The sequence below is a fragment of the Cohnella soli genome (assembly GCF_042655525.1).
GTDB classification, from domain to species: domain Bacteria; phylum Bacillota; class Bacilli; order Paenibacillales; family Paenibacillaceae; genus Cohnella; species Cohnella soli.
Map to the genome: position 1 here is coordinate 294,882 of NZ_JBHSMI010000028.1, position 57,671 is coordinate 352,552.

The following is a 57,671-nucleotide window of genomic DNA, read 5'->3' on the forward strand; positions in this document are numbered from 1 at the left end:
GTCCGACTCCAGACAAGTCGGGCGAGGCAGGCGTAAGTAGGCGAAGTCCATAAAGTAATGACTGCCGTCCGGTGCAATGAACTCATACTCTGGATGCAGATCCGCCAAGCTACCAACGACGGGCCACCACGCGTTCTCGAGAAAACACTTTTCACCGAATCCGTGGCGCTCTTTAAGCCTGCGCAATCTTTCCCCACGACTCTTCGCGAGATGTCCCTCCAGCCAAACGCAATATTCTTTTTCAAATAAACTCAACACCAGACACCTCCAGAAAATAATAAACGCCGCCCCAACCCTCTGAAAGGATTGATGGCGGCGTGCTTCGCTCGCAATATGAAATAAGTATAACACTCTGTGGATAAAATTGTCTCTATGAAGATAAATGTGGATGTATTGGGGGCAATGGGGATACAATGCGGGATAACTGGTGAGTAAGTCGGAAGAAAGCAGCTGTCGCGACAGTTATGCACAAGAGAATCGGAGGATGCTATGCGCTCAAGCAGTTATCCTCATGTGAATAACGTCTAGAAAGTCACTTTTTCCACAATTTACGAACCTTTTCTGAACACCTGTCCGAAGGGTATAATAAGGGAGATACATAAGGATGCGGAGAGGGGCTGGCGTTATGGGTTTTCAAACCGAGTTTAATTCCGTGTGCAAATTCAAGTCTGAGCAGGAATTGTACGAATTGCTCGAATACGGCCGTGGCAAAATGGTCAAAAAGCAGTTCAGGGTATACCCGACGGGGCAGAAAGTGATCGCATACACGCCCGACAATCAAGCGATTGCAATCGTTAGAATCGTTGCGTCTATTGCTGAAATTAATTTCCAGGGCGAAGAAGTCACTCAAGTGGAGATGGAACTCGTCCGTCGATTGACCGACGAGGAAGCTAGAATTCAGACGGCCCTCGCGCATGAGATGTTTTTCGGAGAGCAATCCTAGCCGGACACGGCAAAACGACTTTAAGCCGAATAAGCTGTCGTCAGGGGTTGAGTTCTAGTGATTGTGCGTTTCGGTTACGTGGCTATGTCGGTAAAGTTGGAGAACGCTTCGCCTTCCAAGACGATGACGATGTCGACCTTCTCCAAGCTGCCGGACAGGGAAGCGGGGTTGCGGCGACTCGAGCGCATCGCGGAAGACAACTTGCGTAATACGCTCAGGCTGTTGAAGCATAATCGCTATATGGGGGTACAAGTGTACCGGTTGACATCCAAGCTGATCCCGCTTGCGACCCATGAGGATTTGGCGGATTGGGATCCGATTCCGATATTGGCCGCCTCGTTCGCGGAGGTTGGGAACTTCGTTCGGGAGCATGACATGCGCGTTTCTTTTCACCCGGATCATTTTACGGTGTTAAGCACGCCTCGCGAGGAAGTGTTTCGCAAATCGGTGAAGGATCTCAACCACCACGTCCGTATGCTCGAGGCGATGGGGCTGGATGAAAGAGCGACAAATAACATTCACGTCGGCGGAAGCTACGGGGATAAATTAACTTCAGGCCGAAGGTTCATCGACCAATATCGCGGCATCGACCGTCGGATCACGGCACGAATGACTCTCGAGAACGATGATAAGACATTTACCGCTGCCGAGACGCTTGCGATTGCGGAAGAGGTCGGAGCTCCGATGGTGTTGGACATCCATCATCACACAGTCAACCCGGGCAGCGAGAGCGCGATTGAACTGTGGCCACGGATTTTGCGTACATGGGATAGCCAACCTTGGAACGTCAAGATCGGCGGCGTCGAGTCGCCGCTTTGGCTTCCTCCGAAGCTGCACGTTTCAAGTCCGAAAAGCGCATCCGACCCGAGAGGTCATGCCGATTACGTCGATATTGCAGATCTGAAGCGTTTCTTGTTCGAAGCAGCAGGCTCGACGAAGGCGATCGACGTCATGATCGAAGCCAAACAAAAAGACGAAGCTTTATTGAAGCTGATGGAAGATTTCCGCGCACTGGAAGCAGCTGGAGAGCCGGTGAAGGTCATTGACGGAGGCAGTGTGGAGATCGGTAGTTGAAAACGCAACCACTATTGCTGCGCTTGGCCGAATTCCTTGTTGCATTCCCCGTGAAAATGGGTTAATTTGGTCAGTGAAGGTTGCTGCTTTTGGCATCTGAGGCTTCATTGATTACTAACTGCATCCTTACATGTGACGAGGGGGCTTTTCACGAAATGAACGGATTGCTGCAAGGAAAAAATATCGTCGTTATGGGCGTTGCCAACGAGCGGAGCATCGCCTGGGCTATCGCCAAATCGCTCGCGTCGCAGGGCGCGCAGCTGGTTTTTACATACGAGAACGAACGGGTTGAAGAGCGGGTCAAGAAGTTGACGGAAACGATCGAAGGCTCTCGTACGGTACAGTGTAACGTGACTTCGGACGAAGATGTGGAAGCACTCGCCCATCGTCTGCGCGAAGAAATCGGCGTCGTTCACGGCTTGGCGCATTGCATCGCATTTGCGAAAACGGAAGAGCTGGATGGGATGTATGTCGACACGTCCCGCGACGGTTTCGCGCTTGCGCATGATGTCAGCGTGTACTCGCTCACCGCTGTTGCACAGCGGCTGCACCCGCTTATGACGGAAGGCGGCAGTATCGTAACAATGACTTATCTGGGTGCGGAACGCGCGTTGCCGAACTACAATGTCATGGGCGTAGCAAAGGCGGCGCTGGAAGCTTCCGTCCGCTATCTTGCCAGCGATCTCGGCCCGAACAACATACGCGTTAACGCTATTTCGGCCGGCCCGATTCGGACGTTGGCGGCGAAAGGCATTTCCGGCTTCAACACCATATTGAAGCAAGTGGAGGAGAAAGCGCCTCTGCGTCGTACGACGGATGCTTCGGATGTGGGCGATACGGCGCTGTTCTTGATGAGCGACTGGGCCCGTGGGATTACGGGCGAAGTGATTCACGTCGACAATGGGTACAGCACCGTCGGAATTTAATTCGATATCGGAAGCCGAACGGCGTTATGCCGACGGCTTCTTTTTACACTTGGGTGTAAAAATAGATGGCAAACAAGCGCATCGATGCGACATTCGTCGCAACCGCTTCCGTCACTTTTCGTATATGATAGAGTTAGACGCTTGATTGCGGCGAATCGATTTCATAGATAATAGATATGAGGGATGAACGATGGACGTTAACGAACCGGAAAGTCCGATCGGAGGCAAAAGCTTTACCGCGGTTGCTGTCAACTGCGCGGCCAAGGCCGGAGAATGGATCAAAAGCAAATCGGGGAATTTCACTCAATTAGATATGAAAGTATCGTTGCATGATCTGGTTACGGAAGTGGATAAAGGTGCGGAGCGAATGATCCGTAACCTGATCGCCACACATTTTCCGCATCACTCTTTCCTTGGAGAAGAAGGCGTGGAACCTGGTCCGGAAGCGTCCGCCAAAGCGTTGGAGGACGTGAGCGACGAAGAGTATTTGTGGATCGTCGACCCAGTGGACGGGACTACCAACTTCGTTCACGGGTTTCCGTTCTACTCGGTGTCGATCGCGCTTGCTTATCGCGGGCAAGTGATCGTTGGCGTCGTGTATGATCCATCGAGAGACGAGTTATTCGTCGCGGAACGAGGCAAGGGCGCATACGTGCACGGTCGCAAAATGAACGTGGCGGACGAAGAGACACTTAGTCGTAGCCTGCTCGCGACCGGCTTCCCGACGGACCAACACGTTGCGTTGCCGGCCAACTTAAAGAGCGTACAGGGGCTTGCGCCCAAAGTCCGCAACTTGCGCGTGGCGGGATCCGCGGCACTTCATCTCGCTTACGTGGCGGCCGGACGTCTTAGCGGGTTCTGGGAATACAACCTAAACTCGTGGGATATCGCGGCGGGGTCACTGCTTATCGAAGAAGCGGGAGGCCGGTTGTCTGACGTAAATGGCGAGTCTTACCACCTAGGCGTGCGCAACGTCGTCGCTACGAATGGTCGCATTCACAACGAACTGGTTGAGGAGCTGCAAGCGATCGAACGCACATGAGATGACAGAGTTTCGTCCATGCTAGAATAATCGGATGAAGTTGATGAAGGGGGCGATGTCATTGGATCGCAAGGAAGCGGAGGAACTGCTCGCACGCAGCTTGTCCGGAGAACAGCCAGATGCCTTAAAGGAAGATGCGAAAGAAGAAGCGGTGAAGCGGCTGCAGCCGCGTTGGGAAGTTCGGGTGCAGGCCGAGCTCGATCCTGTCGTCGAAGAGACGAAGCTCTACAGGGAGATGGCGGAAGAAGTAGATGGGCGGTACGATAACGTCGATACTTCGGCGAAGAAAGAGAAAGACGGTCAGTCGAATTGATTTCAGAACCCGAAAGTTGATTATTTCGTCAGCTCTCGGGTTCTTTACCATTCAATCACTAATATCGGAGGTGGAGCAGGATGAAATTCCGCACGACGATTATACCCGGTGGTAAAACGGCAACGGGTATGGAAGTTCCGGATGAGGTTGTAACCAGTCTCGGCAAGGGCAAGAAACCGCCTGTAAGCGTGACGATAGGAGGTCATACTTATCGTAGTACGGTCGCAGTCATGGGCGGGAAGTTCATGATTCCGCTCAGCGCGGAAAATCGATTGGCCGCCGGTGTAGCGGCCGGCGACGAAGTGGAAGTCGATATTGAACTGGATAACGAGCCGCGTGAGTTGACGGTTCCTTCCGACTTCTCGAGCGAGCTTGACCTTGATCCTGAGGCAAAGCAATTTTTCGAAGGACTGTCCTATAGTAATAGGCGGCGGATCGTTCTTTCGATCGAAGAGGCCAAGACGGCTGAAACCCGGCAGAAGCGCATTGTGAAAGCAGTTAGTGCATTAAGAGAAGGCAAGGTCTAGTCGGTCTATTTGCTCAATTTCCCCATTTTCGAAGAGCGACTATGAAGAAAGCCAAAGAGGCGAGCGAAGCGATCGTCCGGACGTGATTCCAAGCGACCCAACTGGAAAGATAATGTGTCCATTGTTGAGCCCCTGCGGCGCTGTTGGGAGCAACGGCAGCCAACGTGTCATTGAGAGGAACGTTAAAGATGACGGTCACGAGAAATGACCCAACGAAGTAAAGCAAGCTTGCGGCAAGCAGATAAGCAGCGCTCGGTGTTCCCAATTTTTTGTAGGATACAATGGCAAGTACGACGCATGCCAAAGCCGTTCCCATAAAGACAAAACTAAACAATGTGCTGAGTATGGTGGAATTGATGGATTGCATGGCGACGATTCCTTGCTCTGCCGGTAGGCGGGAGAGTGCTGTCATTACGAATGTCGAGAAGGCGAAAAATATACCTGCGATTAAACCGGAGCCGAGCGCGGAAGCGAAAGTTAAGCCGAATAACAAATTTCCCATAGTTGAAAACCTCCTATAATTGTTTGCGCAAGCAAATGTTATTAGAAAATAAAATTAGACTCCTCAATTGGGTTTCTCTAAGCGATCGCTAGCCTCATCAATCCGAAACGAGAGGGCGTCACCTTCTTCTCCGAGTATTGCAACGTATCTTCTGCGAAGATTATTCCAGCATTCATTAATGACTTCTTCCGTCGCTTTGCCTTTGTCGGTTGCGTAGATTAGCGAAAGTCTGCCTTCAACGCGATTGTAGATCAGATTCTTGGCAACGAGTTTCTCAATAAGTCGGGTCACCGTAGAAGGTTGGAGATGTAAAATATGACCTAGTTCTTTTTGCGAAATTCCGTCTTTCTCAAACACCGCCATAAGTAAAAAGGCAGAGGTCGGGGACATTCCGCTCGAAGCGAATTCATCTTCCGCCATCCTGCTAACGATTCTTCCTAGACGATTAGCCGTGAAATATAAGCATTCTTTAAGATACACTTGAAGCATGTGACGTTCTCCTTTCCCGATCACGTTGAAATTATTGCTTGCGCAAACAAATATATAAAAATTACCGATTATTGTCAAGCGTTTTTTCGTATCCATGATAAAAACCGCCAGGATGAGCTTCCCTGACGGCGTCACTTATGAAAAGGCAGCGGATTGCCCGCATCGTCATTTCTTCGCAAGCTGACCGAACAATCCACTCTCTGCGAATAGCGCCGCTTGCAGGTCTTCCCAGCCGGTCAAGTTATCGTCGACGGTCAGCAGCGTTGTGGCCGCGAACCTATCGGCGAATTGTTCCGTTACCGACTCGAACCGCGGACGGAAGTAATGTTGTGCGGCGAGCGTCTGAGCTGTTTCTGTAAACAGGAAATCAGCATACGCGTTGGCGGCTTCGCGGGTGCCGTTCGCGTCCGCGACGGAATCGATAACCGAGACGATCGGTTCAACGGCTAACGTGACGTCGGGAACGACGACATCGATTTTGCCTTTCGCCGATCCGTTCGCGAGCGATAACGCTCGGCTTTCTGTCGTAACCCAGACGTCACCTTTGCCGTCGGCGAGGAACGCTTTCTCGGCTTCGGCGTCGTTGCCCGCCAGAACGGCCACTTGATTGTGGAAGCTGGTTACGAAAGCTTTGGCCGCGTTCTGATCGTCGGGCTGCTTGTCGAGCGAGTAAGCCCATGGGGCCGCATAGTACCAACGGGCGTCGGAATCGGTGGCGGGGTTGGATGTGACGATAGCGACGTCCGGTTTTACGGTGTCTTCCCATGTCGCGATGTTTTTCGGGTTGCCGGGGCGGACGACAAACGCGACTGCCGTCGAGAACGGCGAGCTATTGTAGTCGTAACGTTGCTGCCAGCCTTCGCCGACCAGACCTTTTGCCTGAATGGCATCGATATCGATGCCTACGCCGAGCGTGGCGATGTCCGCTTTGAGCTGTCCGCCGATAATGGCCGCTTCCTGAGCGGAGGAGATACCGGCGGCTTGCTGAATCGTAATGGATTGTCCGGTGCGATTTTTCCAATCCTGAATGAAGCCGGCATCGATGTCCTTAAATAATGCGGCCGTGTTGTCGGATACCGCATTAACGAGCGATAAAGATTGGCTGTAATCGGACGCCGGCGTCGCAGACGCCTCGGCGTTTTTGTTTTTGTCGCCCCCGGAGCAGGCAGTGAGCGTCGTTGCCGTGATAAGCGTAATCAATGCGATTGCGATAGCGCCTTTGCGCGAGCGGTTGCGCTTTGTCATTGGATAGTTCCCCTTTTCTTCGGAAGGATCTGATTTTAATTCCAATAGAAATTATTGGATTTATTGAGGCGATTGTATCAACGGGACAATTCGGTTGTCAATGACAAAATCATAGTTGACAACTAGGAATAGTGTGGAATATGATGGGTGTATTCCAAATCGTGCCATCGAGCCGACCGGTAAACCGGAGGCCCCGAATTCGCGATCGCGGTGTCGAGATTCTTTTTGACGCGGCGTTCGTTTGAAATCGGGGCCTCTTGCTTTTCAACATTTATCCAATGAAAAGGGGAGTTATTCGCATGAGAAATCCACTCAGAATTACGTTGCTTGCCGTACTCGCATTTGTTTTATCCGCTACGACGGTGTTCGGCGCCGTAACGAAGAAGAATGAAAAGAAATCCGTAACGCTGCTTAACGTTTCGTACGACCCGACCCGTGAATTGTACGCGGCGTACAATGTGGCATTCGCGAAGTATTGGGAGAAGAAAACGGGACAGAAAGTGACGATTAAGCAATCGCACGGCGGATCCGGCGCGCAAGCCCGTTCTGTCATCGACGGTTTGGAAGCGGACGTCGTGACGTTGGCGCTTGAATACGACGTAACTGCGATCGAACAGAAAGGGTTAATCGCCAAAGGCTGGCAGAACCGTCTTGCCAACAACAGCGCTCCGTACAAATCGACAATTGTATTCCTCGTCCGCAAAGGCAACCCGAAAAATATTCAAGATTGGGACGATCTGATCAAGTCCGACGTCAAAGTCATTACGCCAAATCCGAAGACATCAGGTGGCGCTCGCTGGAACTATCTCGCCGCATGGGGGTACGCGCTTAAACATAACAACAACAGCCAAGACAAAGCGAAAGAGTTCGTAAAGAAGCTGTACCAGAACGTTCCGGTTCTTGACACGGGCGCTCGCGGATCGACGAACACTTTCGTAGAAAAAGGCATTGGCGACGTGTTGATCGCATGGGAGAACGAAGCGTACTTGTCCAAGAAAGAATACGGGGACAAATTCGAGATCGTCACACCGTCGCTGAGCATTTTGGCGGAGCCGTCCGTCGCCGTCGTTACGAAAAACGTTAACAAGCACGATACGCGCCAAGTCGCCACCGCTTACCTCGACTATCTCTATACGGAAGCGGGTCAGCGCATCGCGGCACAAAACTATTATCGTCCGATCAATCCGAAAGTCGCTAAAGAATTCGAGAAGAACTTCCCGAAACTGAACTTGATCACGATCAAGGATTTCGGCGGCTGGGATAAAGCACAGAAAGAGCATTTCGCGGATAAAGGCACATTCGATCAAATTTATTTGAAATAAGGAGACCATCCCTATGACGATACATTTCGATTATTCCGTATTATCTGTTCAGCGTCCGGCGATCCGTAAAATGCTGCTGGTTGCGGCGGCTGCGTTGGCTGCAGTGCAAATCGCCAGCTTCGGTTCGGCAGCATCGGCATCAGCAGCAAGCGCTAGCTTAGGCATTACCGTAGAAGGCGTCGTTCAACCGGGAGGGACGTCGACGCTGTTCCAGGGGACAGCTTACGTCAGCGCTTCAACGTTAGCGTCGGCGCTCGGTCTTTCTCTGGATTGGAACAAAACGACGAAAACTGCGACGTTCGCACAAGGCAACCGCCAGCTGATTGTCGTCGCAAACGCGAAATCTGCCGTCATTAATGGGGCACGCAAGCCGCTTGCCGCCGCCCCGGTCGTGCAAAACGGAACGTTACTCGTTCCGGCTCGAGCCGTCGCCGCCATATTCGGCGCAAGCGTATCGTGGTCGCCGACAGCGCTTGAGCTTTCTCCTCGTCTTCATCCTTTTGTCCAGGGCGGTAAGCAAGGTTATGTAAACACGTTCGGCGAGACGGTTATCGCAGCCAAGTACGATCAGGCGAATGAGTTCAGCGGAGGGCTGGCTATCGTAAGCGTCGGAGGCAAATTCGGTTATATCGACGCCTCCGGCAAAGAAGTGATCGCGCCGCAGTTCTCGCAAGCATTCGATTTCTCCGAAGGGCTCGCGCTTGTCGAGCAAGACGGCAAGCAGTACTACATCGACGTGACCGGCAAGACGGTCATCAGCCCGTCGTACGACGAGCTGTATGACTTCTCGGGCGGCCTCGCCCTCGTTCGCAAAGGAGATCTGTTCGGATATATCGATCGAACGGGCAAAGAGGCGATCGCGCCGCAATTCGAGGATGCGTTTTATTTCTCCGGCGGCTTGGCCGGCGTGCAGATCGAAGGGAAATACGGCTATATCGATCGATCCGGTAAAATCGTTATTCCGGCGATCTACCAACACGTCTCGGATTTCAGCGACGGGCTAGGACTCGTTCAAGCGGAAGGCGAAGAGGGCGAAGGTTCGTTCGGATTCGTGAACGCGACTGGCAAGCTGGTTATCCCCGCTCAATACGCGCAAGCATACTCGTTCAGCGAAGGACTCGCGGCGGTAGAGCTTGACGAAGGGTTCGGTTACGTGAACGCCAAAGGCGAGACGATCATTACGACGACATATGACGATGTCGGAGATTTCCATGGCGGTCTCGCGTCTTTCGGGAAAGACGGCAAATACGGCTTTATTAATCGTAAAGGCGACATTGTCATTCCGGCGAAGTTTGACGAAGTCGAAGCATTCGATCGCGGTCTGGCGAAAGTGTTGGTCGGCAAGGCGCCACGGTTGATCGATGCGAAAGGAACGATTGTTGCCATAGCGCCGTGGGAAGTCGACGAGTCCTCCGATTCTGCCGCGGCTCCGGCGACCAAATAATCGCAGCAATGATATAAGTTAAATGGAAAGCTCCCTAAGGTCCGTTCCACGGATCGGAGGGAGCTTATTAATTTTTCTCAATAAGTGGCTTATAGAGGTGAAATTTACGTGTAATAAATGAGGGAATGGTAACGAATCATCCGGTCTGTCGCATTATGATAATGGTGGGTGCGATCTGCGGCGAAGCGTAGCGAATCGCCTTGACCGAGGACATATTGTTCTTCGCCGATCGTAAGCTCCAACGTTCCTTCGGCGATGATCAAGAACTCTTCTACTCCTTCGTTGTGGGCGTCTGACCAATGCGTGCTTTCCGGATCCATCTCTACTGAGTAAATTTCCAAATGCTGGTGGGGGTCGAACGGATGTAGCGGATAGGCACGGAATTTGCCGTCCTCGGAAGAGAGCGGCGGAACTTCCGATTGGCGAACGACGGATACGGCGGGCCTCGTTTCCTGGATGAGGGTGGAGAACGTCAGACGCAGTCCGTTGGCGATTTTCCATATCGTCGAGATCGACGGGCTGGATTCTCCTCTTTCGATCTGGGCGAGCATCGCCTTGCTGACCCCTGTCATTTCCGACATTTGATCAAGGCTGAGTTCCCTCATCTTGCGAATCGCTTTCAAGTTTTGGCCTAGCCGAATATGAATTTGTTCCATTTGAATCAACCTCGCTCAATTAGGTATTTACATTATAACATACAAGTGTATACTATAACGTAAATGCGTTATATTGAACTTTTGTGCGTTATTTCGAATAACATGGACATGAGGAGGAGATGGCGGTGGGAAGCAAGCTGCTGTCCGTATTTCTGAAGGAAAACATAGCCGAACTGAAAAGCAAAGGCTTGTATAACGAAATAGACCCGCTGGAAGGGCCTAATGGTCCGCGAATCTCGATCAGGGGCGCGGAACGGATCAACTTAAGTTCAAACAATTACTTAGGGTTGGCAACCGACGAACGGCTGATCGCCGCAGCAGTGAAGGCGACCGAGAAATACGGTGCAGGAGCCGGAGCGGTAAGGACGATAAACGGAACGTTCGACTTGCACGTTCAGTTGGAAGAGAAACTGGCCGAGTTCAAGCATACGGAAGCGGCCATCGCTTACCAGTCGGGCTTTAACTGCAATATGGCCGCCATCTCGGCTGTTATGGATCAGAACGACGCGATATTGTCCGACGAGTTGAACCACGCTTCCATCATCGACGGCTGCCGATTGTCCCGCGCGAAAATTATCCGTTACCGCCACTCCGACATGGAAGATCTGCGCGCCAAAGCCGAAGAGGCGGTGCGCTCAGGCGCGTACGGCAAAGTGATGGTCATTACGGACGGCGTGTTCTCGATGGACGGGGATATCGCGAAGCTGCCGGAAATAGCGGCGATTGCGGAAGAGTTCGACTTGATCACGTACGTCGACGATGCTCACGGCTCGGGTGTACTTGGCGGCGGCGCCGGCACGGTCAAACATTTCGGTTTGTCCGACCGGATTGATTTTCAGATCGGGACGTTGTCCAAGGCCATAGGCGTCGTCGGCGGATATGTAGCCGGTCGTCGCGAATTGATCGATTGGCTGAAAGTGAGGAGCCGACCGTTTCTGTTCTCCACTTCACTTCCTCCGGCTGTGCTCGGGGCGTGCCTCGAGGCCATCGGGATTCTGGAGCGGAGCACAGAGCTTCAGGACCGCCTGTGGGCGAACGGGAATTATTTAAAGCAAGGATTGGAGAAGCTCGGATTTAACATCGGTGCGAGCGAAACGCCGATTACGCCATGCATTATCGGCGACGAGACGCTTACGCAAACGTTCAGCAAACGGTTGATGGAGGAAGGCGTCTACGCGAAAGCGATCGTATTTCCGACCGTGCCGAAAGGAACGGGGCGTATCCGCAACATGCCGACGGCGGCGCATACGACGGAGATGCTGGACGAGGCGCTTGCTGCGTACGAGCGGGTAGGCCGCGAGCTTGGCTTGATCTAATAGTCGGGCCATTGGTTATCGGGAGAGGGGACATTCAGGATGGAAAAAATTCTCGTTACCGGCGCGCTCGGGCAGATCGGTTCCGAGCTGGTGAGCCACCTTCGCAACCGTTACGGCGCAGATCAGGTGCTGGCGACGGATATTCGCACGGGCGATTATGAAGCGGTGCGCTCGGGTCCGTTCGATCTGCTCGACGTCATGGACGGCCAAGCAATGATGGACGCCGCCAAGAGGCATGGCGTGGATACGATTTTGCATCTGGCGGCGCTCCTGTCCGCTACCGCAGAAGCGAAGCCGCTGCTGGCATGGAATTTGAACATGGGCGGGCTGAGCAATGCGCTCGAAGTCGCGCGCGAGTTGGGCTGCGCATTCTTCTCGCCGAGCTCGATCGGCGCCTTCGGCCCGGGTACGCCGAAAGAGCATACGCCGCAGGACACCGTGCAGCGTCCGACGACGATGTACGGCGTAAGCAAGGTGGCGGGCGAACTGCTCTGTGACTACTACCATCAGAAGTATGGCGTCGATACGCGGAGTTTGCGCTTTCCAGGGCTCATCTCCTACTCGGCTCCGCCGGGAGGAGGGACAACGGACTACGCCGTCGACATGTACGTTGAAGCCGTCACGAAAGGGCGTTACACTTCCTACATCTCGGCGGGTACTTATCTCGATATGATGTATTTGCCGGACGCGCTCGATGCGATCGTGCAATTGATGGAGGCGGATCCCGCCCGTCTTCGCCACCGCAACGCGTTTAACGTGACGGCGATGAGCGTCGATCCGGAAGCGGTTGCGGCCGCCATTCGCCGTCATATTCCGGGCTTCGCGCTTGATTACCGGGTAGACCCGGTTCGCCAGGCGATCGCCGAGAGCTGGCCGGATTCGCTCGATTGTTCCGCCGCAGCGGAAGAATGGGGCTTCTCCCCTGCCTACGATCTGGAGCGGATGACGCAGGATATGCTTGATCATTTGAGCGCGCTTTACAAGAAAATCGGATAATCGCATGATGGAAAAGGGCAGGAGCGTTCTTCTGTGGTCAGAAAGTCGACTATGGAGAATGCTCCTTTTTTTGCGTTGCTCTTGAGGAAGTTGACGCGTAACGGTGCTCTTAGGTACACTTCTCGCAATGACTCGGGTTTGGAAGTGAGGGAATACAGTGCATCGTGTAATGATAAGAACATTAGGTAGGGGCCGCACATGGTTTGGACCGCTGGCGGCCATGCTGGCTCTGCTGACGCTTTTGCTGGCGGGCTGCGGGGCTATTGTCGAGGCACCTTCCGCGGAAAGTTCCTCAGTTGCCTCATCGGCTGTCCCGTCTGCGGTTCCCAGTGCGGAACAGGCGCCGCTTACCGGGTTTAAGGAAGTGTCCGATTACATTCGGGAGTACAATCGCCTGCCGGATAATTTCATTACCAAGAAAGAAGCCGAACAGCTCGGTTGGGTGCCTGCCGAAGGTAATCTGGATCGGGTAGCTCCCGGCAAGAGTATCGGAGGAGACCGATTTGGCAATCGTGAAGGGCTGCTGCCCAAGGCGAAAAACAGACAATGGTATGAGGCGGACATCAATTACAAGAAGGGACCGCGCGGCGCGGACCGGATTCTATATTCGAATGACGGTTTAATCTACATGTCGACGGATCACTATCGATCGTTTACGAATATTACGGAGAAAGGCAGTGTTCGTGAATGAGATCGGTTGTAGAACTAAGGCAATCCAGTGCGGATCAAGAGCCGGACGTCCATGAATGGTTGAAGCGGGAACTTGGATTGCCCGAATGGTATGGCCGTAATCTGGACGCGTTATGGGACTGCGTCACGGGATATTTGCCGACGCCGCTGACCATTAGATGGATAGGGGATTCCGAGAATGAGGAGCGTTACTCCGGTATTGTCGAAGTTTTCCGCGATGCGGCCGACCAGTACGACGGAATTGAGTTTGAATACGTGAAATAAGCCAAGGAACTTTTGTAAAGGCGTACCGGAGGTACGTCGAGCAAAAGTGACGAAGCAGGGGGCGAAAAGGCGGTGAAAAATGCCCCTGAGCGAGTATTCAGACACGCCCTAGTATGCTATGCTAGTACCAATAGAATAAGTCTGTATACTGGACGCGAAGCACGCGCCGCTCATTCTCTTTTGCCGGAGAATGCAGCGGCTTTTTGTTGTTTTGCGGCCTGTGCCGGCGATGTTATAATGAGGGGAGAAACGCGATGAGTGCAGGTCGGTTAAATCCGAAAAACGATTATTTGTTTAAGCGGCTGTTCGGAGAACATGAGAGCAAGCAACTTTTGGTCGAGTTATTAAATGCGATTTTGCGTCCGTCGCACAACAAGAGGATCGTCGACGTTACGATCATCGACAACACGGAGCTTACAGCCGAAGTGCTGGATGGCAAAGTCGGTCGTCTTGACGTCAGATGCGAGACGATGGATCGCGAGCAGATTGATCTGGAAGTGCAGCTTAAACGCGACTATGCGATGGAGAAACGAACGCTTTATTATCTGGCCCGACTGTTCACCGGTTCGATTAAAGAGGGACTTGATTACGATCTGTTGAAGAAGACGATCGCAATTAATATCCTGGATTATGCCTTTCTCCCTCTCGACGCTTTTCATACGACGTTTCATCTCTATGAAGATACGTTTCGTGCGTACCGGCTGACCGATGTATTCGAAATTCATTTTCTGGAATGCGCAAAATTTCGCAGAACGGCAATGGATATCAATAACCCTTTGCACAGGTGGCTGTTGTTTTTGGAACATAAGACGACCAAACGCCAATTGGAGGAGTTGATGGAGATGGATGCGACGATCAAATCGGCTGAGGAACGATTGCGTATGCTGAGTGCCGATGAGGAGACGCGACGATTATACGAAGCAAGGGAAGACGCGATTCTCGAGTACAACAGCGGACTTTCAGCCGCTGAGCGGAAGGGCAGGCTGGAAGGGGAGCGTAAAGGCAAGCTCGAAGGCAAACTCGAAGGCAAGCTCGAAGGCAAGCTCGAAGGCAAACGTGAGATCGTGGCTAACATGCTTTCGCTAGGGCTGGATACAGACGCGATCGTGAACCTTACCGGGCTTACGGCCGAAGAACTCGAACGAATCAAGCGAGATTAAATAGTAACGCGCACGACATTTTGGATATATGTGGAAAAAGAACCGCTTAAGCGTGAAATGCGCCTTGAGCGGTTCTTTGTATTGCTATTGATCAAGAGCCATTTCCCGAAATGATTGCTCCGCGGCTTCAAGCGTCTTGTCGATGTCAACGTCCGTATGGGCGGTCGTCAGGAACCACGCCTCATATTTGGACGGAGCTAGATAGATGCCGCGTTCGAGCATCAAGCGGAAGAAGTGGCCGAACGCTTCGCCGTCCGAGCCTTGCGCTTCTTCGTAGTTCGTTACCGGATGGTCGCAGAAATGGGTTGAGAACGCACCGAGAATCCGGTTTACCGTGAGTGGAATGCCGTTTCGGTCGGCCGCAGCTTTTAAGCCGTCCGCAAGCCGGGCAGCTAACGCTTCCATCCGATCGTATACGCCGGGTTCGCGCAGCACTTCTAGGCAGGCGATGCCCGCGAGCATGGACGCCGGATTACCCGCCATCGTGCCAGCTTGATAGGCAGGGCCAAGCGGGGCAATCATTGCCATAATATCGGCTCGACCGCCGTATGCGCCAACCGGCAATCCGCCTCCGATGATTTTGCCAAGGGCGGTCAAGTCGGGGCGAATCGCGTCATGGTCGGGGAACAACGGCAACGTCTGCGTCGAGCCGTAGTGGAAGCGGAATGCACTGATCACCTCGTCATAGATGACGAGCGACCCATTGTCCCGGGCAAGCTTGCACAGCCCTTCCAGGAACCCGGGCTTCGGCATGACCATTCCGAAGTTGCCTACGATCGGCTCGACCATGACGGCGGCGATTTGGTCGCCCCAACGTTCGAGTGCTTGCTTAAGACCGTCCAGCTCGTTAAACGGCACCGTAATCACTTCACTCGCAATGCTCGGCGGGATACCCGCGCTGTCCGGAATGCCGAGTGTCGAAGGGCCGGAGCCTGCCGCAACGAGCACGAGGTCGGCGTGACCATGGTAGCAGCCGGCGAATTTGATGATTTTGTTGCGACCGGTGAAGGCTCGAGCGGCGCGGATCGTCGTCATGACCGCTTCCGTACCGGAATTGACGAACCGTACTTTGTCCATGGAAGGAATGGCTTCCTTCAGCATGGCAGCGAGCCGGATTTCGTGTTCCGTCGCTGTTCCGTACAGTGTGCCGGTCTGCGCAGCGCGTACAATCGCTTCAGTGACATGCGGGTGAGCATGTCCCGTAATAATCGGTCCGAAAGCTGCCAGATAGTCGAGGTAACGGTTGCCGTCAACGTCCCAGAAATAAGCGCCTTCGCCTCTCTCCATAAACACGGGCGCTCCGCCTCCGACCGCCTTGAAGGAGCGCGAAGGGCTGTTCACCCCGCCAACGATATGCTGCTGCGCTTCTTCGTACAAGCGGTTGGAACGTGATCTGTTCAAAGTCGTCATGTTTATTTCGTCCCTCCGGATGAAGTGTTCGCCGAAGAAGCCGAAGGAGAAGAGGACGCCTCCGGCAAGGTGTCGTCCTTGCCGAGCGTTTCCTGCACATAACCTTTAAGCGCGTCTTCGTTGCGAATACCGAGCACGGAGGAGCCGCCCACATCCCGATCTTCGAGCAGTTCCATCGGCGGTAGCTGAACGGAGCCGGCTTGATGCGATTTGTAGCCGAGGCTGGCAAGCTTAAGCATATCCATGGCAGACATGTTAGACTCCATGAACGGCGTCACTTCTCCCAAAATGTCCGGCAGCTTGATCAAGTTCCAGCCGGTTTGCAGCTTGTTCGCAACCGCCTTCAGGAAATCGCGCTGGCGCTCCGTCCGGGTGAAGTCCGACATTTTGTCATGGCGGAAGCGCACATACTGGAGCGCATGTTCGCCGTCGAGATGCTGCTGCCCTTTTTTCAAATCAATATCGTACACGTGGCCGTCCGCTGCATCGGAATATTTCATGTCCTTCTCGACATAGAAGTCGATGCCGCCCAGCGCATCCACGAGTTTGATGAATCCTTGAAAATCGACGTAAACATAATATTGGATGTCGAGACCGGTCATATTACCGATCGTCTTCATGGCGAGCTCGGGGCCGCCGAACGTAATCGCGGTGTTCACCCGGTTCGACTTATGACCCGGAATGTCGACGTACGTGTCGCGTAGCACGGAAAACAGGTGGATCTTCTTACTCGCCGGGTCGAACGACACAACAAGCATCGAGTCGGAACGGGCGACCTCGCCTTTGCGTAATCCCCGTTCATCCCCGCCCATGAGCAGGACGTTGACGCGCTCGGAGCCTTCCCATTCCGGCGGCTTGTACTCGGGTTTCTCTTCGAACTGGCCGAAGCGGGATTCGTCTTTCGGTTTGGAGATGTTGTCCATCTCGTCGTAGGTTGCGTAAACTTTCCATGCCACGAAGCCGATGACAAGCACGAGCGTCGCGAGCGCGGTATAGAGCGTAACTTTCCACTTTCTGCGCATTGAATATGTCCTCTCCGATTGCGATATATGTTAAAATTATAAAGTTTCGGCGAACGGATAAGCAAGTTAAGGAAATTTAATCCTGTTAATCGCCATCGCTCTCCGGGGCGCATAAGGAGGCAATATGTTAGCGATCGACGTGAATGAGCTGAGAAAGCAATTCCGCGTGCAGAAAAACCGTGAAGGTCTGTCGGGCGCGCTCAAAGATTTGTTTAAGCGAGAGCATACCGAAGTGACCGCGGTCAAAGATATCAGCTTTCAAATTCCGCAAGGCGAAATTTGCGGATACATCGGTGAAAATGGTGCGGGCAAGTCTACGACGATCAAGATGCTCACCGGCATTCTCGTGCCGACGTCCGGCAAGCTGCTCGTAAACGGATTCGTTCCCTATAAAGACCGAGAGAAGTTCGTTCACGGCATCGGCGTCGTATTCGGCCAACGCAGTCAGCTTTGGTGGGATATCGGCGTTATCGAATCGTTCAGGCTGCTACGCAAAGTGTATCGAGTCGGCGAGACTGACTTCCAAAGACGGCTGGACGAACTTGTGGAGACGCTGCAGCTCCAGGAGCTGCTCAATCGCCCGGTTCGCAAACTCAGTCTCGGTCAGCGGATGAGATGCGAGCTTGTCGCAGCGCTTCTGCATAATCCGTCGATTTTGTTTCTGGACGAGCCGACGATTGGACTTGATATTGTCGTGAAGACGGAAATCCGCGAGTTCCTGAAGCGGCTTAACCGCGAGCAAGGAACGACCATTTTGTTGACGACGCATGATCTGCAAGATATTGAAGCATTGTGTTCGCGCGTCATTATGCTGGACGACGGCCGCATCATCTACGACGGGGGGCTCGAAGAGCTCAAAGCGCGCTGGGGCAAAGGCCGCGAGATTCAGTTTCAATTCAACGATCCGGTCTCCCAGCTGGACGTGTCCTCTTTGACTTCAGGGCTCGACGTCCGTTGGACGCTTGAGAACGAATTGACGGCCAAGGTGTGGTTCCCTCGCGAGATGAACGTATCCGAGGTGCTATCGCGCGTTGTCGGGCAGGCGAACATGGACATCAGCGATATCAAAATTTTCGAGACGAACACGGACGAGATCGTACGGGAAATTTATCGGTCCGGCAGCGCGGATGCGCCGAAGGACTTGTCCGCTTTGACGGACGCTGCTCCGGCGTTAGCCGCATCGGGGGCTGACAAGTCATGATCAGCGCATATTTGGACTTCGTCCGCATCCGTTTTCTCATGATGCTCGCTTATCGCGTGAACTATTATAGCGGCATTATTATTTATGCCATTAACATCGGTGCTTATTATTTCCTATGGAAAGCGATTTATGGTAACGCCGAGACGCTGCAAGGGTTTACGGTCATTCAGATGTCCACTTACGTCGCCGTGGCTTGGATGGCACGCGCTTTTTACTTTAATAACCTGGACCGCGAAATTTCCAATGAGATCGTAGACGGCAGTGTGTCGATCCAGATTATTCGGCCATATTCGTATTTGCTCGTTAAGATGATGCAAGGCTTCGGAGAAGGGCTGTTCCGTCTCGGATTGTTTATGGTGCCAGGAATGATTATCGTATCGTTCATTTTCCCGTTGGAACTGCCGACCGACCCGAAAGTATGGATTGTGTTTTTCGTCATGATCTGGTTTAGTTTTCTAATCAATTCGCAGATTAACATTTTGACCGGACTCGGCGCTTTTTTCTTCGAGAACAACCAAGGGCTGATGTCGATGAAAAGGGTGCTCGTCGATCTGCTCTCCGGCGTTGTCGTTCCGATAGCGTTTTTCCCCGGATGGGCGATTTCCGTTATGAACTGGCTGCCGTTTCAAGCGATTACGTATTTGCCGGGTTCCGTATTCACGGGACGAATCACGGGAGATGACGTCTGGAACGCGTTGCTTGTGCAAGTCGTATGGACGGTCGTTTTGCTCGTGCCGATTATGCTCGTCTGGCGGTCGGCGCGTCGCCGGCTGTTCGTGCAAGGAGGTTGAGCGGATGATGAGCCGATTCACGTTTATGCTTGGGCTGTACCGCGATTATCTGGCCAATTATATGAAAACAAAGCTGTCGTACCGCGCCGATTTCTGGATCGAAGTGCTGTCCGACTTGATGTTTAACGGGCTTAACCTTGTGTTTATTTTTATCGTATTCATGCATACGCCGTCGCTCGGCGATTGGAGCGAGCCGGAAGTCGTGTTCGTATATGGCTACTTCATGATCGCTTTCGGTCTATTCTCCACGTTCTTCAGCGCATGGAATTTTAGCGAACGCTACATTGTGAAAGGGGAAATGGACCGAGTCCTGACCCGTCCGGCGCATTCTCTGTCCCAGGTCATGCTTGAGAACATGGACCCGCCGTCGCTCGTCGGCGCGCTCGTCGGTCTCGTTATCATGATCTCATCGTGGGCGACGCTCGACCTGCCGTTCCACTGGTACGATCCGCTTGCGCTGATCGTTATGGTGCTCGGCTCTCTTTGCATCTACTTGGGCATTTACGCGTCACTCGCTGCGATCTCCTTTTTCTCGGACGCTCCGACGGGACTCGTGCCGCTAATCTTCAACATTCAGAACTACGGCCGGTACCCGGTGGAAATCTATAACCACGCGATCCGTTTCCTGTTGACGTGGCTGCTCCCTTTCGCATTCGTCGGCGTTTATCCGGCATCGTTTTTCCTGGGGAGGCTCGACCAATGGTGGTTGGCATGGCTGACGCCGGTCGTCGGCATCGTCGTCCTCTCGCTCGCGCTGCTGTTCTGGAACTACGGCGTACGGCGTTATCGCGGCGCGGGGAGTTAGGTGGGAAGCGGTACTTTTGAAATAAAGGCATTGTGGACGCGGCCCGGTCGATCGAAGTCGCAGACCCGCGCGTTCCGTCGGAGTAACGTTCTCCGGGAACACTAACATCCGCAGCCCCGCGCGTTCCGCCGAAATAACGTTCTACCGGAACACTAACATCCGCGGACTCGCGCGTTCCGCCGAAGTAACGTTCTCCCGGAACACTAACATCCGCGGACCCGCCCGTTCCGCCGAAGTAACGTTCTCCCGGAACACTAACATCCGCGGACCCGCGCGTTCCGTCGGAGTAACGTTCTCCGGGAACACTAACATCCGCGGACTCGCGCGTTCCGTCGAAGTAACGTTCTCCGGGAACACTAACATCCGCGGACTCGCGCGTTCCGCCGAAATAACGTTTCCCCACGCCGCTCGCGCCACTACTCCCCATCCCGCCAACTCCGCTAGTTTCCCCATCCCGCCAACCTCCGCCAATCCCCGCGTAAGCCACCGCCCTCAAAAATAGGAAGGTCCAAACATAAAATGAATGAAATTTTGATCAACAACGAAATTTTGTTCTTGAAAGCCTTTACAAAATCGTGTAAGATGCAATTAAGAACAAAAATTCACCTAAGAACAAATGTTCAAAGGAGGGATTGGAACATTGTGATGGATGCAGGGCAAGAGAAGAAGAGATTGCTCGTAAAAGTGAGTACGCTATACTACATGGATGGTCTTAATCAGCAGGAAATTGCCGCACGTCTCGGTATATCCCGCCCGCAGATTAGCAGAATGCTCGCTGCCGCCAAGTCGGAAGGCATCGTGCAAATTAATATTCGCAATCCGTATTCGGAAGAGCAAGCGTACGAGAGAGCGATCGCAGAGACGTTCGGCATACACGACGTCATCGTCGTACATGTGGAGAACGCGGATCGGCAAGTGATCGACCTGCATGTGGCGCGAGCCGCTTCCGCTTTGCTGGAGAGCGCGATTAAAGACAGGGAAGTCGTCGGCATTATGGCGGGACGCGCAATTGCGGCTGTCGGCAGCGAAATTCATTTTATCGGCAGGAAAGATGTGCAGTTCGTCCCGATGATCGGCGGATTCGGCTCCGACGGTGGAGCGTGGCACGCGAATTCCAACGCAAGAGTATTCGCGGAACGATTGAAAGCCCGCCATCTGTTACTGAACGCTCCGGCGGTTGTCGCATCGCCGACGGCCAGAGATTTTTTTCTCGGAGAGGCGGAAATTGCGGACGTGCTGAACGCGGCCAGGAAGGTCACGCTCGCGCTTGTCGGGATCGGCCAAGTGTCGGAGCAGGCGACGATCGTTCGTTCGGGTTACTTCAGCGACGTCGATCTGGCGGATGTGCGCAAGAAGGGTGCGGTGTCGAACATCTGCACATCGTTTCTTAACGAGAACGGAGAGCGGATTTCATACGATGCCGAGAGGCGAATGATCGGGCTGACGATTGACGAGATTCGGGCGATTCCGAACGTCGTTGCTGTCGCGAGCGGCCCGGAGAAGGTAGAAGCGATCGTCGCGGCGCTGCGGGGCAAATGCATGGACGTGCTCGTGACGGATATGGACACGGCGCAACAAATATTGGAATGGCATCGCACGCATCCGTACCCGTCATAACGGGCGGATGCGCTTATCCCCTAATAAAACCAAACTTGAGGAGGCAACAAACGGATATGAAAAAAGGGATCATGATTTTGACAGCGCTTTTATTGTTAATCGGCTTGACGGCTTGCGGAAGTTCCAAGAACAGCGGTTCCAAGACGATATCGATTATGACGCCGTACTTGTCGTCGGTCACGACGAACGAGATGGTAGAGTCATTAAAGAAACTGGCGGCGGATAATGGTTGGAAGACGAACGTCATCGACACGAAAAGCGACATCGGTCAGCTCGCCAGCAGGATGGAAGACGTTATTTCCTCCAAAACCGACGCGATCGTGCTTGTAAGCACCGATCCGAACCAACTGAAGAGCCAAATTCAGCGCGCCAAAGAGAAAAATATTCCGGTATTTGGCTGCGACTCCGGTTACATCGACGGCATGGTCACGAACGCGACGAGCGACAACAAAGCGATGTCGAAAATGATTTCCGAATATTTGTTCGAGAAGATCGGCGCCAACGGCAAAGTGGTCGTGCTGACTTACCGACCTCATCCGGGCGTTCTCGCCCGCACGCTGCAATTGGACGAAATGCTGAAAGACAATGCGGGCATTACGAAAGTGACCGAGCAGCAAGTTGTCGTACCGGGCCCGATCGAGAACTCCCGCAAGCAAATGGAAAGCATTCTGTTGTCGAACAAAGCCGAAGGCTCGATTACGGCCGTATGGGCCGGCTGGGATGAACCGGCAATCGGCGCGGCTCAGGCGATCGAAGCCGCAGGGCGCAAAGACATCATCGTGACGGGCATCGACGGCAACAGCCAAGCGGTAGACATGATTAAAAAAGGCTCTCCGCTCGTCGCTACGGTGAAGCAGAACTTCACGGGCATGACGGAAATCGTCGCGAAACAAATCGATCTCACGTTCCAAGGCAAAGCGGCGGAAGGCACGGAGCTGTATGCGCCGGCTACGCTGATCACGAAAGAAAACGCGCAATAACGGCAACGGGAAAGCGGCTTCGGCCGCTTTTCTTGCCACAACTTATAATATCGAATGCGCAGCTGCATGAACACAGCTTGAAACTAACGGTAAGGAGGGTTTGCGAGTGACCCTTTTGAAAGTCGAAGGACTGGACAAAGTATTCGGGCAACATTACGCGCTTGCGGACGTAAGCTTCGATATCGCGCCGGGGGAAGTTCACGCTCTCGTCGGGGAGAACGGGGCGGGCAAGTCTACGTTTATCAAAATACTGACGGGCGTGTACCGGTTGGATGCGGGAACGATTTACTGGAAAGGGCAGAAGGTGACGATTACCGATCCGGTGTCATCCCGGGCGATCGGCATTAACGTTGTCCATCAGGATCGGCATCTTGTGCCGTCGTTCACCGGTTATGAGAATTTGTTCGTCGGGTTGCCGTACCCGTCCAACAAATCGCGCATCGGCGTGGACTGGAAGGCGATGCGGGAGCGAGCCGAGCGGTTGCGGACGGAATTCGGCGTCGAGCTCGACTTAAACAAGACGGCCGCAGACATGTCGCCCCCGGAGAAAACGATGCTCGAAATTCTTCGCGCGATGATGCTGGAATGCCAGTTGCTTATTCTGGACGAACCTACGGCATCGCTTACCGATCAAGAGGCGGAGAAACTGTTCGCCTTGATCGGCAGGCTGACTGCGCAAGGAACAGCGATCCTGTACGTATCGCATCGGCTGGATGAAATTTTCCGTTTGTCGGATCGGATTACGGTGTTCCGTAACGGTCGGCGGGTAGACACTGTTCCGGGCAAGACAACGACGAAGGAGCAGCTCGTTCGCCTGATGAGCAATGCGGATGTGCGGCAAAGCGGGCGCGAAGCGAAGCAGAAGGCGACGGGAGAGTTCGCGCTCGAGGTGGAAGGGTTGTCCACGGCGGACGGCAAAGTGAAGAACGTTGCGCTTAACGTGAGAAAAGGAGAAATCGTCGGCATGTTCGGTCTCGCCGGCGCCGGACGGACGGAGCTTCTCGAGACGATCTACGGCCTGCGCCGCCCGGTCGGCGGTAAGATCAAAGTCGCCGGGCGGACGGAAACGCGGTTGTCTCCCGAACGGTCGCTGGCGAACGGCGTCGTGCTTATCCCGGAAGAGCGGAAACGCGATGCGCTCGTGCTGGGGATGACGATTCGGGAAAATATGACGTTGCCGGTGCTCAAGCGATTCTCGGGCGGCTGGAAGCTTCGCACGAAAGCGGAGCGGCAAGAAGTCGATACGCGGATGCGCGAATTGAACGTCAAGGCGACCGGCGCAGAGCAAAGCGTCGGGCAGTTAAGCGGCGGCAACCAGCAGAAGGTCGTATTCGCCAAGGCGCTGCTGTCATCTCCCGTTCTGTTTCTGTGCGACGAGCCGACGCAAGCGGTTGACGTCATGACGCGCGAAGAAATTCACCGGCTGCTGAAAACACAGGCGGAAGGCGGCGGAGGCGTGCTATTCGTCTCGTCGGATTTGCAGGAAGTACTGGACATCGCCGATCGGATTTACGTGCTGCACGACAGCCGCATCGTTGCCGAACTCGACAACGACAATTTAACTTCCGAGCAAGTGCTCGGTTATTGCTACAGTCATGGAAAAGGAAGTGAACTTCATGGTTAATGCCAACGCGGGCGCGAAAACGATAAGCGGCCTTTCTTATGTCAAAATTTTGCGGACTTACGGTACGGTGCTGGCCGGCCTGCTCATTGTGCTCGTTTTCTCTATTATGAGTCCGGATTCGTTCGCGACGATCGACAACGCGATCAATATTAGCCGTCAAATCTCGTTCCTCGTCATTATCGGCTTGGGAGCAACGCTTGTCATGGCTGTCGGGGAATTCGACTTGTCGGTCGGCGCGATGGCCAGCTTCGGCGGCGTGTTCGCCGCCAAAATGGCAGTTGCGGGTTATCCGATCTGGCTCGCTTTTCTGGCGCCGATGGCGGCTGCGTTCGTGATCGGTTTCGTGAGCGGCTGGATCGTTACCCGGTTCCGTGTGCTTTCGTTTATTACGACGCTGGCGATCGGCACGATTCTGGGCGGCTTGAATTTCAAGCTGACAGGCGGAGCGACCGTGTTCGAGAACATTCCGGACGGCTTCCGCTACCTCGGGCAAACCGAATGGGCCGGCATTCCGATCCTCTCGTTCATTATGCTGCTCGTTACTTTGCTGTTCTGGTACGTCATGTCGCATACGGCGTTCGGCCGCAAGTTGTATGCGATCGGAGGCAACGAATCGGCTTCCCGCGTAGCCGGCGTCCGTGTCCCGTTGAACAAAAATTTGGCGTTCGCGCTCTGCGGCGTACTCGCTGCCGTCACCGGCATTCTGATGGCGTCGCGTCTCGGTTCCGCACATCCGACGGGCGGCGACGGTCTGTTCCTGTCGGCGTATGCGGCTGCGTTCCTCGGTATGACATCGTTTAAGGAAGGCGTGCCGAACATCTGGGGCACTTTCGTCGGCGCGGCGATCATCGGCATTCTGGCGAATGGCTTGACGATTCTGGAAGTACCGACATTTATGCAGGACGTCATTACCGGCTGCATCGTCATCGCGGCGGTTCTGATGCAGAAGTTCGGACGTGGCAACGGATGAGTGTCAAGCTGCACAGCCCGCTGAACGCGGGCGCTTTCCTCGATGCCAGAGGCAGAGTGGAAGCGTTGCTGATCGGTTACTTGGTCGCGGGCGACCCTAACGCCGGGGAGTCGTTCGAGATGATTCAAGAGAGCGCGGAGGCGGGAATCGACATTATCGAGCTTGGCGTCCCGAGCCGCGACCCGTTCGTGGACGGGGAAGTGATCAAGCGCGCTCATGCGCGCGCCGAGGAAGCGGGTATGGGGGAAAAGGAAGCGCTGTTCGCGTTGTGGCGCACCGTCCGACGCGAAGTGTTACGTCCGATCTGGGCGATGGGGTACAAGAGCGAACTCGTCGACAACGGCTTATATCGCGAACTGATCGCGGAGCAGCTGATCGACGCTCTCGTCCTGCCGGACTGCACATTGGAAGAGCAGATCGGACTGCAACGGGAAGTTGCGGCGTCGGGCGTCGATGTGATCCGATTCATCAACAGCGCGATGCATGAACAGGACATCGTTGCCGTGTGCGACGGCGCGACGATTATTTACGCCCAGTCGTACGCCGGAACGACCGGCGACCCGATGGCGCGAATCGAAGATTTATCGGTGCTGTGCGAGCGGATTCGCCCGCATTTGCCGGAAGGGATGCTTGTCGCCGGCTTCGGGCTGCGTTCGCCGCAGCGGGTTGGCAGCGCGGTGCGAGGCGGCTTCGACGGGGCCGTCGTCGGATCGGCGCTCGTCAGCCGCAGCGAGAACAGGGAGAAAGATTATTTGTACCGTCTCGTCGCGGAGATGAAGCTGCAGACGAGAGTCGCTTCTGAAGAAGGAGGAAGCCGATGAAATACATCGCTTCGTTCGATATCGGCACGACCAACGTGAAGGGCGTGCTCGTCGATGAACATGCGGGCATTTTTTTCGAGAAAAATGTGGCGCTGTCGCTCATTCGGAATGGAGACTTCATCGAGCAAGACCCGGAAAGCTGGTACGGCGCGGTGCGGCAAATCGCCGCAGCGTGGTTCGAGGTCGGCATTAAGCCGGCGTCCATCGCCTTGCTCGCATTCAGCGGGCAGATGCAGGATTGCATCCCGATCGGAGAAAACTCGTCACCGCTTCGTCCGGCGATTCTGTATTCCGACGGGCGCGCGGCCGCGCAGTCCGAGCGATTGATTGCGGACATAGGCAACGAGACGATCCATCGGCTGACAGCGAATCATATGGACGGCACGCTGACATTCCCGAAGATGATGTGGCTGCGGGACAACGAGCCGGACACGTTCGGCCGGACGTTAAGTTTCCTGATCAGTTCCAAAGATTATGTGATCGCTAAGCTGACCGGCAAGTGCGCGACCGATCCGACGTCCGCCGCGACGGCGGGCTGTATGGACATTCACAAACGGGAGTGGGTCGCGGACTGGTTCGATCGCTACGGCGTGGATTTGGGGCAGATGCCGCCGATCGTTCCTGCGGACGAAGTCGTCGGTACGGTAACGGCGCGATCCGCAGCCGACACCGGCTTCGCGGAAGGCACATTGGTCGTCTGCGGCATCGGCGACGCCGGGTCGGCGACGCTCGGCGCGGGCGCTCGCGAGGAAGGCGACGTGTACGCCTACATTGGTACGACAGGCTGGGTAGCCGCCGTATCGTCCGGCTATATGGACGTGCAGAGCGGCGCGTTTAATCTGTCGTACGTGGAAGACGGCCGGCAGATTGCGATCGCTCCGCTCGCCAACGCCGGCAATGCGCACCAGTGGGCGATGTCCGCGTTCGGCGCAGGCGGCGGAGGGCAGCCGAACGATGCGCTCGCCTATCGGCAATTCGAGCAGATGCTGGCGAGCACGGAACGCGGGCGCCATGAAACGTTGTTTTTGCCGTACTTGAACGGAGAGCGTTGCCCTGTGCTGGATGCCGACGCTTCAGGCTGCTTCATCGGGTTGAAGCCATCGACGACGAGAGCGGAGATGGCGACAGCCGTGCTCGAAGGCGTCGCGTTCGCGATGCGCGAAGTGCTCGAGCTTATGGTCGTCAAAGGGGGCGGGCGGATGACGCTGATCGGCGGCGGCGCGAAAAGCGCGGGCTGGTGCCAGATCATCGCCGATGTGCTGCAGGTCGAATTGGCCGTGCCGGAAGACTCGCAATTTCTGCCTTCGCTCGGGGCGGCGGCATTAGGTTTCCGCCACGTCGGCTGGGGCGACAGCTACGAGACGATCGCCCGCGCGACCCGGGCAAGCCAGAGAGCGAAGACGTATACGCCGAACGATGCGCTCGGCGACTATTACAATCGTCAATTCCAGAAATACAAACGGTTTTATCCGGCCGTAGCGCCGTTGTTCCGATAATCGCGTTTTGAGACGTGCCCCCTGGCTATGTTAAGCTAAGGGGGATTCTTTCGTCTAAAGGAGCAAGCAGCATGACTATTGTACAAATCGGCCGCCCTGCCCCCGACTTCGAGCTTCCCGCGACGAACGCGAGCGGCGGCACGGTGCGTCTGAGCGATTATCTGGGCAAAAGAGTGGTCCTCTACTTCTACCCAAACGATATGACCCCTGCCTGTACGCAGCAATCGTGCGATTTTCGCGATGCGAGCGTGGCTCTCGGGACGGCAAACACTGTCGTACTAGGCATTAGCGCGAACGACCTGAAGTCCCACGACAAGTTCGCCAAGAAATATGAGCTGCCATTTCCGCTGCTAGCCGACACCGAACATAAAGTATGCGACTTGTACGGCGTCTGGCAAGAGAAACAATTGTACGGCAGGAAGTACATGGGAATCGTTCGCTCGACTTTCCTGATCGATGAGAACGGATTGCTTATTAAGGAGTGGCGGAATCTAAGGGTTAAAGGGCATGTGGAAGAGGTGAAGCGGGCGCTGGCGGATAATGCTTGAGTCATGTTATAATGCCAATCAGGAGATGATCAGATGAATTCGAGAGCGAATGGAACTCCGGCTCCGAAAGTGTCTTTCCAGACGTTGAAGCGCACGAAGCTTGTTGATGACGTCGTAGCGCAATTGCAGGATACGATCGTAAACGGCGGACTCAAGCCCGGCGACAAAATTCCGACGGAACCCGAACTGATGACGCAATTCGGCGTCGGACGGTCAACGATTCGCGAAGCGGTGCGCGTGCTTGTGCATGCCGGCTTGCTCGAGAAGAAGCAAGGGTTCGGCACTTTCCTTCCATCGGCCCCTGTTATCCAGGAACCTCTTGTCAATCGGCTGAGAAGAGCGGAAATGATGGAAGTATACGAAGTTCGCAAAATGCTCGAAGTGGAAATTTCTCGACTTGCTGCGGAGCGGCGCGACGAGCAGGATCTGGCAGCGATGAGACACCATCTCGATCGCCGCGCAGACGCCTTAGCCAGGGGAGATACGGCAGATTACTTAAACGCCGATGTCGATTTCCATAACGCAGTCGCCGCGGCTAGTAAAAACAACGTAGCGGTCGACATGTACCGGACGTTCTCCACCGTTTTGCGCGAGACGTTGTCCCATTTGGCGGCGGACCAGGAGGCGCACGATCCTCATGTCATTTTCCACGAAAAGATGTACGAAGCGATCAAGGCAGGGGACGTGGAAGAAGCGGTCCACTGGACGCTCGGCAATTTGGACGGTACGGTGAAGCAACTGAAAAGTTTGATGAAATAACGTTCCTACAACAAGAGGATGGGCGCATAGCACAATCGCATGTGTCTTTCCCTAATTATAAACATCAGATGATAAGATGAAAGGATGAATGCTATATGACTGACCATGACACACAATCGGCCGCCGTCAAACAGATGACGACCGTTTATTCGATTCTTTTTTCTATCAGCCTCGTGCACTTGTTGAATGATTCCGTGCAATCCGTCATCCCTGCCATCTTCCCGATCCTTCAAGAATCGATGAAACTGAGTTTCGCGCAGATCGGGTGGATTGCCTTCACCGTGAACGTGACAGCATCGTTGTTCCAGCCGCTTATCGGCTTCTACACCGACAAGAAACCGATGCCGTACTTGCTGCCCGTAGGCGTGTTGTTCTCGTTGATCGGAATGGCGATACTCGCATATGCGGACAATTACGGTATTGTTATTTTGTCGGTTGTGTTAATCGGGCTCGGCTCCGCGGTGTTGCACCCGGAATCGTCACGCGTCGCCCATATGGCGGGAGGGCAGCGTCGCGGCCTGGCGCAGTCGATTTTCCAGACTGGAGGCAATATCGGTCAGGCGCTCGCCCCGGTGTTCACTGCGCTGATCTTCGTTCCGTTCGGCCAAGCGGGTATTATCTGGTTCACGATCGCCGCCGCTGCCGCATTTGTTGTGCAAATCTACGTTGCCAAATGGTACAAAAATTATTTGTCGCGACAAGCGGCTAAGAAGAAGACGGCAGTTGCCCGCAAACCGTTGCCGAGAAAAACAATCGTATACTCGGTTGCCATCCTGATCATGATGCTCTTCTCCAAGTTCGTCTATATGGCGAGCATGTCCGGCTATTTCGCGTTTTATTTGATCGATCATCATCACGTCACGACCGAACGGGCGCAAGTGTATATATTCGCGTTGCTCGCTGCCGGTGCAGTCGGAACGTTCATGGGCGGTCCGCTGGCGGATCGCTTCGGCAGGCGAAATATGATCTGGTTTTCGATTCTTGGCACCGCGCCGTTCTCGCTGCTTCTCCCTTACGCAAACTTGTTCTGGACTGCTGTTTTGTGCGTGTGTATCGGTTTTATTTTGCTGTCGGGCTTCTCGGTTATTGTTGTTTATGCACAAGAGCTGTTGCCGGGCATGGTCGGGACGGTTGCGGGACTTTTTTTTGGCTTGGCTTTCGGTCTCGGAGGCATTGGCTCGGTCGTGCTCGGCGCTTTGGCGGACGCGACAAGCATCGGCTTCGTCATCAAGCTGAGCGCGTTCCTTCCGCTGATCGGTCTGCTTGCCGCCTTCTTGCCGACGGACCGCAAGCTGAACATGACCGACCCTGTTACATCCGACGTCCTCCAACCGTCCGCTCCGCGCCTTGACGCTGTCGAAGCCGCAAAGCTATAATTACTTCAATTGATTTCAGGAGGCTCGGTTTACAAGTGACTACGAATCAGCATGAAATGATCGTCGTACTCGATTTTGGCGGTCAGTACAACCAATTGATCGCTCGCCGTATTCGCGATTTGGGCGTGTACAGCGAACTGTTGCCGTTTAACGTCTCGATTGACAGAATCCGCGCGCTGCAGCCGAAAGGGATTGTATTTTCCGGCGGTCCGGCAAGCGTGTACGCGGAAGGGGCGCCTCAAGTCGATCCGGCGATCTATGACCTTGGTGTTCCGATCTTCGGTATATGCTACGGCATGCAACTCATTACGCATCAGCTAGGCGGTAAAGTCGAACCGGCGCACAAGCGCGAATACGGCAAGTCGGACATCGATTTCATCGAAGGCGCCGATCTGGCGAAGAAGCTCGACCGCCGTCAGACGGTATGGATGAGTCATGGCGACCACGTAACCGAACTGCCGCAAGGCTTCCGCATCGACGCCAGCACGGAGCATGCTCCGGTTGCGGCAATGAGCGATGCGTCTCGCCATTTCTACGCGGTACAGTTCCATCCGGAAGTACGACACTCCGTCCACGGTAACGATATGATCGGCAACTTCTTGTTCGAAGTGTGCGGATGCCGCGGCGACTGGACGATGGGTTCGTTCATCGACGATATGGTGGCTGACATTCGTAAAGAAGTCGGCGACAAAAAGGTTCTGTGTGCGCTGTCCGGCGGCGTGGACTCGTCCGTCGTGGCGGTGCTTATCCATAAAGCGATCGGCGATCAACTGACGTGTATGTTCATCGACCACGGCCTGCTGCGCAAAGGCGAAGCGGAAAGCGTCATGGAGACGTTCGTCGGCAAGTTCGGCATGAACGTCGTGAAGATCGACGCCAGCGAACGTTTCCTCGGCAACCTGAAGGGTGTCGACGATCCGGAGCAAAAACGCAAAATCATCGGCACCGACTTCATCCGCGTGTTCGAAGAGGAGTCCGCGAAGTTCGACGATTTCACATTCCTCGCTCAAGGCACGCTCTATACCGATATCGTCGAGAGCGGTACGGCAACGGCGCAGACGATCAAGTCGCATCACAACGTCGGCGGATTGCCGGAAGATATGAAGTTTAAGCTAATCGAACCGCTGAAGACGCTGTTTAAGGACGAAGTGCGTAGAGTCGGCGCGGAATGCGGCTTGCCGGAAGCGATCGTTATGCGTCAACCGTTCCCGGGTCCGGGGCTTGCGATCCGCGTGCTCGGCGAAGTGACGCCGGAGAAGCTCGAGATCGTGCGCGAGTCCGATGCGATTTTGCGCGACGAGATTGCCAAGGCGGGCCTTGACCGCGAAATCTGGCAATATTTCACGGCGCTGCCGGGCATGAAGAGCGTAGGAGTCATGGGCGACGGACGCACGTATTCTTACGCCGTCGGCATCCGCGCCGTCACGTCGATCGACGGCATGACCGCTGACTGGGCGAGAATTCCGTTCGATGTGCTGGAGAAAATCTCGAACCGCATCGTTAACGAAGTTCAGAACGTCAACCGTGTCGTGTATGACATCACTTCGAAGCCGCCGGCTACGATTGAGTGGGAGTAAACAAGAACGCTTATATATAAGGTCGATTGTGAAGCACACGCCGCTCGTTCTCCTCCACACAGAGGAGAATTGAGCGGCGTGTTTTGGTTGTTCGCATGAGATTGCTTTGGGAATCGGTTTGAGATTTTTTACGTGGTCACCGCAACGCCGCCCGATACGGCACGCCTTTAATGAACGTCTCTACGACTTCGAAGTTGTCGTCAAGCAGGACAAGGTCGGCGTCGAAACCGGCTTCGATTCGTCCGGTTTCATTTAATTGGAGAATCGATGCCGGCGTGGCGGAACACATCCGGATGCTATCTTCCAGCGGAATGCCGAACGCTACGCTTAGCTTGAGGGATCGGTTCATCGTCACCGTACTGGACGCGAGCGTGCCGTCTTGCAGTCTGGCAATGCCTTCTCTGACCGTCACCGGATGGCCACCGAACACATAGTCGCCGTCGCCGACCCCCATAGCTTGTAGCGCGTCAGTCGTTAGTACCATGAGGTCCGGTCCTTTGATTTTGTGCATGAGACGGACGATGCCGGGATGCAGATGGACACCGTCAACGATTGCTTGAACGCTGACCCGATCGTTCTCCAATGCGGCGGTCACGAGTCCAGGGGCTCGATGGTGAATGCTTGGCATCGCATTGAAGCAATGGGTAATGTGGGTGGCACCTTCCCGGAAAGCCAATTGTGCTTCCTCGTACGTAGCATCGGAATGGGCGACGGCGACTACGACATTTCTGCGCAACAAATCATGAATGAGTTCGATGCCGCCAGGCAGTTCGGGAGCGATCGTGACCATCTTGATTAAATCCTCGGCTTCGCGGAAGATGAGCTCCAGTTCGCGAAGATTGGGATGTCTCAAGTGTTGGGGATTTTGCATGCCTTTGCGTGCAACGTTCAAGTAAGGGCCTTCCAGGTGGATTCCGACTATTCTGGCGCCTTCTTCGTGGCCGACGACTTGCTTGACGCTGCGAATCATCGCGAGCAGGTCGTCCAGCGAAGAACTGACCGAAGTAGCCAGAAATCCAGTGCATCCCGTCTCTGCGCATGCCCGGGATACCGCTTGGATGCTGGTCGTCGTTCCGTCCATCATGTCGCGGTTGTGCGCACCGTGAATATGGACATCAATCATGCCTGGAATCAACAGGCGACGTTGTCCGTCCAAGATAGTGTCCGCATCTTGAACGTCTTCCGGTGCCGGATTGGGAGGGAGAACAGCTTTGATTTTGCCGGCCTCAACCCGGATGCTGGCAGGCGTAAGCGTTCCCTCTCGAAAGACTGCAACGTTGGAAATGATCGTTTTCACCGCTTCTCCTCCTCGTATGATGTCAACAGGACTTCAACTCCGCATGTATCCAGCTTCTCTTGAATGGCCGCAGGCAGGCACCGATTGGTAATGAGAAGATCGATTCCTTCGAAGCCGATTTTAAAAGGCGACGTCTGATTCGTTTTCGATGCATCCACTACGAGACAGACTTTTTTAGCATGCTGCACAATCGATTTTTTCACGTGAATGTCTTCCAATTCGGCGTAGAACACTCCATCTTCGGTTAGGCCTGAAGCGCCGATAAACGCATAATCAAAATAAAACTGCTGCAGTTGCTCGCTGATCGAAGAACCATACAGAAGATGGGAATCGGGATTAAAATAACCACCCAGTAAATAGACACGGTTGTCTTGTCGCCCTGACGAAACGGCAATCGCATTGTCGATCGAATGGGTGACGACAAGCAAGCCCGTCTGGATGAGCTGTTTAGCAATAAAATGTACCGTCGTGGAGACGTCAAGCATGATCGTCGCCCCGCTAGGGATACACGCAACGGCTTTGGCCGCAATGGCTTGCTTGTCGGCCGCATGATTGACGAGACGTTCCGTATAGCTTGTGATTTGGGCTTTCATAACCGGCAGGGAGATACCACCTCGAATGCGATCGACCAAACCTTGCTCCGTTAAGGAGAGGATGTCTCTTCGCGCCGTATCTTTGGAGATGGAGAACGTCAGGGCTAACTCTTCTTGCGTCAATTGTTTTCGACTTTCCAACAGCTCCAGAATTTTCGCTAACCGTTGCGTTTGGTCCATAATATCGGTCACCTCGAGGTTAAAGATAGCACAGAAGGAGTAAACATGCAATTTTATAAGTTTATTTTTATTAAACATAAGTTTTTATAAGTTTAATAAATGGCCATGCTACGATCGAGAGGAACAGGGGCAAATCTGCCTAACCAAGTTGTTTACTCTCAAGTCCTCTCCGTAGTCAATATGGCGGGATACGGGTACTGTCGGCATGAATTTGTCTTGTTTTCGCTTTCAATGGAATTGAAACGCTATCATCACTGAAAAATATGTAAATTCCGAACAATAACCCCCGTTTATCCGACATAATATTCGTAAATAATCGTTGACAGACTAGGTACTAGAACCTAGAATAAGTTTTGGATAAACAACTGAATACTTTTCGTATAATCTCGGGAATCGGCCCGAGAGTCTCTACGAGGTCACCGCAAATGATCTGTCTACGGAAAGGGAAGAACATACATAAGGAAGCGCGCGCTCCTTCTGGCATGGATTTTCCCGGTTGTGCGGAACCTAGAAGAGTCTTCTTCTAGGTTTTTTGTATGCTTCGCCTTAGTTTTCCACATTCATCTAAACACTGAAGGGAGAGTTTATTGGAACATGGATCGTTTCTTTAAGCTAAAAGAACTGGGTACGAACGTACGCACGGAGATCATGGCTGGTTTGACTACGTTTATGACGATGGCGTACATTTTGGCGGTAAACCCGGGCATTCTGGGTGGAGAGGGTCTGCTCGATCCTTACGCCGTTTTCCTCGCGACTGCGCTTTCCGCAGGTATTTTTACGATTGCGATGGGATTGTTCGTTAACTTTCCGGTTGCGCTAGCGCCAGGGATGGGGCTTAACGCGTTCTTCGCAACGACGGTTATCGCTTCCAAAGCGACCGACACGCCGATTTCTCCTTCGATGGGTCTTGCGGCCGTATTTATTTCGGGGGTCATTTTCCTCATTCTTACGATTACGCAAATTCGCCAACTACTGATCGTCGCGATTCCGGATTCGCTTAAACATGCGATTACGGTAGGTATCGGTCTTTTTATCGCGATTATCGGCTTGAAAAATAGCGGTCTGATGACGATCGCGGTCGACGGCGTTACGGCCGACGGCAAATATCAAGAGCTGCTCAGCTTCCAATCGATCATCCACATGGGCAGCCTCGAGAACGCGACGGTATATATGACCCTCGCAGGTCTTGCCATTACAGGCGTGCTGATGGTGCTGAAAGTTCGCGGCGCGATTTTGTATGGCATCGTGCTCGTGACGCTGATCGGCATGATTCCGGGCATCGATATCACGAACCTCGATTCGTTGAAAGGCCAAGATTGGGCGCCTCAGTTCGACAAGCTGAACTTCTGGGATTTGGATTTCAAAGACCTCTTTTCAACTGGCTTGCTGACGGCAATCGCTACGTTTACATTCGTTGAATTGTTCGATACGTTCGGAACGCTCGTCGGTACGGCTAACCGCGCCGGCTTGCTCAAAAACGCGGAAGAAGGCAAGAAACGCGTCGGTAAAGCCATGTTCGTCGACGCAGTAGCAGTCAGCGGCGGCGCTATGCTCGGCACGAGCACGGTAACGGCATATGTCGAAAGCTCCTCCGGCGTTGCCGAAGGCGGACGTACCGGTCTGACGGCTGTAACGACTGGCGTTGCGTTCTTGCTCGCTTTGTTTATCGCTCCGATTGCGCTGCTCGTACCTTCCGCAGCGACAAGCGCGGCGCTGATCATCGTCGGCGTGCTTATGCTGCAATCGATTAAAGAAATTGACTTCTCCGATTATGTAGTCGGCATTCCGGCGTTCCTCACGATCGCGCTTATGCCGTTCACTTACAACATCGCAAACGGTATTTCTTTCGGTATCGTATCGTACGTCTTGCTCGCATGCGTTGCTAATTTGGCCGGCGACAAAAAGCATCGTATCCACTGGCTCATGTGGATCGTGTTCATCATCGTCATCGCCCGTTACGCATTCGTCGGCTCGCAAGGCTAATTCCCTAGGAGCGTATGAGTCATTGCCGACTCATGGCATATATCAACCCCGCTTCACTTCCGAATAGACGGAGGTGGAGCGGGGTTTTAATTTTTCAGCCTACTTCACTCTTCTTCATCCTGAAGCACGACGTCAAGAATTATCGTTTGTTGGTTTACGATGACAGCTGTTCAAAGCGCGGGACGTTTGCCCGGAAAGGTGAAGAAGACTCTCACTGTGCTTACGCGTTAATGGGCGTGGCGGAGCTTATTCGGCCTGGTGCGCGGTGGTTTGGACTGTGACGGTTGCCAGTGCGCCTATTCGGCGATTTCGCCTCCCGAACGGGGCATTTGGGCTGAAATAGCGTCACCTGCAACCGTTACAAATTCCGGAGCGTCCGCTTTGCCGCGATAGCCTCAGTGGCAACCGTTAAATCGCAGAAGCCCCGACCGTCTCAAAACAAATCACCCTACCCCAAGTACCCCAAGCACTCCAAGCACCCCAAGTACCCCAAGTACCCAGTCCCCAGATCTCGCTTACGCTTACTCGCTAACGGGCGTGGCGGAGCTTATTCAGCCTGGTGCGCGGGGGGAGGGACTGTAACTGTTGCCAGTGCGTCTATTCGGCGATTTCGCCTCCCGAACGGGGCATTTGGGCTGAAATAGCGTCACCTGCAACCGTTACAAATTCCGGAGCGTCCGCTTTGCCGCGATAGCCTCAGTGGCAACCGTTAATCCGTAGCAGACCGACCCACCCCCCGACCCAGCTCACTGAGCGCCAGCCAGTCGATAAGTTCGGTAGCGTTGACGTCCGCTCGCGACTTCCAGTTGTTTTTTCTCCACAAGGCCGCGCAGTATCACCCTGATCCGATGTTCCGACAGCAGCAGATGCCCCGACAGCTCCGACGGCGTAAAAGGACGCAAAAGCCGGCGAGCGAACCGCAGCGTCTCGGCTTCCGACCAGGTGAGTCCGGCGTAGCCAGTCCCGCCACCGGTACCACCTCCGCCACCAGTTCCTACTCCAGCTCTTGTTCCGGCAAAGGCAAGAAACTTACCGACGAAAGAGAGGACGAGTTGCTTGCACATCCCCGGGTCGTCCTGGATGGACAAATAGGCGATCGGGAGGAAAAACCAGTCGTCGAGAACGAGTAGCGACTGCTTCATGCATAGATCCTTGAAGCGGCTGGCCTCGATATCTCTCGCATGGCTCCGGTAATCTTGAATCTCGATGCAGCCTTTGACATGTCCGGGCATGTACGCGAGATCGAGGTAACGATAGCCGTTGTTGAAATCCCTGACCTCGTATTCGGCGTATAAGTGATCCAGGCTGCCGACGACGGGAAACCAGATCCACCGTAGGAAATCGACTGTTCCCCGGCTTAATCCTTTGCGCAGAAACTCCCGTCTCCTGACGCCGCTCTCCTCGGCGATCTGCCGCTCCATCCATTTCGCGTAAGCTTCCTCGAATCTGTTCATTACGCCAGCTCCCATCTCATCTGCGATTGATAAAAACAAAATACCGCCCCGAAGCGCCCTGTTCGCATGAACAAGGCGGATCGACGCGGTATGTGCTTCATACCTGTTAGTATGGCTTCAATGTAACAGAATATGGAATATTCTTCAAGAGGCAAGGTCGACGCGAATCGTCTGGTCCGACATCGTGTTCGGCCGGAATGTCAGTGTCATCGCAGCTTCGTTCTTAGGGTGCTCGTAGGGCAGAATGCCGCTTATTTTACCGCCGGGAGCCAAATCTCCGATATGAAGTTCCCCTTCCCCGTTCAGCGTCGTTACGCTCAAATCCGGCTTGCCGTCCGCTGAAAGTAGCTCGAAGCTGCTGGAATTGTATTTCCTCGTCCCACTGCCCGCGTTCTCCAGCGTGACGTGAACAAGCACGAATTCCGTGCCCGGCTGCAGCACTTGTTTGTTGTATTCGCCGGTCCTCTCAATGCGATCGACGGTTAGCTTGAGATCGAACAGCGTCGCCGCCTCGCCGATGCGGTGGACGCGGACCTCCTTCGCGCCGGCGGCCTCGTCTTCGCTCCCGCCACCACCTTTACCCCCGCATGCTGACAGCATCACCATCGCGAGCAGCGCGATAGCAACTGCGAGTGTTCCCTTACGATTGTTCATTTCGTCGATTCCTCCTCGATTATGTTGGTGCGCCTTTCTCGAACAAACGAAGAGCGAGGCCGTCGGGCCGCTTATCCTCGAAGACGAGTCGATACCCCGCCTTGCCGTAAACCCGGTAACTTGCCGGATCGCCGTGGACGGCGCGGACCTGGTAATGTCGATCAGGTGGAAAGCTCTCTTCAAGCGTGAGCAGCAGCAAAATGCCGATCGACGGCCGTCGGGTCATATCAGGCACCCATAAGGCGTCGATATAGACGAATCGGCCCCGGTCCCGCGCACGTATCGCGCCGAGGGGGACGCCTCGGTGTTTGGCGATCAAGGCGATCCTCCCCTTCAGCGAATGCTTAATAACACCCGTATCTTCCGACTTTGCGATTTTTGCCACCTGCGCGTCGTACTGCAAGTGCCGGGATTGCAACGCGTGCAGCGTCTCCGCGTCTTCGGCGGTCGCCCGGACGATTCTCATGTTCGACTCCTCCGAATGAATCGTTTTCAGATTAACAGTAGCAGACGTATATGCGAAAAAAACTACTCATTCTAGCGAGTAGATCGTGGGGGAAATGGAGGTTGTCGAAAGCACATTTTTCCTCTCGATTCGGGGCGAACTACCTCAATTAATGCGTAGTTTTTTTGGCGGAAACTGCTGGTATACTCGCGATGCGGGAATGTCTTCATAGGGAAATGACTTATTTATCAAGGAAGGATTGAAGCCGAATGGGGAAAAAGATCGGAACAAAGGCTGCCATGCGCCTACCGACTAGAGCGTTCGCCGTGTTGATCGCATTTGCGATCGCTATAGCGGGAGTCATCGTGCCGGGCGACGCGGGCGCAACCGGAACGCCGCCGGATTTCGTCGGCGGCGCGACGATGTCCGCCAACAATCATTACGTGGACGTGACGTTCACGGAAGGAGTAAACGGGGATAAAAACAAACCTGTCGCGGTCGGCGATTTTCAATTGGCGGTGGATAACAACAATGGCGCGGGATCGGCGGAATTGTGCTCGATCGCGAGCGCAATCGACCCCGTCACGAAACAGCCGCTCAAGGGAGGAGAAACGACCGTTCGTTTCGGGATTAAATGTTATACGCCGTCGAACGGCAACGATTTCATCGAGATCATGCCAACGGACGACGCTTCCGTCTTTGCGGCGAGTGACGGGACTGCGATGGACTCGACGGCAACGACGGGCAATATTCAGATGAATGCCTATTCTGTTGCGAATCAGGCACCGTACATGACTTCGCCGCTAAACAACGTGTTGTTGACGAAAGGCGAGAGCGTAGACATTCCACTGGCTTCCTATTTCGACGATCTGGACGGGGACCCGTTAACGTTCGAGACGTACGTCGTGAAAAACGACACGAACGATCCGGATATTTTAACGACGACACTGGACCCGGAAACTTGGATTTTGACGATTACGGCTACAGAAGCGGGCAAATGCGATATATACGTTTATCCGATCGACGATCGGGGTCAATCGGAAGAAGTATTCTTTTCCGTTAACGTTCACGCGAACGCGAATCAAGCGCCCGCAGTCGTGAAGACGTTCCCGGATCGCATTTTTCTGGTCGGCGATCCGGATGCGACTTTGAATTTGAATCTTTATTTTAAGGACGACGATGGCGACACGTTGAGCTATACGGCGAGTTCGTCCGATGTAAACGTCGCGACGGCGGTCACGAACATCTACACGTTAACCGTGCATCCCGTCGGCGTAGGCACGACGACGATAACCGTTACGGCGACGGACGGCCTGGTACCTCTTACGGTGAGCTTTAATGTGCAAGTGACCGCGGTCGGGTATAACGTCAGCAAGCTCAAACTGACAGATCAATTTACAGGAACGCAAGATCGACTTCAGGGAGACGCCGGCTTCTTCGGCAACAAAAGCGGCGTAGAGCTCACCCTTTACGTAGATAGCAACCATAACGGCTTGCTGGAGAACGGAGAGAAGGCGAGCGCCGTTTCGCTAGGGACGACCGACGCGGCGGGGAGCTTCGGCCCGGTCGACATCGGGGATTATCCTCCGGGGACGGTATCGTTTTTGATCGAGGCTTATGATCCGGGCTCATTGAGCAAGGTACTTATTCCTTTCGGCTTTACGTTCGTTAGAAACGTCATGCTGAACGTCTACAAGGCGATTTACGACCAATTTGTGACGCCGGGGGCCGATCCGATCACGTTCAAATTAAGCGATCATTTTTTCGGTACGGGAACGCTTTCTTTCTCGGCGGAATCGGACAATACGAATGCCATCACGGTTAGCGTGAACGGAGATATATTGACCGTGTCCGCGGCTGCGGGCGCAACCTTTCCGGGCAAGGCTAACGTCAAAATCTCCGCGCAAGATCTTTACTCGGAAAACTATACGGTCGTTACGTTTAAAGTAGGGGATACGACGACGCATGTCCAACCGACGATCGAAGCGATCGGGGACCGTTCGTTAACCGTCGGCGACGTTTGGACGACGCCTCTGAACGTGACGCTCGATCCGATTGTCGGCATGGGGTCGTATTACGCGGATGTCGACGATCCGAACGTCGTTTCGGCGACCATCGATGCGAGCGGTATCGTTCCGAAGCTGACTTTGAAAGCACTCCATGAGGGGAATGCGTCCGTTACCGTCCATGTGCACGATTATTACGGCGGAAGCGCTCAGACGGTTTTTGCGGCGACTGTCGCGGCCGTCGCGACGGATTCGCCGGTTGTTTCAGGCATTTCGGTAACGAATAACGCTGGAGTCAACGACAAGCTGACGATAAACGGGTTAAATGCCGGCGATCTGGTTAAAGTTTACGATGCGTTGACCGGAGGGAATATGCTTGGCAGCGGTTCGGTCGCGATCGGCGAAACATCCGCCAAGCTCGCTTTGGCATTGCCTGGCGCGGGCGCGGGGGCCGTATTCGTAACGGTGACGAGCCCTGGCAAGCTGGAAAGCGCGCCGCGCGTCGAGGTACATTACGAAGCGGAACCGTCGACCGGAACCGTTGGCGGCGGTGGTGACGGAGGCGGAAGCTCGGCCGCCAAATCGGATGCAGCCGCCGTGGGCGATGCATTGAAGAAGCAGGCAAGCCAGGCGGGCGGACCGCCCGGTGGCGTGCTAACGCTAGGCTCTTCGCTAAGCGATGCGCCGACAACGGTCGACTTGCCCGCTAGCGTGTTGGCGGCGATCGCGGCCGACCATCCCGGCACGACGCTTCGGCTTGTATCCGGCGGAATTTCCTTTGATACGCCGATCGGCAGCATTGATTGGAAAGAGATAGCGGGCGCACTCGGCGTAAGCCTCGAAGAGTTGACGATTCATCTCGATGCCAGCCCGGTTGCGGACAAGGAGAAGACGGCGATGCAGCGAAATGCCGACGGGCAAGGGATTCATGTCGTCGGCGCGTTCAGCTTTACGGTGACGGCCGTCGGAGGCGGTCGCGAACTCGCGATCGAAGATTTCGGCAATGTTTACGCCGATAAAAAGATCGGCAGCGATCAAGGCGGACTAACGGCGGCGCTGTACGATCCGGCAAAGGGCCAATATACGTTCGTTCCCTTCACGTCGCGGACGGACGACAGCCACACGACCTATTCGCTGCACGTTCCGCACAATAGCGTGTACGCGCTGCTTTCCTCGCCGAACTTATCGTTCAAAGACTTGGAAAACCATTGGTCGAAAACGGAAGTGTCGAAGCTGGCGAACTTGCTGCTAGCGAAAGGGGTATCCTCGAATGCTTTCGAACCCGACCGGTTCATTACCCGTGCGGAGGCGATCGCGCTCATCGTTCGGGGGCTGGGGCTCTCGGAGAAGCCGGAGGCGGCGGGCACGTATCGCGACGTCGTGGACGGTGCTTGGTATGCGGGAACGATCGGAGCGGCGTATAAGGCGAATTTGCTCAGCGGCTACGCGGACGGCACCATTCGGCCGAACGAGCGTGTGACGCGCGAACAGCTGGCCGTGCTGATCGACCGTGCGGCGGCGTTCGCGAAAGAGCCGACGGCATCCGGCGCGGCTGGCACGCTTGAACGCTACGCGGACGGCGGCACCGTGTCCGAGTGGGCGATAGAGGCGATGTCGCGAGCCGTGCAGGCCGGGTACATCCAAGGCCAGTCAGCCTCGACGATCGCGGGACGCGCGCCAGCGACGAGAGCGGAGACGACGGTCATCGTCGGCCGCCTGCTTCGCAAGCTGGGGTTCGTTTCCAACTAATAGATAGAAGCATCATCGTCAGGAAGGAACGATTCGATACTCAAGAACCCGCCGCGCGCGGGTTTTTGTTTGTTTGAAACGAGGTGAACCGTCCGATGGCTCTTCAATGCCTTAGCGGAAACCGATATAGATGGAAGGAAGGTTAACGAGGCGCGGGAGGCTGTTCGAATGGTTTTCGTGTTCGTCATTTATAGTTTACTGTTCATTGCGGTTTTCTATATTTTTTTTCAAACCAGGCAGGAATCTACCCGCTGGCTTATTGCTACGATTGCCGCAGGATGGTCGGGCATACTCGCCTATACGATCGATTCTAAAATAAACAAAGATGCGGAATGGAGCATTCAACCCGCTTGGCTGGATCAATTGTTACGCATCGCGGACGAGAAACTGTATGCGGCTGCAGGCTATGTCGTTTACGCTTTCCTCATGTACGCGGGGGTATATGGGGGCTTTTTCGGACGCAAGACAAAGCTCGCCCTGGCTTTTCTGCTACCCTTGCCGATCCTATTGCTGTATAAAACGCCGCGGCAAGGCGTTTATTTCGAAGCGTATACCGCGGTTACGAGCGCTTACACGTTAATCGCCTCTTTCCTGCTCGCGTTCGGGGCGATTCGAGAACGCAATGCCAAAAAACGCAGGGAGCGGATCATGACGGCAGGCGTTTTGGTTCCTCCGCTTCTCGTTGCCGTCGTAACCAGGGTGTTTTCCAAGCAAATGGAGTTTAATCATTTCCTATCGTATTACGTCGCGCCTATACTCGGAAGCGTTCTGTTTCTCTTCTTGGCATTTCGCTACGGCGCGCTGGACGTCAAGCTCATGCTTAGAAAACAATCCGTCAGCGACAAGTTCAGCGGAATCGCCTCCGGCGCGATGATCATGAATCATGCGATCAAAAATCACGTGACGAACATCCACCTGGTCGCGCTCGGAATGAACAAGGAACCTGCTTCTTCACGGGAGTCGGAGGATCTGAACGTCATCGTCGGCGAAACGCGACATATTATGACGATCGTGGGGCGTATCCAGCATCAGCTTGAAGATGTCAGGTTGGAGAAGGAGCTTTGCGACTTATCGCAAATGATCGAAAACACGATATCGGCCAATCAGCGCATTCTGGATGCCAAGGAGATTTCCATTGCGAGACAATATCCGGCTTCCGTTACGGCATGGTGCGATAAAACCCACATGCAAGAAGTGCTCTATAATATTATTCATAATGCGATCGACGCGATCGGCGATCGGAACGGGATGATTCAGATTCGAATCGAGGAGAAGCGCAGACGGACGCAAATCGAAATATCCGATAACGGCCATGGCATCGCCAAAGCCGATCTCGATAACATCTTCAACCCGTTTTTCTCGACAAAGCCGGGCTCCGAGCATTACGGTCTTGGCTTATCTTATTGTTATTTGGTTATGAAGAAGCACGGGGGCAGTATTTCGGCATTCAGTCTGAAGGGGACCGGAACGACTTTTACTTTATCGTTGCCTCGCAGGAAAACAAGGTTCGGTTAAGGTTGGGGTATGTCGCAGCGCGGAGGTTGACTGTTGAATGGATATTTTCGCCGCACTAATGATAATCGTCCTTGTAAGTCTTTTTTACTATAGCGCCAGGCGAAGAGCGATCCGATGGTTCATGCTGTCGGTGCTGTTGGCGATCGCGGGCGTCATGAGCTTTATCATCGATGCCTTGCTTCCGTATTATCCGCAAGGAATCAACTCGGCATGGGTGACGCTGTCGGAGGGCGCCAACCGTTTTCTCTTGTTCTTATGCGGTTTCAGTGCGTATGCCGTACTCATGTTCGCGATCGTCTACTCCGGCCGCGCGAAACCGGCGGTCGAGCGGCTGTTCGCTTACGTGCTGCCTCTCGCAACTTCGATTCTCGATTGGTATCACCCGGTCCATCCGATCGAGGCGAACGACAACGTTTTGCTGTCCACGCAAAACTTTTACACGTTCAGCGCCGGCGTCCTGCTCGTCTATTTTACGTTAAAGGAGCGCAATCCGCGCAAACGCAGAGAACGGACGATCACGTCGCTCGGACTCGTGCCGCCGATCATGCTAGGCGCCGTGCTCGCGGTGAACGTCAACGTTTACATTTCCGCCTATCTCGCCGTTGCCATTTTCATCGTTATCTTTCTTTTTCTCGTTTTCCGGTACGGCTTTTTCGGTATTCGCATCGTCATGCATCGGCAGTTGCTCGACCAGACGGTGAAAGGGATCGCGACCGGTTCGATCATGATGAATCATGCAATCAAAAACCATGCGACGAACATCCAACTGCTGACCCGCGAAATGAAAGAGAAGTTCGGGGAGGCCGACCAGCAAGAGGGGTTGGACCTCGTCATGACCGAGTCGCAGCAAATCATGAACATGGTCAGAAGAATTCAAAGCCAAATCGAGGATATTGACCTAAGGCTAGAGTCTTGCGACCTGACAGCGCTCATAGAAGACGTTCTTAGCTCGCTTCAGATGCGGATCGGAACTCGTCCTATACGCGTGTTGAGGACGTGGAGCGGTCCCGTGACGGGGGGGTGCGACAAAGTTCATATGCAGGAAGTGTTCTACAATATCATTCACAACGCTGTCGACGCGATCGGCGATCAAGCCGGAACGGTTCAAGTTCGTGCCGAGCAGACGCGCAAGCACTTGATCGTCGAAATTACCGATTCCGGGGTAGGCATCGCCAAAGCCGACATCGAGAAAATTTTCGATCCGTTTTTCTCTACGAAGCTCGGCGATAGGCATTTCGGTCTCGGCCTCTCCTATTGCTATTTGGTGGTGCAACGGCACGGGGGGACGATCGAGGCGATCAGTCAAAAAGGAACGGGGACGACGTTTACGGTGACTTTGCCGGTGAAGCTGCCGAGACGAGCACTTGTAGACACCTCGTACGCGGACGTCTCCTCGGCCATTCAGGGATAGTTGGAATGATTTTTATCGTTAGCAAAGAACCGCCAGGGCATCTTGACGGTTCTTTGCCGATTCCGGTTTGCCTTACGGCTTGAGCTTCAACGCTTTAATCAGGACGGTGACCGCTTCCGCGCGAGTGGCGATGCCGTTTGGCACGAATTTGTTGGCCCCGCGGCCTTGGAAGATGTCGTGACCGACACCGTCGATGACGGCGGCTCTCGCCCAATCCGGGATGTCAGAGTCGTCGGCGAATCCGGTCGGTTCCGCCACGCCTGGCGCGACACCTCGCAGCATACCGATCATCTTCGCCAGTTCAGCCCGGGTAATCGGGCGGTCAGGGCGGAACGTGCCGTCGTCGTATCCGACGAGAATGCCGAGGGCGACGGCTTTGGCGATGGCGTCGCGCGCCCAATCGCCGATGAGATTCGAGTCGGTGAATTTTAATTCGCTGCCCGCAATTTGGGGCTTCCATGCAGCGATGAGCAGCGTCGCGAACTCGGCGCGTGTAATCGGACGATTCGGCTTAAACGTGCCGTCCGGGTAACCGCTGGCGATCCCTTTGCCAACGGCTTCGATGATCGCTTTTTCCGCCCAATGGCCGGCAATATCCGTGAAGCTGACGTCCGGCTTCGTTGCGGGTTCCGTCGGTGTTGTCGGCGTCGTTGGCGTTGTTGGTGTCGTCGGCGTCGTCGTATTGCCGCCACCGCCAGCGGACTGTGTCGTCGTCGTGCCGCTCAAAGCGGGACTTGTCGCCCCCTCCGCGTCGGCGGCTTTCACGCTAAACGAGTGCGAAACGCCGGAAGAAAGTCCAGTTGCCGTATAGGTGAGCGTGCTGCCGGATAGACTGGCGACCGGCGTTGCGCTTCCGTCGACGAACACTTGATACTCCGTTACGCCGACATTATCGGTAGCAGCTGGCCAAGTCAACGTTACGCTCGATTGCGTCACGTTCGACAAGTTCAAAACGCTTCCGTTCGGCCATTGCGGAGCCTGGTTGCCAGAGTTCGGATCGTCTTCGGCAATCGTTAACACGGCGCTCGTCAAGGCACCGATCGATGTGCCCGGGAGCGGGTCACTGATCTGAATATTGACCGTACGATCGCCGGCATAAGCCGTATTGTTAATGATCGGAATGCGGAACGATGTCGTTGTATCGTTCCCATGGAACACGGCTCTGCCATGCACGGCCTTATAATCCGTGCCAGCTATCGCCGTTCCATCCGTCGTCTCGAAGTAGACGCTTGCGGTGCTGTTGACTGCGCCGGGGCCGAGGGCTCGCTTGAGCTTAATCGTGGCGTATCCGGCGACATCGTCTTCATCTACGGCATACGTGGCGGATTGGAGCTCGATTTGTCCTTTGTCCGGGAGCGGATCTACGATCGTCACGCGGCTCCAGTTGTTTTCGGCAATGGCGAGTTGGTCGAAGTTCGAGTTGCCCGTGAAATCCGCGGCAGCGACGCCGCTTTCAGCCGCGAACTTGCCGGTATAGAGGAAGTCCTCCGGGCTGAACGAGCCGTCGCCTTTACTGATCAGCACGCGGACGGAGTTGTCGCCTTTGTTGGCAACCGCCAGGTCGATTTGCCCGTCTTTGTTGAAATCGCCCGAGATGATCGCCCGCGGGTTGATGCCCGAAGTAAAGCTCGCATACGGCTCGAACGTACCGTCCCCGTTGCCGAGCGCGACGGCGACGAGGCCGAGACCGCTTAGTGCGATAGCGAGATCCATGTGTCCGTCGCCATTGAAATCGTCCGAGGTGAGCACGGTCGGTTCGGAGTTGTTTGGGAAAGGATAAGGAATGGGTGCCCCGAAGCTGCCATCCCCGTTGCCGATCATTATCCCGACTTCGTCATCGTCAGAATTGGCGACCGCTACATCCAAGCTTCCGTCCTCATCAAAATCGCCGAGAGTAATTCCATAAGGAAGATAGGAGTCGGAAGCCGAGATTCCCGTCGAGTAGCTCCCGGAATACGTAAACGTGCCGCTCGCAAGCTGCGTGGCAGCGTTTTTGTCGCCGAGAAAGACGGTCACTTGATGGTGGACTGTCGTCGTCGCAATGAGGTCTGCGACGCTATCGTTATTCACATCGCCGGCAACGATCGTCGTCGGACCGGAACCGTTTACCGGGAAATTGTAGGTGGCGGCAGAGGTGAATGTCCCGTCTCCGAAACCGAAAAATATCGAAATACTTCCGGAGCCTTGATTCAAGACCGCCAAATCGATTTTCAAGTCGGCGTTGAAGTCGCGAGCTATGATGGAGACAGGGCTAGTTCCGGCGGTGAGCAGATCGGATCGCGTAAACGTACCGTCGCCATTGCTCAGGGCCACGTCAATTTTGCCGTCGCCCAGCGCGGTGATAAGGTCATATCGATAGTCGCCATTAAGGTCGGCCGTCGCGATGGCGCTGACCATGGATTCCGCCAAATAAGCGGTGGGCGATGCGAATCGTCCGTTCCCTTTGTTCATCAGCGTCGTTATTGTTGCAAACGAATTGTCGGTGACGAGATCGAGGTAACCGTCGTTATCCAGGTCAGCCGATACAAGCGATTTTGGCGAGTAGTCCGTGGAGTAAACGATCGGAATCGTGTCTAGCCCCATGCCGGAGTTATACCACACGTTAACGACGTTATGGGTCGTATCCGTCCCCGCGACGTCCAATCTGCCATCATGATTGAAGTCGCCGATCGCGAGCCCCTCAAGGAATGTCCCTGAATAAAAGTCCCCGGCGCCGAAAGTGCCGTCGCCGGCTCCCGGATAGACGAAGAGGGAAGTTTTCGAGCCGACCAGAATATCGTCATGCGAATCTCCGTCGATATCGGCCACGGCGACTGAAGTCGCCTCATAGGCCATATCCCCGGTAGCACTGACGAACGTACCGTCCCCTCCTCCGAGCAACAAGCCGACTTGACTTTTGTGGGCTGCGTCCACGTAAGAACTGACGACGACCAAGTCGACATTGTCGTCGTTTTCGTTGAAGTCTCCGACTGCAATGGATACCAAGGGGTTTGTTCCGATCGAGACTGCCGTGCCTTTCGTATATTTGCCGTTTCCGTCGTTAAGCATCGGGATGACGGAACCTCCGTTGTCGGCGACGGCGATATCCGGATCGTTATCTCCATCGAAGTCGGCGAGGGCAAGCGCATTCGGCGAAGTGGACGCTCCGGTCGAGTAGGCGACCGATGAACCGAACGTGCCGTCGCCATTGCCGAGCAGCACGGAAATGTCCCCTGATGCGTGATTGGCCGTCACGAGGTCAAGCTTGCCGTCTCCGTTTAGATCCGCAGCCGCGATTGCGGCAGGATCGATTCCGACGAAGTAACTTACCGCGCCATCGGTGTCGAACGTGCCGTCGCCATACCCGAGCCAGACCGTCACCGAGTCTTTGACGTCCGTGGAAAAGGCGATGTCCGCGTTACCGTCTCCATTGAAGTCGCCTATCGCGTTACCGGTCGGTCTGTCCGTCGTCCCGGTTAGCGTAATCCCCTGATAATAGGGACTGGCGAATGCCTGAATCGGTATGATCGTCAGTAATAAACTAAGTAGTCCAATGGCTGTTTTGAATCGTAACCGTCTTGCCCGAATGTTCATTATCATAGCTCCTCTACTGGATTTATCCCGATGATAGCAGAGGAGCCGTTCAAAAAAACTACTCGAAAAACGGTGTAGTTTATAGGAAAGGGGGAGTTGCTCATGGAGGGGGTCAGAGGATGCCGAGCTGTTTGGCGAGTTGTAAAATTTCTTTGGAATTGTGTTTCTTCAGCCGCAGCCATTCCAGATAAGGGAACTTCCCCTTGAGGACGGAGGACACTTTGCACAGTTCGTTATTGATCGTGTATTCGCTATAGAAAAGCATTTCGGAAATTTCTTTGCGGCTATATCCTTCGTCTTGCAGCTTCAGGATCTGAATCTGCTTTGGCGTGATCCGTTTTTTGAGATCGTACTCCTGTTGGACGCTGAGCGCATGAAGCACTTTACGCGCGGCGGAATGATGGATGCTAGGACGTCCTGCATGAGCATCACGTACTGCTGCTGGAATATCGTCCAGATGTTCTTTCGTGATATAGTTAGCGACTCTGCCGAATCCGAGCGTATGCGAGATGATATCCTCCTCTTCCATCGACGAGAGAACGATGATTTTCGGACGGGCGTCCCTTCCCTCAGTTGCACAATCGCGGAGCTCGAGCGCTATTTCGAGGCCTTCCATGTTTTTGTCCGCCAAGTTCAAATCGAGCAGGAGAACGTCAATAGAGGCCGAACCCATGGCGGCCATAAGAGAATCTTTGCCTACGGCTGAACCGACGACGGACAAGTCAGGCTCTTGTTCGAGCCGCTTTAACAGCAAACGCGTGAACACGGGGTCGTCCTCGCAAATGAAGACGCGGATGGATGGATCCATAAGGCGTTTTCCCTCCTGAATTTCAATCGCCTATTGCTAGCATATCAAAAGCGCGAAAATTTGGAAGACTTTTCCGCGGGTGAAGAGCGTGCATAGCGTCCGGAACGCGCTTGACGCGATCCGGACGCTGCGCTTTCGCTTCCGCGCTTTATTTTTGCGCGTTCCTATTTTTCTGCGCTCTTAAGATGATCGCGACAGCCTCGGCCCGCGTCGATTGCCCGGACGGTGCGAACAGGCCGGCGCCTCTACCGTTCACGATCGAACGTGACCAGAGCTCGCTTACCGCGTCTTTCGCCCAAGCGGGAATCGCCGCGTCGTCCTTAAACGCCGCACCGCCGCCGCTTTGCAGCTGGATGCCGAACGCGGCGGCGACCATGACTGCCATTTCTGCGCGCGTAATTGGCCGATCGGGCCTGAATTTACCGTCCGCGTAGCCGTGCACGATGTCTTTGGCAACCGCCAGCGAGATTGCCTTAGCCGCCCAAGTGCCAATGTCGCCGTTGTCCGTGAATGCAGCCGTTTCGCCTTCTCCTTGCGCCTGGATCGCTTGCATGAGCATGACGGTGAACTCCGCCCGCGTGATCGGACGATTCGGCCGGAACGTGCCGTCCGGATAACCATTTACAATACCTTGTTTCACCGCGTCCAAAATATAAGCGAGCGCCCAATGCCCATCGAGATCCGAAAACGGATTTTTCGGCGGTTCTTCTTTCGGCGGTTCCTCTTTCGAAGGTTGTTCCGTAGGCGTCGTCACTACCGGATTTGAATTGCCGCCATCGCCGCCACCGCCTGGGTTTACGGCCGGAGGCTGCCCGACCGTCGGCACAAATGCGCCGGAATAATAGACGGTGACTTCATTCGCGATATAGTTCACGACGGCTGCGTCCATGATCGAATCCGCATTGAACGGGCCGACCGTAATGGCATCCGCTCCCGCGATCGAGGCATGCACCTCAGGGTGCTGATAGTCGAACTGGATCGTGCCGTTGTTATCGATGCCATTTAGAATCGTCATCGTGCCCGCGGATTGGCTAATGACGGCCAGATCGACGAACGAGTCGCTGTCGAGCTTGCCGAGAGCTAATTTGGATGGACTTGGTGTCGAGTAGGACACGACCGAAGTAAACGTACCATCTCCGTTCCCGCTAAAAAGTTCGATATTGCCCAAGTTTTCGTCGGCGACGACGAGATCGGCGAAGTTGTCGCCGTCGATGTAGGAGGCCAATATATCGGTAGGCATACCAACCGCCGTAACGCCGTTTACTCCAGCCACGTTGAATTGAACGTCCCCTGGACTGTTGGCAGCACCTTTATTCAATAGAATGAAAATGTTGCTCGTCGTATCGACGTTTCCGGTCGAAGCGTTGTTTAACGTCGTGATGTCGGTGGTCACGGCGATATCCGCATATGAGTCGCCGTTGAAGTCCAGAGCGGCGATCGCCTTCGGGTGCGTGCCGACAGGCGTTGCGACCGTGGTCGGAACAGGGTCGCCGTTCTTCGTGCCGAGCAATATCGTCACGGCATTGTCACCGTATAGGGCGATGGCCAAATCCGTAACGAAATCGCTGTCGAAATCGCCTGCATCCAGCGATACAGGGGCAGTTCCGACATCGACATCGTAACGCTTCGGAAAAGCGCCGTTCCCGTTCCCGTACAGGATGGACACAAAGCCTTGCGAGCTTTGCGACGAGGCGGCGATAGCGATGTCGACTTTTCCGTCGTCGTTGAAATCGCCAAGTTCCATCGCTTTAATCGAAGAATAATTAGGCAACGGGAACGAGGACGTCTTGTTGAACGTTCCGTCCGCGGCGCCAAGCATGATCGTCACGCCGCTTAATTGACCGGCGCTCGAAGGGATGGCAAGGTCGAAATAGCTATCGTTATTGAAATCGCCCACATTGACAAGCGTCGGTCCGGTATCCGTCGCGAAGGTGAGCGGCGACCGGAAAGAACCGTTGCCGTTGCCGATCAGCAGGCGGACGCCGCCGGGAACGACGACGTCCCCGGGATCGACCGCGATCAGATCGGTTTTTTGATCGTTCGTGAAATCGGCGGCAGCGAGTCGAACGGGCGATATTCCGGTCGCGTAGTTAAAAGCCGTCGCGCCGGCGAATTGGCCGTTCCCGTTGCCGAGCGCAACGAGCACGTCGTCGGTTTCCAATCTGCCCATGGCGAGATCGGCATGACCGTCACCGTTAAAGTCGCCTTGAGCGATCGAGATTGGCGATTCCGTCGTCGGCACTGTCGAACCGGCGACAAATGCGCCTCCCGCGCTGCCGAGCATAATGTACACGGTTTTAGCGACCGTGTCGGTGATCGCGATGTCGGGGTACGCGTCGCCATTGAATTGTCCGGTTGTCAAAAGAGGCGCACGAGACGGAGGGCTTGCGTTTCCGTACGAGTAGTCGACCGGCGCAGCGAACGTACCGTCGTTCCGTCCGGACAGGACGGATATTTTCCGGGCACTGGCGTAGGCGACGACAAGGTCGAGGCCGGCTTGTTGGTCGAACGCGCCCGCGATAACGTAACTGACTCCCGTTCCTACGTCAATTTCCGTCGCCGGCGCGAACGTTCCTGTCGGCTGGCCGTTCATCGCATCGCCGAGCAGAACGGCGATTTTGCCGTTGCTATACAGCGTGACAGCCAGATCGGTCGTTCCGTCCGCGTTAAAGTCTCCCGCAGCGATCGAGGCCGGACTGTCGTTTACCGCGTAGTCGACAGAAGGCGCGAAAGCTCCGTGTCCGTCTCCGATTAAAATAGATACTTGATTAGTCCCAAAGTCGGCCGTCGCAATATCCGCGTGACCGTCGCCATTCAAATCGGCGGCGATCATCGCTGTCGGACTGCTGCCCATGGCTCCGACTGCGTAAGTCGTCCCCGTGTCGGCGAAGTTTCCGGCTCCGTCGCCGAGCAAGATGTGGACGTCGCCGATCACGCCGGCAATAGCCGCATCCAGATTGCCGTCTTCGTTGAAATCCGCATAAGCGAACGCGTTCGGGTTTGCGGTATTGCCGATCGGGCCGGCTTCTTGCAGCAGCGTCGCGCCCATGGCGTTCAGGGGCATAGCGACGAACAATGCGATCCCAAGAAGGACCAGTCGTATCGAAATGGCGCGTTTTCTCCTTCTGCTATACATGGTCATCGTTCCTTTCAGAATGTGATCAAGGCGATGATAGCAGAGCGGGAGATGGAAAAAACTATTCAAATTTTCGTGTAGTTTGGCCGGGTGAAACCAGCTTAGTGACCAAAATCCGAACATTAGCATTTTAATGTCACATAAGCGTTCGCCTTTGGTTGACAGTTTTCGGGCGCTGCGGTACACTAAGAAGCGTTCGAAAAAGCAATTTACATGATCGTTTTTTGTCATTTCATAAGCGTATATGTCGGGAATCGGCCCGAACGTCTCTACCCGGGAACCCTAATTTCCGGACTACGCGGCAATCGTCAACGACACCTATATCGAAGCGCGGACCTGGATCGGTTCGGGCTTCCTCTTGTCGGCGTCCGGCGTTGCATATCGGTAGCGGAGAGCATGAAGGTCGAATGGGGAATACTAACCGTATTTCCATCGATCTTTTTTTATTTTTACAAGGATGAGATTCGTATATGAGGAAGGGTGGAATCATGTCGGTTAGCGTCGGCGTCATCATGGGAAGCACGTCGGATTGGGAAACGATGAAAAAAGCTTGCGAGGTGTTGGAGGAACTCGGCATTTCGTACGAGAAAAAGGTCGTTTCCGCGCATCGCACGCCGGATCTCATGTTTGAATACGCAGAGTCCGCCGTCTCGCGGGGACTGAAGGTCATTATCGCGGGAGCGGGCGGAGCCGCCCACTTGCCAGGGATGGTTGCATCGAAAACCGTATTGCCCGTCATCGGAGTGCCCGTTCAATCGAAAGCGTTGAACGGGCTGGATTCGTTGCTCTCGATCGTGCAAATGCCGGGCGGCATTCCGGTCGCCACGGTGGCGATCGGGGCTGCGGGCGCGACGAATGCGGGATTGCTCGCAGCGCAAATCATCGGCGCTTTCGATCCCGCCGTTCAGGAGCGAATGACGGAGCGTCGCGCGCGCGTTACGCGCGAAGTGCTCGACAATGCGGAGCTGCCGTCATGAGCGGCGGGGATAGCGGCAAAGGGCTGCCGAAGCTGGTCAGCCTGTTCGATGGCGAAGGCGTCGTCTGCGACGAATTCGGTTGCGCGGTTCCGGAAGCGGCGGATAAGTCTGGAGCCGTTGACGCAGCGTTGATTGGATCGGCGGATGCCGAGACGATCACGTCTTCCGCGGCTTCAAAGCGGATATTGCCCGGCGCGACCATCGGCGTGCTCGGCGGCGGACAGCTTGGACGGATGCTGGCACATGCGGGAAACCGTCTCGGATATCGGTTCGTGACGCTTGACCCGACGCCGGATTCGCCTTGCGGACAGACCGCCGCGCAGATCGTTGCCGGTTACAGCGATGCCGAGGCGGCACGTGAACTGGCAAAGCGGTCGGACGTCATTACTTACGAATTCGAGAACGTCGACTCGGGCGTGGCAGCGATGCTGGAAGCGGAATCGTACGTGCCGCAAGGCAGCAAGCTGCTTTACACGACGCAACATCGTTTGCGAGAGAAGCGTGCCGTCGAAGCGGCGGGGGCTCGAGTGGCGCCGTACCGCGAGATCGCGAGCCTTGACGGCTTGCAGTCGGCGGCGTCGGAGCTTGGCTTGCCGGCCGTACTAAAGACGGCGACCGGCGGTTACGACGGCAAGGGCCAATGGGTGCTGCGGTCGGATGCCGATCTGGAGCCGGCATGGGCGGAAGCGTCCCGTGCAGGAACGGAGCTTGTGCTTGAAAAATTCATCGCGTTCGACAAGGAAATATCCGTTATCGCGGCGCGCAGCCCTTCGGGCGAAGTGAGGACGTTCCCGCCTGCGGAAAATATCCATGTTCATAATATATTGCACTTATCGATCGTCCCTGCTCGGATCGGCGACGCCGTCAGGGCGGAAGCCGAGAAGCTCGCCGTATCGATTGCCGAGACGCTTGGCGCGGTCGGGCTGATCGCCGTCGAAATGTTCGTGACGGCGGACGGCGGCCTGTACGTGAACGAATTGGCGCCAAGGCCGCACAATTCCGGGCACTACACGATGGAAGCTTGTCGGACGTCGCAGTTCGAGCAGCACGTGCGAGCGATCTGCGACTTGCCGCTCGGCGATCCGTCGTTGCTGACGCCAGTCGTCATGGCGAACATTCTTGGCGAACATGTCGAGCCGCTTTTACAGTGGATGGAATCGCACGATCCGGTAGCCGAACGGCTTGGCGTCGAAGTCAAAGTGCATTTGTACGGCAAAGCCGAAGCGAAACACAAACGAAAAATGGGACATCTGAACGTGCTTGCCCCGAACGTGGACGCGGCATTGGAATGGATCGCCCAATCGAATATATGGAGGGTCTAAACAACCATGTTAGAACGCTATAGCCGTCCCGAGATGCGGGCGATCTGGACCGAACAAAACAAATTTCAAGCATGGCTGGAAGTGGAATTGTGTGCATGCGAGGCTTGGGCAGAGCTGGGACATATTCCTCACGAAGACACGGTTGAGCTTCGCAAAAATGCGAAGTTCGACATCGAGCGCATTAACGAGATTGAACTGGAAACGCGCCACGACGTCATTGCCTTCACGCGCGCGGTATCCGAAAGCCTCGGCGCGGAGCGTAAATGGGTGCATTACGGTCTGACGTCCACGGACGTCGTCGATACGGCGATGGGGTACTTGTTGCTCCAAGCGAACGAAATTTTACGTAAAGATATCGAGAACTTCATCGCCATCCTTCGTGACCAAGCAATCAAATATAAAAGCACGCCGATGATGGGACGCACGCACGGCGTTCACGCCGAGCCTACGACGTTCGGCTTGAAGTTGGCGCTGTGGCACGAAGAGATGAAACGTAATCTCGAGCGTTTCGACAGGGCGGCAGACGGCGTTCAGTTCGGCAAAATGTCCGGAGCGGTCGGCACGTACGCAAATATCGATCCTTTCGTCGAGCAGTTCGTGTGCGATAAGCTCGGCATTAAGGCGGCGCCGATCTCGACGCAGACGCTGCAGCGCGACCGCCATGCGGAATACATGGCGACGCTGGCGCTGATCGCTACATCGATCGACAAATTTGCGACGGAAATTCGCGGCTTGCAGAAGAGCGAGTTCCGCGAAGTCGAAGAACCGTTCGGCAAAGGGCAGAAAGGCTCGTCCGCCATGCCGCACAAGCGTAACCCGATCGGCTGCGAGAACATGAGCGGCTTGTCCCGTGTCATCCGCGGCCACATGCTGACGGCGTACGAGAACGTGCCGCTGTGGCATGAGCGCGACATCTCGCATTCGTCGGCGGAACGGATCATTTTGCCGGACGCGACGATGCTTCTGAACTACATGTTGAACCGCTTCGGCAACATCGTGAAAAACTTGACGGTATTCCCGGAAAACATGAAACGCAACATGAGCCGCACGTACAACGTGCCGTTCTCCGGCCGCGTTCTTACGAAGCTGATCGACAAAGGCTTCAGCCGCGAGCAAGCGTACGACACTGTTCAGCCGCGCGCGATGCAGGCATGGGAAGAACAGCGCGATTTCCGCGACATCGTTCGCTCGACGGAAGAAATTACGAACGTACTGTCCGCCGAAGAAATCGAGGATTGCTTTAATCCCACGTGGCACCTGAAGCACGTGGATACGATTTTCGACCGGCTGGGCTTGAAATAAAATAAGATAGGCTGGAAGAGGCACGAAAACCTCGAGGAGGCACAAATGACTACGCAAGCTTTGGCAACGGCCGTCGGGCTCGTTAACGCCCCCCTGATTCACAAAGGTAAAGTCCGGGAACTTTACGATCTCGGCGATCATCTTCTAATCGTAGTGACCGACCGCATCTCCGCGTTCGACTACGTGCTCGACCCGCCCGTTCCGGGCAAAGGAAGCGTGCTGAACGGACTTAGCGCTTACTGGTTCGAGCAAACGGCGGGACTGCTGCCGAATCATGTTGTGCACACGGACGTTGCATTGCTGGGGGATCTTGTGAGCGATCCGGACAAGCTGACAGGACGCATCATGGTCAGCCGCAAAGCGAAACGGATCGACATCGAGTGCGTCGTGCGCGGCTACATTACGGGCGGCGGCTGGCGGCAATACGTTGCCGGGGGCGAAGTGAACGGGATCAGACTCCCGGAAGGCTTGCACAAAAACTCGAAGCTTGAGCAGCCGATCTTCACGCCGGCAGGCAAAAACGACGTCGGTCACGACGAAGACATTCCGTTCGAAGAGATGGAACGCCGGGTCGGCGTCGAACTGGCCGCTGCGCTTCGTGATCGCAGCCTTGCCCTGTACGCCTTCGGCCGCGATTATTGCGCCGAGCGGGGCATTATCCTCGCGGATTGCAAATTCGAATTCGGCCTCATCGGCGACGACATCATCCTGATCGACGAGCTGTTCACGCCGGACTCCTCGCGTTTCTGGGCTGAAGAGAATTACAAGCTGGACGTCGAGATCGACAGCATGGACAAGGAACCGGTGCGCGCTTACTTGGCCAGCTCGGATTGGGACAAGAACAGCCCGCCGCCGCGCCTGCCGGATACTGTCGTCGAAGCGACGACCTCGCGTTATCGCGAGATCGCGCGGCGGTTGATGGAGCGTAAGTAACTAGCAGCACGTAGCTACAGCAAGCAGCTCGGTGCCCCGCCGAAAGTGGCTCAGACGTCAACTAACTAATCAAGTTTGTCGCTCGTCGCACTAACGGATGCTAATGCCGTCGTTGGCCGATCGAGTGAGCGAGCTAATGTCTTGCGAGAGCACTAATTCGGCGAAAGCCGGGTAGTCGAGTGAGTTAATGTTCTGCAAGAACGTTAATGCGGCGGAAACCGGGTAGTCGAGCGAGTTAATGTTCTGCAAGAACGTTAATGCGGCGGAAACCGGGTAGTCGAGCGAATTAATGTTCTTCAAGAACGTTAATGCGGCGGAAACCGGGTAGTCGAGCGAGTTAGTGATCTGCGAGAGCGCTAATGCGGCGCAAGCCGGGTAGTCGAGTGAGTTAATGTTCTGCGAGAACGCTAACCGTCCCAAGCCGACC

Annotated in this window: 51 protein-coding genes and 2 riboswitches (2 of these 53 cut by a window edge); of the genes, 34 read left to right on the forward strand and 17 right to left on the reverse strand. The window is 54.8% G+C overall.

What is annotated here, in order from left to right; translation table 11 throughout:
- Window positions 1-255, reverse strand: partial view of a DNA-binding response regulator gene (locus ACFPOF_RS17585; protein ID WP_378134951.1) — the beginning only. The gene continues 426 nt to the left of window position 1, outside the view; only the first 255 of its 681 coding nucleotides appear in the window; the start codon lies at window positions 253-255; its stop codon lies beyond the left edge, outside the window.
- Window positions 256-625: 370 nt separating this feature from the next.
- Here ACFPOF_RS17585 and ACFPOF_RS17590 point away from each other — a divergent pair, with 370 nt between their 5' ends.
- From ACFPOF_RS17590 to ACFPOF_RS17615, 6 genes are all read left to right on the forward strand, one after another.
- Entirely contained in the window at window positions 626-943 is a 318-nt protein-coding gene (locus tag ACFPOF_RS17590) for a hypothetical protein (RefSeq protein ID WP_378136027.1), read from the forward strand.
- A gap of 57 nt (window positions 944-1,000) precedes the next feature.
- A complete protein-coding gene (gene uvsE, locus ACFPOF_RS17595) occupies window positions 1,001-2,017 on the forward strand; it encodes a UV DNA damage repair endonuclease UvsE (protein WP_378134953.1) in 1,017 nt (338 codons plus the stop codon).
- A 155-nt stretch (window positions 2,018-2,172) separates the two neighbouring features.
- A complete protein-coding gene (gene fabI, locus ACFPOF_RS17600; protein WP_378134955.1) occupies window positions 2,173-2,943 on the forward strand; it encodes an enoyl-ACP reductase FabI in 771 nt (256 codons plus the stop codon).
- Between the two features lie 190 nt (window positions 2,944-3,133).
- The gene (locus ACFPOF_RS17605) at window positions 3,134-3,985 is read left to right on the forward strand and encodes an inositol monophosphatase family protein (RefSeq protein WP_378134957.1); all 852 of its coding nucleotides are present in this window, start codon (window positions 3,134-3,136) and stop codon (window positions 3,983-3,985) included.
- 61 nt (window positions 3,986-4,046) lie between these two features.
- The gene (locus ACFPOF_RS17610; protein ID WP_378134959.1) at window positions 4,047-4,298 is read left to right on the forward strand and encodes a hypothetical protein; all 252 of its coding nucleotides are present in this window, start codon (window positions 4,047-4,049) and stop codon (window positions 4,296-4,298) included.
- Window positions 4,299-4,378: 80 nt separating this feature from the next.
- On the forward strand, window positions 4,379-4,825 hold the full coding sequence (locus ACFPOF_RS17615; protein WP_378134961.1) for a YdeI/OmpD-associated family protein: 447 nt from the start codon (window positions 4,379-4,381) through the stop codon (window positions 4,823-4,825).
- Window positions 4,826-4,838: 13 nt separating this feature from the next.
- On the opposite strand, the gene ACFPOF_RS17620 is transcribed toward ACFPOF_RS17615, so the two are convergent.
- From ACFPOF_RS17620 to ACFPOF_RS17630, 3 genes are all read right to left on the reverse strand, one after another.
- Window positions 4,839-5,327, reverse strand: coding sequence for an anthrone oxygenase family protein (locus ACFPOF_RS17620; protein WP_378134963.1), 489 nt, complete (start codon window positions 5,325-5,327; stop codon window positions 4,839-4,841).
- A gap of 63 nt (window positions 5,328-5,390) precedes the next feature.
- Complete coding sequence (locus ACFPOF_RS17625; RefSeq protein ID WP_378136029.1) at window positions 5,391-5,816, reverse strand: MarR family winged helix-turn-helix transcriptional regulator; 426 nt, start codon at window positions 5,814-5,816, stop codon at window positions 5,391-5,393.
- Window positions 5,817-5,981: 165 nt separating this feature from the next.
- A complete protein-coding gene (locus ACFPOF_RS17630; protein ID WP_378134965.1) occupies window positions 5,982-7,061 on the reverse strand; it encodes a sulfate ABC transporter substrate-binding protein in 1,080 nt (359 codons plus the stop codon).
- 299 nt (window positions 7,062-7,360) lie between these two features.
- Here ACFPOF_RS17630 and ACFPOF_RS17635 point away from each other — a divergent pair, with 299 nt between their 5' ends.
- Complete coding sequence (locus ACFPOF_RS17635) at window positions 7,361-8,383, forward strand: sulfate ABC transporter substrate-binding protein (RefSeq protein WP_378134967.1); 1,023 nt, start codon at window positions 7,361-7,363, stop codon at window positions 8,381-8,383.
- Window positions 8,384-8,396: 13 nt separating this feature from the next.
- Entirely contained in the window at window positions 8,397-9,827 is a 1,431-nt protein-coding gene (locus ACFPOF_RS17640) for a WG repeat-containing protein (protein ID WP_378134969.1), read from the forward strand.
- A 104-nt stretch (window positions 9,828-9,931) separates the two neighbouring features.
- On the opposite strand, the gene ACFPOF_RS17645 is transcribed toward ACFPOF_RS17640, so the two are convergent.
- Window positions 9,932-10,483: a helix-turn-helix domain-containing protein gene (locus ACFPOF_RS17645; RefSeq protein ID WP_378134971.1), complete on the reverse strand. Its 552-nt coding sequence runs from the start codon at window positions 10,481-10,483 to the stop codon at window positions 9,932-9,934.
- Window positions 10,484-10,608: 125 nt separating this feature from the next.
- On the opposite strand from ACFPOF_RS17645, the gene ACFPOF_RS17650 reads away from it, so the two are divergent.
- From ACFPOF_RS17650 to ACFPOF_RS17670, 5 genes are all read left to right on the forward strand, one after another.
- The gene (locus ACFPOF_RS17650; protein ID WP_378134973.1) at window positions 10,609-11,799 is read left to right on the forward strand and encodes a glycine C-acetyltransferase; all 1,191 of its coding nucleotides are present in this window, start codon (window positions 10,609-10,611) and stop codon (window positions 11,797-11,799) included.
- Window positions 11,800-11,838: 39 nt separating this feature from the next.
- Complete coding sequence (locus ACFPOF_RS17655) at window positions 11,839-12,795, forward strand: L-threonine 3-dehydrogenase (protein WP_378134975.1); 957 nt, start codon at window positions 11,839-11,841, stop codon at window positions 12,793-12,795.
- Between the two features lie 220 nt (window positions 12,796-13,015).
- Complete coding sequence (locus ACFPOF_RS17660; protein ID WP_378136030.1) at window positions 13,016-13,486, forward strand: ribonuclease domain-containing protein; 471 nt, start codon at window positions 13,016-13,018, stop codon at window positions 13,484-13,486.
- On the forward strand, window positions 13,483-13,749 hold the full coding sequence (locus tag ACFPOF_RS17665) for a barstar family protein (protein ID WP_378134977.1): 267 nt from the start codon (window positions 13,483-13,485) through the stop codon (window positions 13,747-13,749). The genes ACFPOF_RS17660 and ACFPOF_RS17665 overlap by 4 nt, the downstream gene beginning before the upstream one ends.
- A 254-nt stretch (window positions 13,750-14,003) precedes the next feature.
- Window positions 14,004-14,909: an Rpn family recombination-promoting nuclease/putative transposase gene (locus ACFPOF_RS17670; RefSeq protein ID WP_378134979.1), complete on the forward strand. Its 906-nt coding sequence runs from the start codon at window positions 14,004-14,006 to the stop codon at window positions 14,907-14,909.
- An 84-nt stretch (window positions 14,910-14,993) separates the two neighbouring features.
- Here the strand turns inward: ACFPOF_RS17670 and ACFPOF_RS17675 are convergent, their stop codons facing one another.
- Window positions 14,994-16,319: a glutamate-1-semialdehyde 2,1-aminomutase gene (locus tag ACFPOF_RS17675; RefSeq protein ID WP_378134981.1), complete on the reverse strand. Its 1,326-nt coding sequence runs from the start codon at window positions 16,317-16,319 to the stop codon at window positions 14,994-14,996.
- 2 nt (window positions 16,320-16,321) lie between these two features.
- Window positions 16,322-17,341 carry an LCP family protein gene (locus tag ACFPOF_RS17680; RefSeq protein WP_378134983.1) on the reverse strand — a complete coding sequence of 340 codons (1,020 nt, stop codon included), beginning with the start codon at window positions 17,339-17,341 and terminating at the stop codon, window positions 16,322-16,324.
- A gap of 124 nt (window positions 17,342-17,465) precedes the next feature.
- Here ACFPOF_RS17680 and ACFPOF_RS17685 point away from each other — a divergent pair, with 124 nt between their 5' ends.
- From ACFPOF_RS17685 to ACFPOF_RS17695, 3 genes are read left to right on the forward strand one after another with little or no spacing between them, the layout of a single operon-like run.
- The gene (locus ACFPOF_RS17685) at window positions 17,466-18,542 is read left to right on the forward strand and encodes an ABC transporter ATP-binding protein (RefSeq protein WP_378134985.1); all 1,077 of its coding nucleotides are present in this window, start codon (window positions 17,466-17,468) and stop codon (window positions 18,540-18,542) included.
- Window positions 18,539-19,333: an ABC transporter permease gene (locus tag ACFPOF_RS17690; RefSeq protein ID WP_378134987.1), complete on the forward strand. Its 795-nt coding sequence runs from the start codon at window positions 18,539-18,541 to the stop codon at window positions 19,331-19,333. The genes ACFPOF_RS17685 and ACFPOF_RS17690 overlap by 4 nt, the downstream gene beginning before the upstream one ends.
- 7 nt (window positions 19,334-19,340) lie before the next feature.
- Complete coding sequence (locus ACFPOF_RS17695) at window positions 19,341-20,138, forward strand: ABC transporter permease (protein ID WP_378136032.1); 798 nt, start codon at window positions 19,341-19,343, stop codon at window positions 20,136-20,138.
- Window positions 20,139-20,279: 141 nt separating this feature from the next.
- Here ACFPOF_RS17695 and ACFPOF_RS17700 read toward each other — a convergent pair whose 3' ends face one another.
- Window positions 20,280-20,591 carry a hypothetical protein gene (locus ACFPOF_RS17700; protein ID WP_378134989.1) on the reverse strand — a complete coding sequence of 104 codons (312 nt, stop codon included), beginning with the start codon at window positions 20,589-20,591 and terminating at the stop codon, window positions 20,280-20,282.
- A 192-nt stretch (window positions 20,592-20,783) separates the two neighbouring features.
- On the opposite strand from ACFPOF_RS17700, the gene ACFPOF_RS17705 reads away from it, so the two are divergent.
- From ACFPOF_RS17705 to guaA, 10 genes are all read left to right on the forward strand, one after another.
- Window positions 20,784-21,755 carry a sugar-binding transcriptional regulator gene (locus tag ACFPOF_RS17705; protein WP_378136034.1) on the forward strand — a complete coding sequence of 324 codons (972 nt, stop codon included), beginning with the start codon at window positions 20,784-20,786 and terminating at the stop codon, window positions 21,753-21,755.
- A 56-nt stretch (window positions 21,756-21,811) separates the two neighbouring features.
- The gene (locus ACFPOF_RS17710) at window positions 21,812-22,735 is read left to right on the forward strand and encodes a sugar ABC transporter substrate-binding protein (RefSeq protein WP_378134990.1); all 924 of its coding nucleotides are present in this window, start codon (window positions 21,812-21,814) and stop codon (window positions 22,733-22,735) included.
- 106 nt (window positions 22,736-22,841) lie between these two features.
- A complete protein-coding gene (locus ACFPOF_RS17715) occupies window positions 22,842-24,359 on the forward strand; it encodes a sugar ABC transporter ATP-binding protein (protein WP_378134991.1) in 1,518 nt (505 codons plus the stop codon).
- Window positions 24,352-25,329 carry an ABC transporter permease gene (locus ACFPOF_RS17720; protein WP_378134992.1) on the forward strand — a complete coding sequence of 326 codons (978 nt, stop codon included), beginning with the start codon at window positions 24,352-24,354 and terminating at the stop codon, window positions 25,327-25,329. Before ACFPOF_RS17715 ends, ACFPOF_RS17720 begins: the two co-directional genes overlap by 8 nt.
- The gene (trpA, locus tag ACFPOF_RS17725; RefSeq protein ID WP_378134994.1) at window positions 25,326-26,150 is read left to right on the forward strand and encodes a tryptophan synthase subunit alpha; all 825 of its coding nucleotides are present in this window, start codon (window positions 25,326-25,328) and stop codon (window positions 26,148-26,150) included. The genes ACFPOF_RS17720 and trpA overlap by 4 nt, the downstream gene beginning before the upstream one ends.
- Entirely contained in the window at window positions 26,147-27,646 is a 1,500-nt protein-coding gene (locus ACFPOF_RS17730; protein WP_378134996.1) for a xylulokinase, read from the forward strand. The genes trpA and ACFPOF_RS17730 overlap by 4 nt, the downstream gene beginning before the upstream one ends.
- A gap of 71 nt (window positions 27,647-27,717) precedes the next feature.
- Window positions 27,718-28,194: a thioredoxin-dependent thiol peroxidase gene (gene bcp, locus ACFPOF_RS17735; protein ID WP_378134998.1), complete on the forward strand. Its 477-nt coding sequence runs from the start codon at window positions 27,718-27,720 to the stop codon at window positions 28,192-28,194.
- 33 nt (window positions 28,195-28,227) lie between these two features.
- Entirely contained in the window at window positions 28,228-28,953 is a 726-nt protein-coding gene (locus ACFPOF_RS17740) for a FadR/GntR family transcriptional regulator (protein WP_378135000.1), read from the forward strand.
- Between the two features lie 95 nt (window positions 28,954-29,048).
- Window positions 29,049-30,329 (forward strand): MFS transporter, encoded by a 1,281-nt coding sequence (locus tag ACFPOF_RS17745; protein WP_378135002.1) that lies wholly within the window; start codon window positions 29,049-29,051, stop codon window positions 30,327-30,329.
- Between the two features lie 56 nt (window positions 30,330-30,385).
- Window positions 30,386-31,906, forward strand: coding sequence for a glutamine-hydrolyzing GMP synthase (guaA, locus tag ACFPOF_RS17750; protein ID WP_378136036.1), 1,521 nt, complete (start codon window positions 30,386-30,388; stop codon window positions 31,904-31,906).
- A gap of 136 nt (window positions 31,907-32,042) precedes the next feature.
- Here guaA and nagA read toward each other — a convergent pair whose 3' ends face one another.
- Both nagA and ACFPOF_RS17760 read right to left on the reverse strand, forming a co-directional pair.
- Entirely contained in the window at window positions 32,043-33,203 is a 1,161-nt protein-coding gene (nagA, locus tag ACFPOF_RS17755) for an N-acetylglucosamine-6-phosphate deacetylase (RefSeq protein ID WP_378135004.1), read from the reverse strand.
- A complete protein-coding gene (locus ACFPOF_RS17760) occupies window positions 33,200-33,976 on the reverse strand; it encodes a DeoR/GlpR family DNA-binding transcription regulator (protein ID WP_378135006.1) in 777 nt (258 codons plus the stop codon). The genes nagA and ACFPOF_RS17760 overlap by 4 nt, the downstream gene beginning before the upstream one ends.
- 356 nt (window positions 33,977-34,332) lie before the next feature.
- Window positions 34,333-34,433, forward strand: a riboswitch (purine riboswitch).
- Between the two features lie 137 nt (window positions 34,434-34,570).
- Between ACFPOF_RS17760 and ACFPOF_RS17765 the strand changes: the two genes are divergently transcribed.
- Window positions 34,571-35,959 (forward strand): NCS2 family permease, encoded by a 1,389-nt coding sequence (locus ACFPOF_RS17765; protein ID WP_378135008.1) that lies wholly within the window; start codon window positions 34,571-34,573, stop codon window positions 35,957-35,959.
- Window positions 35,960-36,705: 746 nt separating this feature from the next.
- Here the strand turns inward: ACFPOF_RS17765 and ACFPOF_RS17770 are convergent.
- The 3 genes from ACFPOF_RS17770 to ACFPOF_RS17780 all read right to left on the reverse strand — a co-directional run bounded on the left by ACFPOF_RS17770 (window position 36,706) and on the right by ACFPOF_RS17780 (window position 38,533).
- On the reverse strand, window positions 36,706-37,413 hold the full coding sequence (locus tag ACFPOF_RS17770) for a transcriptional regulator (protein ID WP_378135010.1): 708 nt from the start codon (window positions 37,411-37,413) through the stop codon (window positions 36,706-36,708).
- 144 nt (window positions 37,414-37,557) lie between these two features.
- On the reverse strand, window positions 37,558-38,067 hold the full coding sequence (locus ACFPOF_RS17775) for a DUF4352 domain-containing protein (protein WP_378135012.1): 510 nt from the start codon (window positions 38,065-38,067) through the stop codon (window positions 37,558-37,560).
- Between the two features lie 19 nt (window positions 38,068-38,086).
- The gene (locus ACFPOF_RS17780; protein WP_378135014.1) at window positions 38,087-38,533 is read right to left on the reverse strand and encodes a hypothetical protein; all 447 of its coding nucleotides are present in this window, start codon (window positions 38,531-38,533) and stop codon (window positions 38,087-38,089) included.
- Between the two features lie 248 nt (window positions 38,534-38,781).
- On the opposite strand from ACFPOF_RS17780, the gene ACFPOF_RS17785 reads away from it, so the two are divergent.
- From ACFPOF_RS17785 to ACFPOF_RS17795, 3 genes are all read left to right on the forward strand, one after another.
- Window positions 38,782-42,267: an S-layer homology domain-containing protein gene (locus ACFPOF_RS17785; RefSeq protein WP_378135016.1), complete on the forward strand. Its 3,486-nt coding sequence runs from the start codon at window positions 38,782-38,784 to the stop codon at window positions 42,265-42,267.
- Between the two features lie 168 nt (window positions 42,268-42,435).
- Entirely contained in the window at window positions 42,436-43,782 is a 1,347-nt protein-coding gene (locus ACFPOF_RS17790) for a sensor histidine kinase (RefSeq protein ID WP_378135018.1), read from the forward strand.
- Window positions 43,783-43,819: 37 nt separating this feature from the next.
- The gene (locus tag ACFPOF_RS17795) at window positions 43,820-45,193 is read left to right on the forward strand and encodes an ATP-binding protein (RefSeq protein ID WP_378135020.1); all 1,374 of its coding nucleotides are present in this window, start codon (window positions 43,820-43,822) and stop codon (window positions 45,191-45,193) included.
- A gap of 72 nt (window positions 45,194-45,265) precedes the next feature.
- On the opposite strand, the gene ACFPOF_RS17800 is transcribed toward ACFPOF_RS17795, so the two are convergent.
- The 3 genes from ACFPOF_RS17800 to ACFPOF_RS17810 form a co-directional block, all read right to left on the reverse strand.
- Window positions 45,266-48,766: an FG-GAP-like repeat-containing protein gene (locus tag ACFPOF_RS17800; protein WP_378135022.1), complete on the reverse strand. Its 3,501-nt coding sequence runs from the start codon at window positions 48,764-48,766 to the stop codon at window positions 45,266-45,268.
- A 112-nt stretch (window positions 48,767-48,878) separates the two neighbouring features.
- Window positions 48,879-49,574, reverse strand: a complete 696-nt coding sequence (locus ACFPOF_RS17805) for a response regulator (protein ID WP_378135024.1) — start codon at window positions 49,572-49,574, stop codon at window positions 48,879-48,881.
- A gap of 148 nt (window positions 49,575-49,722) precedes the next feature.
- Window positions 49,723-52,710, reverse strand: coding sequence for an FG-GAP-like repeat-containing protein (locus tag ACFPOF_RS17810; protein WP_378135026.1), 2,988 nt, complete (start codon window positions 52,708-52,710; stop codon window positions 49,723-49,725).
- Window positions 52,711-52,928: 218 nt separating this feature from the next.
- A riboswitch (purine riboswitch) is annotated at window positions 52,929-53,027 on the forward strand.
- 171 nt (window positions 53,028-53,198) lie between these two features.
- On the opposite strand from ACFPOF_RS17810, the gene purE reads away from it, so the two are divergent.
- From purE to ACFPOF_RS17830, 4 genes are read left to right on the forward strand one after another with little or no spacing between them, the layout of a single operon-like run.
- Window positions 53,199-53,687: a 5-(carboxyamino)imidazole ribonucleotide mutase gene (gene purE / locus ACFPOF_RS17815; RefSeq protein ID WP_378135028.1), complete on the forward strand. Its 489-nt coding sequence runs from the start codon at window positions 53,199-53,201 to the stop codon at window positions 53,685-53,687.
- A complete protein-coding gene (gene purK / locus ACFPOF_RS17820; protein ID WP_378135030.1) occupies window positions 53,684-55,009 on the forward strand; it encodes a 5-(carboxyamino)imidazole ribonucleotide synthase in 1,326 nt (441 codons plus the stop codon). The genes purE and purK overlap by 4 nt, the downstream gene beginning before the upstream one ends.
- 6 nt (window positions 55,010-55,015) lie before the next feature.
- Window positions 55,016-56,311, forward strand: coding sequence for an adenylosuccinate lyase (gene purB / locus ACFPOF_RS17825; protein ID WP_378135032.1), 1,296 nt, complete (start codon window positions 55,016-55,018; stop codon window positions 56,309-56,311).
- 45 nt (window positions 56,312-56,356) lie between these two features.
- The gene (locus ACFPOF_RS17830) at window positions 56,357-57,244 is read left to right on the forward strand and encodes a phosphoribosylaminoimidazolesuccinocarboxamide synthase (RefSeq protein WP_378135034.1); all 888 of its coding nucleotides are present in this window, start codon (window positions 56,357-56,359) and stop codon (window positions 57,242-57,244) included.
- A 90-nt stretch (window positions 57,245-57,334) separates the two neighbouring features.
- Here ACFPOF_RS17830 and ACFPOF_RS17835 read toward each other — a convergent pair whose 3' ends face one another.
- Window positions 57,335-57,671 carry the 3' portion of a hypothetical protein gene (locus tag ACFPOF_RS17835; protein ID WP_378135036.1) on the reverse strand. It continues 107 nt past the right edge of the window, so only the last 337 of its 444 coding nucleotides appear in the window; its start codon lies beyond the right edge, outside the window; its stop codon occupies window positions 57,335-57,337.

What these genes read in the sequence shown, in the direction of transcription:
- ACFPOF_RS17700 (WP_378134989.1), bottom strand. Translation starts at nt 20,591, where the DNA reads ATGGGGAAACTAGCGGAGTTGGCGGGATGGGGAGTAGTGGCGCGAGCG.
- ACFPOF_RS17620 (WP_378134963.1), bottom strand. Translation starts at nt 5,327, where the DNA reads ATGGGAAATTTGTTATTCGGCTTAACTTTCGCTTCCGCGCTCGGCTCC.
- ACFPOF_RS17775 (WP_378135012.1), bottom strand. Translation starts at nt 38,067, where the DNA reads ATGAACAATCGTAAGGGAACACTCGCAGTTGCTATCGCGCTGCTCGCG.
- purK (WP_378135030.1), top strand. Translation starts at nt 53,684, where the DNA reads ATGAGCGGCGGGGATAGCGGCAAAGGGCTGCCGAAGCTGGTCAGCCTG.
- purE (WP_378135028.1), top strand. Translation starts at nt 53,199, where the DNA reads ATGTCGGTTAGCGTCGGCGTCATCATGGGAAGCACGTCGGATTGGGAA.
- ACFPOF_RS17710 (WP_378134990.1), top strand. Translation starts at nt 21,812, where the DNA reads ATGAAAAAAGGGATCATGATTTTGACAGCGCTTTTATTGTTAATCGGC.
- ACFPOF_RS17630 (WP_378134965.1), bottom strand. Translation starts at nt 7,061, where the DNA reads ATGACAAAGCGCAACCGCTCGCGCAAAGGCGCTATCGCAATCGCATTG.
- ACFPOF_RS17730 (WP_378134996.1), top strand. Translation starts at nt 26,147, where the DNA reads ATGAAATACATCGCTTCGTTCGATATCGGCACGACCAACGTGAAGGGC.
- ACFPOF_RS17645 (WP_378134971.1), bottom strand. Translation starts at nt 10,483, where the DNA reads ATGGAACAAATTCATATTCGGCTAGGCCAAAACTTGAAAGCGATTCGC.
- ACFPOF_RS17770 (WP_378135010.1), bottom strand. Translation starts at nt 37,413, where the DNA reads ATGAACAGATTCGAGGAAGCTTACGCGAAATGGATGGAGCGGCAGATC.
- ACFPOF_RS17740 (WP_378135000.1), top strand. Translation starts at nt 28,228, where the DNA reads ATGAATTCGAGAGCGAATGGAACTCCGGCTCCGAAAGTGTCTTTCCAG.
- ACFPOF_RS17795 (WP_378135020.1), top strand. Translation starts at nt 43,820, where the DNA reads ATGGATATTTTCGCCGCACTAATGATAATCGTCCTTGTAAGTCTTTTT.
- ACFPOF_RS17685 (WP_378134985.1), top strand. Translation starts at nt 17,466, where the DNA reads ATGTTAGCGATCGACGTGAATGAGCTGAGAAAGCAATTCCGCGTGCAG.
- ACFPOF_RS17745 (WP_378135002.1), top strand. Translation starts at nt 29,049, where the DNA reads ATGACTGACCATGACACACAATCGGCCGCCGTCAAACAGATGACGACC.
- ACFPOF_RS17800 (WP_378135022.1), bottom strand. Translation starts at nt 48,766, where the DNA reads ATGAACATTCGGGCAAGACGGTTACGATTCAAAACAGCCATTGGACTA.
- ACFPOF_RS17780 (WP_378135014.1), bottom strand. Translation starts at nt 38,533, where the DNA reads ATGAGAATCGTCCGGGCGACCGCCGAAGACGCGGAGACGCTGCACGCG.
- purB (WP_378135032.1), top strand. Translation starts at nt 55,016, where the DNA reads ATGTTAGAACGCTATAGCCGTCCCGAGATGCGGGCGATCTGGACCGAA.
- ACFPOF_RS17615 (WP_378134961.1), top strand. Translation starts at nt 4,379, where the DNA reads ATGAAATTCCGCACGACGATTATACCCGGTGGTAAAACGGCAACGGGT.
- ACFPOF_RS17675 (WP_378134981.1), bottom strand. Translation starts at nt 16,319, where the DNA reads ATGACGACTTTGAACAGATCACGTTCCAACCGCTTGTACGAAGAAGCG.
- fabI (WP_378134955.1), top strand. Translation starts at nt 2,173, where the DNA reads ATGAACGGATTGCTGCAAGGAAAAAATATCGTCGTTATGGGCGTTGCC.
- ACFPOF_RS17720 (WP_378134992.1), top strand. Translation starts at nt 24,352, where the DNA reads ATGGTTAATGCCAACGCGGGCGCGAAAACGATAAGCGGCCTTTCTTAT.
- ACFPOF_RS17760 (WP_378135006.1), bottom strand. Translation starts at nt 33,976, where the DNA reads ATGGACCAAACGCAACGGTTAGCGAAAATTCTGGAGCTGTTGGAAAGT.
- ACFPOF_RS17785 (WP_378135016.1), top strand. Translation starts at nt 38,782, where the DNA reads ATGGGGAAAAAGATCGGAACAAAGGCTGCCATGCGCCTACCGACTAGA.
- guaA (WP_378136036.1), top strand. Translation starts at nt 30,386, where the DNA reads ATGATCGTCGTACTCGATTTTGGCGGTCAGTACAACCAATTGATCGCT.
- ACFPOF_RS17690 (WP_378134987.1), top strand. Translation starts at nt 18,539, where the DNA reads ATGATCAGCGCATATTTGGACTTCGTCCGCATCCGTTTTCTCATGATG.
- ACFPOF_RS17605 (WP_378134957.1), top strand. Translation starts at nt 3,134, where the DNA reads ATGGACGTTAACGAACCGGAAAGTCCGATCGGAGGCAAAAGCTTTACC.
- ACFPOF_RS17635 (WP_378134967.1), top strand. Translation starts at nt 7,361, where the DNA reads ATGAGAAATCCACTCAGAATTACGTTGCTTGCCGTACTCGCATTTGTT.
- ACFPOF_RS17830 (WP_378135034.1), top strand. Translation starts at nt 56,357, where the DNA reads ATGACTACGCAAGCTTTGGCAACGGCCGTCGGGCTCGTTAACGCCCCC.
- ACFPOF_RS17765 (WP_378135008.1), top strand. Translation starts at nt 34,571, where the DNA reads ATGGATCGTTTCTTTAAGCTAAAAGAACTGGGTACGAACGTACGCACG.
- ACFPOF_RS17655 (WP_378134975.1), top strand. Translation starts at nt 11,839, where the DNA reads ATGGAAAAAATTCTCGTTACCGGCGCGCTCGGGCAGATCGGTTCCGAG.
- ACFPOF_RS17640 (WP_378134969.1), top strand. Translation starts at nt 8,397, where the DNA reads ATGACGATACATTTCGATTATTCCGTATTATCTGTTCAGCGTCCGGCG.
- ACFPOF_RS17680 (WP_378134983.1), bottom strand. Translation starts at nt 17,341, where the DNA reads ATGCGCAGAAAGTGGAAAGTTACGCTCTATACCGCGCTCGCGACGCTC.
- ACFPOF_RS17810 (WP_378135026.1), bottom strand. Translation starts at nt 52,710, where the DNA reads ATGTATAGCAGAAGGAGAAAACGCGCCATTTCGATACGACTGGTCCTT.
- ACFPOF_RS17665 (WP_378134977.1), top strand. Translation starts at nt 13,483, where the DNA reads ATGAGATCGGTTGTAGAACTAAGGCAATCCAGTGCGGATCAAGAGCCG.
- ACFPOF_RS17705 (WP_378136034.1), top strand. Translation starts at nt 20,784, where the DNA reads ATGGATGCAGGGCAAGAGAAGAAGAGATTGCTCGTAAAAGTGAGTACG.
- bcp (WP_378134998.1), top strand. Translation starts at nt 27,718, where the DNA reads ATGACTATTGTACAAATCGGCCGCCCTGCCCCCGACTTCGAGCTTCCC.
- trpA (WP_378134994.1), top strand. Translation starts at nt 25,326, where the DNA reads ATGAGTGTCAAGCTGCACAGCCCGCTGAACGCGGGCGCTTTCCTCGAT.
- ACFPOF_RS17805 (WP_378135024.1), bottom strand. Translation starts at nt 49,574, where the DNA reads ATGGATCCATCCATCCGCGTCTTCATTTGCGAGGACGACCCCGTGTTC.
- ACFPOF_RS17790 (WP_378135018.1), top strand. Translation starts at nt 42,436, where the DNA reads ATGGTTTTCGTGTTCGTCATTTATAGTTTACTGTTCATTGCGGTTTTC.
- ACFPOF_RS17625 (WP_378136029.1), bottom strand. Translation starts at nt 5,816, where the DNA reads ATGCTTCAAGTGTATCTTAAAGAATGCTTATATTTCACGGCTAATCGT.
- ACFPOF_RS17670 (WP_378134979.1), top strand. Translation starts at nt 14,004, where the DNA reads ATGAGTGCAGGTCGGTTAAATCCGAAAAACGATTATTTGTTTAAGCGG.
- ACFPOF_RS17590 (WP_378136027.1), top strand. Translation starts at nt 626, where the DNA reads ATGGGTTTTCAAACCGAGTTTAATTCCGTGTGCAAATTCAAGTCTGAG.
- ACFPOF_RS17660 (WP_378136030.1), top strand. Translation starts at nt 13,016, where the DNA reads ATGCTGGCTCTGCTGACGCTTTTGCTGGCGGGCTGCGGGGCTATTGTC.
- ACFPOF_RS17695 (WP_378136032.1), top strand. Translation starts at nt 19,341, where the DNA reads ATGAGCCGATTCACGTTTATGCTTGGGCTGTACCGCGATTATCTGGCC.